Genomic DNA, 56,016 nt, shown 5'->3' with positions numbered 1-56,016 from the left:
TCTTTCTGGAAAGAATCCGCGACATCCCCTTGGGAGCGGTGGAAACCGGCGGGGCCGGCGGCACCAACTGGGCCTTGGTGGAGAAACTCGCCGGGTCGCCCCGTCCCACGCCGGCCCTCTCCGAAATCGGGCGGCCCACGGCGGAGGTGCTCACCGACGCCCTTCGGCTCCTGCCGCCCCACGTCCCTGTCATCGCCTCGGGCGGCATCCGGAACGGGGTGGAGATCGCCAAGGCCCTCGCCCTGGGCGCCCGGGCGGCGGGCATGGCCCTGCCGTTCCTGCGCTGGGGGTGGGAGTCTGCCGAGCGCGTCGTTGCCGAGGTGGAGCGGCTCACCCGGGAACTGCGCACCGCTATGTGGTACGCCGGGACTCGGCGGATCGACGACCTCCCCGGCCGGGTCACGGGGCCGGGCCCCCAGGGGCCGATGCTGGAGTTGGAAGCTCCGTAGGCCGCTGGGCGGCCAGCTCGCAAGGGCAATACCTTCTCGGTTTCGGCCACAGGGGCGGCCGCCGCGCCTGGGCCCAAGGGACCGCCGACCGGCGACCGAAGTTACTTGGAAAGCCCGGGGGCCCTGTCACACCGGGCTCACGACGGCATGAAACGGCGCGGCGGTCGATTGCTGCACTCGCGCCCGGCCGGGAGCCAGCCCCCCGCCCGCGCCCTAGGTCCCTCGTTGGCCTCAGCAAAAGGAGAACACATGCTCCGGTGCGCCCTGTTCGATCTGGAAGGAACCCTGGTCGATTTCCAGTGGAACCTCGAGGAGGCCGAGGCTCGGCTTCGCGAGGCCGCGGCCGCCGTGCTCGGCTGCGCGCCGGAGGCGTTCGAGGGGCTCAACTACGCGGGCATTCTGCGCGAGGGCCGGCGCCGGGCTCCCGACGCCGACGCACGGGGCCGGTTGGTCCGGGCCCTGGCCCCGATCTACGACCACTACGACCTCGACGCCGCAAGCCGCTGGAGTCTCCGGCCCGGGGCCGAGAGGGTGCTCTCCACCCTCGCCCGCGGCGGGATCCCCCGCGCCCTCGCCACCAACGTCGGCCGCCTGGCCGTGGCCCGGGTTCTGGCCCGCTTGGGCATCGGGGAACTGCTGCCCGTGGTCGTCACCCGAAACGACGTCACCGACCTGAAGCCCTCTCCCGAGGGCCTTCTGCGGGCCCTCGAAGCCCTCGGCTGCGCACCGGACGAGAGCCTGATGGTGGGCGACAGCCTCTCGGACGTCGGGGCGGCCCGGACCGCGGGCCTCCGGGTCGCCATCGTGCTCGGGGGGGAAAGCCCGGAAGCCGCCATCCGCCGGGCCGGTCCGGACCACGTGGTGTCGCGGCTCGAGGAGATTTTGCCCCTTTTCGGCCTACCCTGATACCAAGTTGCGTTCCAACAGACACCCACCCGGCGGCCCGGCAAGGGGCCTGGTTCCGGCCGTGCGTGAGTGCGGCATCCGGCTTACGCTGCATCCGGCACTCAGCCCGGCGGCTCCATGAACGGCGGAAACGCGAACGTTGGCGAGCCATTGGTGGGCTCACGGCGAGGGAGACATCGGCTGAGTGCCGGATGCAGCGACTGTAGGAGCCACGCCCGGCGCTCCACCAGGCCCCTTGCCGGGCTGAATCAGGAAACGGTTGATTTGAACGCAACTCGGTATCAGGGGTACTCGCGGGAATCCTCCAACACGTCCAGAAACGCCCTGGCGGCGGGGGAGAGGACCGCCGGATCGGGGTGGACCGTGTAGACCTCGAGCCGGATCGGCCCGTCCGCGAGCGGCACCTCCACGAACCTGCCGGTTCGAAGCTCCTCCCCGATCGCCGAACGCACCAGAAACGACACCCCTTCCCCCCGGGCCACCATGTCCTTGATGAACTCCAGATTGCTCGTCTCCACGAGCACATTGGGCGAAACCCCGTGGCGCCGGAAGAGGCGCCGCACGAGCTCCCGGGTCGTGGACCCCTCCTCCTTGAGGACCAGCAACTCCCCCCCGAGTTCGGCCACCCCAATGCCGGCGCGCCCGGCCAGAGGGTGGCCGGGCGCGCAGAACAGCACCACCTCCTCCCTCCGAAACGGGGTGCAGATGAGCCCCTCCACGGGTCGCGACAGGCCCACCACGGCCAGTTCGTTTCGCCCCTCCACCACCGAGCGCAGCACCTCGGCCGAGGCGCCCTCGTCCAGCACGATCCGGATCCCCGGGTGCACCCCGTGGAACCGGGCCAAGATGTCGGGCATGAGGTAGCGCGCGTAGGTCTTGGTGGTTCCCACCTTGAGGAGCCCCCGCCGCAGGTCCCGGATCTCGGCCACCAGATCCTCGATCTCCCGCTCCAGGGCGAACACCTTCTCGGCCTCCCGGAACAGGAGCGCCCCGGCCTCCGTGAGCACCATCCGCCGGCCCCTGCGCCGGAACAGCTTGAGCCCCAGTGACTCCTCCAGGGCCCGCACCTGCCCGGTCACGGCCGGCTGGGTGACGCACAGCACGTCGGCCGCCCGGGTAAAGCTTCCGGTGCGGGCTGCCTCGAAAAACGCTCGCAACTGGTTGAAGTTGAGCATGGCGATTCCGGTGACGGGTCACAGGTGACGACCAACGACCCAAAGCATAACCTGACCTTATCCATCGTTGCAAAACATATGATTGGACCCCGGAGCCCCCGGGGCGTAGCCTGGCAGCACATCAAAACCTTATTTGGGAAGGAGGGCGCCATGGACCTGCGGGACTTCATCTCCCTGTGCGAGCGGGAGGGCCAACTCAAGCGGATCAAGGCCGAGGTGGACTGGAACCTGGAACTCAGCCACATCGCGAAACTGGTCGAGGAAAAGGAGGGGCCAGCCCTCCTGTTCGAGAACGTGAAAGGCTACCAAAGCCCGGTCTTCACCGGCGCCTTCGCCTCCCCGAAGCGACTGGCCCTGGCCCTCGGCCGGCCCACCCACATGTCGCTCGTGGACCTCACCCGCGAGTGGATGAAACTCGCCGTGGACAAGGTGATCCCGGCCGAAAACGTGGATTCCGGGCCTGTGTTTGAAAACGAACTCACGGGCGACCAGGTGGACATCTTTCGGTTCCCCTCCCCCAAGTTCTTCGAGAAGGACGGCGGGAGGTACATCGGCACCGCTGTGTTCCTGGTGACCCAGGACCCGGAAACCCAGGAGATCAACCTGGGCACCTACCGGATGCAAGCCCAGGAAAAGAACCGGATCGGGGTGCAGATCCTCAAGGGCAAGCGGGGCGACCGGATCCTGAAGAAGTACAAGAAGCGCGGCGAGAAGATGCCGGCCTGCGTCGTGATCGGGTGCGACCCGCTGCTGATGCTCGCCGGAAGCGCCATGGTGGCAAAGGCGAGCGAGTACGACGTGGTGGGATCGCTCCGGGGCGAACCGGTCCAGGTGACGCGGGGGAAGGTGACCGGCCTCCCGATCCCCGCCGACGCCGAGATCGTGCTCGAGGGCTGGATCGACCCCGACGACCTCCGGCCGGAGGGCCCCTTCGGCGAGTACACCGGGTACTACACCGACGAACTGTTCCACCCCATCCCGAAACCCTCGATGGTGGTCGAGCGGGTGTACCACCGGAACAACCCCATCCTCTGGGCCACCTCGGTGGGCCGGCCGGTCACCGACAACCACTGGATGCTCGCGTTCGTGCGGGGCGCCACCCTGTGGACCGAACTCGAGAACATGCGGATCCCCGGCATCCAGTCGGTGTACCTGCCCCCGGAGGGGTGCGGACGGTTCTGGGCCATCGTGAGCGTGAAGCAGATGTACCCAGGGCACGCGAACCAGGTGGCCGCCGCCGTGGTGGCGAGCAACACCTGCACCTACGGCACCAAGGGGGTGATCGTGGTGGACGATGACATCCAGGCCGACGACCTGCCGCGGGTGTGGTGGGCCCTGGCCGTACGGTTCGATCCAGCCCGGGACGCCCAGATCATCCAGCGCGGCCGGTCCACGCCCCTGGACCCGGCCCTCGACCCCACCTCCAACAAGCTGATCACCTCCCGGATCCTCCTGGACGCCACGGTGCCCTTCGAGTGGGAGCAGAAACCGGTGGAGGTGTCCCTGGTGCCCGAGGTGGTCGAGCGCATCAAGGCGCGCTGGAAGGAACTGGGCCTGGACGACTGACCCACAGACCCGGCGCAACCGGAGAGGGGGAAGACGTCCCACGACCCCGGGGGGGACCGAGCGCCGATCCAGACCGTGGGGCCGCAGGCCCCGGACGGAAGACCGAGGACCGAAGACCGCAGTCAGGAGGTGCGAACCCATGGCGTACGACATGATGGATGCGATCGAGAGGGCCAAACGGGTCAAGCTCGTGGTGCTCGACGTGCACGGCGTGCTCACCAACGGCATGGTCCTCTTCAACGAGGACGGGGTGAAATTCCAGGTGTTTCACCACGACGACGGGTTCGGGGCCAACGCGCTGATGATGTCCGGCATCGAGGTGGCGCTCCTCACCCGCAAGTCGAAAATCGTGTTCAAGCGGGCCGAAGAGGTGGGCATCAAGCGGGTGTACGCGGCCAAGGAGAAGTGGGCCAAGATGCAGGAGATCATGGCCGAACTGGGCATCGGGCCCGAGGAGGTCTGCTACGTGGGCGACGAGATCATCGACCTGGGGGCCATGCGGCGGGTGGGGTTCGCGGTGTGCCCCGCCAACGGGGTGCCCGAGGTCCAGGACGCCGCCCACTACGCCACCCGCCGGGCCGGGGGCGAGGGCATGCTCCGGGAGCTCGCCGAGTTCATCCTGCGGGCCCAGGGCAAATGGAAGCCCTTGGTGGACAAGGTTTCCAACATGGGCTGGGGATAGCCCGTTTCCGAAGGGAGATCAAGATCATGGCATATACCTACTACAAGGACAACCGGGAGTTCATCGAGGCCCTGCGGTCCACCGGCGACCTCGTGACGGTGGAACCCGAGGTGGACTGGGATCTGGAGATGGGCGCCATCGTCCGGCGGGTGTGCGAACTGCAAGGCCCCTCGCCCCATTTCAAAAAGATCAAGGACTATCCCGGGTTCGAGGCCCTGGGCGCCCCCCTGGCCACCTACCGGAAGCTGGCCGTGTGCCTGGGCCTTCCCCCCGACACCCCGATCCCCGAGATCGGAAAAGCCTACGTGGAGCGCACCGAGAAGGGCACCCCGGTCAAGCCCAAGGTGGTCGAACGGTCCCAGGCCCCCTGCAAGCAGAACGTCTGGACGGGCAAAGACGCAAATCTGTTCAACCTGCCGGCCCCCATGGTGCACGACGGCGACGGCGGCCGGTACCTGGCCACCTGGCACATGATCGTGGCGGCCGACCCGGACACCCGAGAGGTGAACTGGGGCATGTACCGGCAGATGGTCTTCGATGAGAAAACCATGGTCGGGCCCGTGCTCCCGTTCTCCGACATGGGGAAGATGTTCCACAACAAATCCGTGCCGAGAAACCAGCCCCTGCCGTTCGCCACGGTGATCGGGATGGACCCGCTTTCGGGCGTGGCCGCGTGCGCACCCTCTCCGATCCCGGAGGACGAGTTCGCCGGCATGCTCATGGGAGAACCGGTGGAGTTGGTGAAATGCGAAACGTCCGACCTGCTGGTGCCGGCCCACGCGGAGATCGTCATCGAAGGGGAGATCCTGCCGGGGGTCGAACTGGAGGAGGCGCCGTTCGGCGAGTACACGGGATACCGCACCTCCCCCCGGGAACCCCGCACGGTGTACCGGGTCCGGGCGATCACGTTTCGGGACAACCCGATCCTCACGGTGTCCAACATGGGCGTGCCCACCGACGAGGGCCAACTCCTGCGTTCGTTCTCCCTGAGCCTCGAGATGGAAAAGCTCCTCCGGAGCCAGGGCATCCCGATCACGGGGGTCTACATGTGGCCCGAGTCCACCCACCATTTGGTGGTGATCGGCACCCGGCACGCGTACACCGGGATCGCCCGCCAGATCGCAAACCTCGTGTTCGGCAGCAAGCTCGGGCCCTGGTTCCACATGGTGGTGGTGGTGGACGAAAAGACGGACATCTACAACAAAAACCAGGTGATCCACGCCCTGTGCACCCGGTGCCACCCGGTGAACGGCATCCACGTCTACGAAAACGACGTGGGCACCCCGCTCAATCCCTTCGCCACCCCGGCGGAGCGCCGCATGAGCAAGGGGGCGAAGGTCCTGTTCGACTGCCTGTTCCCCAGGGACTGGCCGCCCTCCGACGTGCCCATCCTGGTCGCCTTCGACACGGTCTATCCCAAGGAGGTCCGCGAGAAGGTACTGGCCAACTGGAAGAACTACGGGTTTTCGGAGTAACGGAGGTGACCGATGGCTGAATACGACGCGTTCTTCGAGGATCTCGACCAAGTGCCCCAGGACGAGGAGATCCGCCTCGTGATCCGCGACCTCACGCCGGGCCGGGCCAAGTACCGGTGCCAGGTGGTCCGGGCCAAGGTGTCCAAAAACCCGACCAAGTACCCCGAGCGGCTCTGGCCGCGGCTCGGGCGCGGCCAGTGGGTGGGTGAACCCTGGTCTATCCGGGTCGTGGAGGAGATCAACCCCATCCCCGAGCAGTGGCGGTAGGTCGGGGGAGGAGGGCTGTGGGCTTTCGAAACCTCGCCGAAGCCGTGGAGTTTCTGGAACGGACCGGCCGACTCCTCCGGGTGGACGAACCGGTTTCGGTGCGGTTCGAGGCCGCGGCCCTCCTCCACCTGGCTTCCCGCGACGGAAAGGCCGTGTACCTCGGCCGCCCGGTACCCGGCGCGCTCCCCGTGGTGGGCAACGTGCTCTGCCACGACGGGGTGCTGGCCCGCGCCCTGGGGGTTCCCCTGGAGCGGGCGGCCGACGAGTTCCTGGCGCGGGCCCAGGCCGAACCGGTGGAGCCCCGGAGGGTGGGCGATGCCCCGGTTCTCGCCCGGGAGATCCCGGTGGCCGACCTGGGCGATTTTCTCCCAGTGCTGACCCATTACGAAGGGGACTCGGCGCCGTTTCTGACCACGGCCGTGGTGTCGGTGTTCGACCCGGCCACCGGTTCCGCGGCCCGGGGGGTGCACCGGATGGAGCGAAGGGGCCCCGATCGGTTCGGGGTGGCTCTACTGAACCCGCCCCTTTCTGAGGTGTACGCCCGGGCCAAGGCAGCCGAAACTCCGCTGCCGGCCGCGGTCACGGTGGGCCACGAGCCCTTGACGTTCCTCGCAGCCGCCTTCAAGGGGAAGCCCGGGCTCGACAAAATGGCCGGGGCCGGGGCGCTTCGGGGGGAACCGGTGGACCTGGTTCCAGCCCCCCTAACCGGCATCCCGGTGCCGGCCGAGGCCGAACTTCTGCTCGAAGGGGTGATCGACCCTTCTGACGAGAGGCCGGACGGCCCGTTCGGCGAGATCAGCGGGGTGCACGTGGCCTTGGAAGCCACCCCCACCTTCGTGGCCGAGCGGGTGTGGTGCCGGGCCTCCCCCCTGTACCACGCCCTCCTTCCCACGGCGTGGGAGTCCGATCGGCTTCTTGCCATGGTGTGGGAGGCCGCGGCCCGAGCGGCCGCCGCCGGGGCCGGCCTGCCGGTGTCCGGGGTCCGGGCTCTGCCCACCACTTACGGCTCCACGGTGGTGCTCCGGGTGCCGCCCGCGCCGGCGGACACGATCGAAAGGGGACTCCGGGCCGTGCTGGAGCAGACCCACGTGAAGCTCGCCGTGGCGGTGGCCGAGGACGTGGACCCGACGGACCCCTGGGACCTGGCCTGGTCCATCGCAAGCCGCACCCAACCCGATCGAGACTGGTCCGTGGTCTCGGGACTCCGGGGGCAGCCCATCGATCCTTCGGCCCACGAGGCCGCGCGCACGGCCAAGGCCGCCATCGACGCCACGGGATACGGCCGCGTGGCCGGCCGACGGGTGCGGATCCCCGAAGATGCCGTGAAAAAAGCCCGGGAACTGGGCCAAAGGAGACGCTGATGAAAACGCGCCGACTCGTGGTGGGAATCTCCGGGGCCACCGGCCCCCAGTACGGCATCCGGCTCCTGGAGGTGCTCCGGAACACCGACGTGGAGACCCATCTTGTGCTCTCCAAGGCCGCGCGCCGCAACATCCGGCTGGAAAGCGACTGGACCCCGGAAGAGGTGGAGGCCCTGGCCGACAGGGTCTACGACCCCGAGGACGTGGGCGCCGCCATCGCCAGCGGTTCGTTTCTCACCGAGGGGATGGTGGTGGCCCCCTGTTCCGTGAAGACCGCCTCGGCCATCTCCAACTCGTACAACGACAACCTTCTGGTGCGCGCGGCCGACGTCACCCTGAAGGAGCGCCGGCCCCTGGTCCTCCTGTTCCGGGAGACCCCGCTCCACAAGGGGCATCTCGACATCCTGCGCCGCTGCGCGGACATCGGGGCCGTCATCCTGCCGCCGATGGTGGCGTTTTATCACCGGCCCAAAACGGTCGACGAGATCGTGGACCAGACCGTGGGCAAGGTGCTCGATGCGCTCCGGATCGAACACAACCTGTTTCGCCGCTGGAAGGGCAGCGACGTTAAGGTGTTGGCGGGGGGAGGCTCGGGCGCGGAGTGACCCCGCTCGCGCCGGGCCCCGAGGACTGCCCCCCGGCCGAGGACCAAGACCGCGTGGAACCGCGGCGGACAAGGGAGCGCTTTACTACTAACCTTGAGAACTGTTGCGGGCGGCGGGTGGGGGACTGGTTCCGGCCGGGCGCGAGTGCGGCACCCTTTCCGCCGCGCCTTCGCATGCCGTTGCCGGCGCGGCAGGTCGGGACGCCGGCAGCGGAAGTTCCGGAAGTTCCAAAGCACGCCAAGCCTGGTGGGGCGCGGCGACGTGAGGGGCCGCACCCGGCTCTCCACCAGCCCCCCACCCGCTGGCTTCCGTAGCGACCACGGGGACCTGACAATACTTGCGTTGGTGTTGGTAGCTTCTGGCTTCCGCGCCTCCTAGCTTTCCAGCTTTCCAGCCTTCCAGCTTCCTAGCCCCGGAGAGGAACCATGCCGTACCCCGAATCCGAGTACTGGAACCCGGCCACCGAAACCCTGGACCCCGAGCGCCTGCGGGCGCTGCAACTCGCCAAATTCCGGCGGGTGCTCTCGTGGGTGTATGAGCGGAGCCCGATGTACCGCCGCAAGTACGAGGCCGCCGGGCTTCGGCCGGAGGACGTGCGCACCTGGGACGACGTGGCCCGCGTGCCCCTGGTGACCAAGGACGACTACCGGTGCCAGGGCAAGGACCCGTTCCCCTACGGCGACACCCTGTGCGTACCGCTCGAGGAGGTCACCGAGTTCCACCAGACATCGGGCACCACGGGCACCCCGGTGTACCAGCCCGACACCTGGGCCGACTGGGAGTGGTTCTCGGAACTCTGGGCCACCATCCTCTGGGCCCAGGGGTACCGCCCCACGGACCGGATCTTTTTCCCCTTCGGCTACCACGTGTTCATCGCGTTCTGGACCGCCCACTACGGCGCCGAGCGCATGGGGTGCGAGGTGGTGCCCGGGGGCGTGCTCGGTACCCGGGAACGGCTCCTCAAGATGCGCGAACTCCAGGTCAACGCCTTCATGGCCACCCCCACCTACGTGCTCGGGATGGCCGAAACCGCCCAGAAGGAACTGGGGGCCGACCCGAAGGAGTGGGGCATCCAGCGCATCACCTGCGCCGGGGAACCCGGGGCGCTGGTGCCGAGCACGAAAAAACGCATGCAGGACGCCTGGGGCTGCCCGGTATACGACCACGTGGGCGCCACGGAGGTGGGGGCCTGGGGCTTCGAGTGCCGCCACCAACCCTTCGGGCAGCACATCATCGAGTCCATGTTCCTCGTGGAACTTCTGGAACTCGATTCCGACCGGCCGGTCACCGAACCGGGAGTGCCGGGCCGGATCGTGATCACCGCGTTCGACCGGAGGGCCCAGCCTTGCGTGCGGTTCGACACCAAGGACGTATCGATGTGGGCCAAGGACCCGTGCCCTTGCGGCCGCACCTGGCGCATCCTCGAAGGGGGGGTCCACGGCCGGGTGGACCATATCACCAAGGTGAAGGGCGTGCTCTTCTCGCCCGTCACAGTGGAGGAGGTGGTGCGGTCGTTCGAGGAACTCGACGGCGAGTTCGAAATCTACGTGGAAAAACGCGGGGACCTCGACCACATCACCCTCAAGGTGGAACTCCCCGACGGGCTGGCCGGGCCCGACCGGGAAACCCTGCTCAAGGAACTGGCCAGCCGGCTTCGCTGGAAGACCCAGCTCAACTTCGAAATCCAGCCCCAGCCCTACGGCAGCCTGCCCCGCTACCAGGTGAAGGCCCGCCGGTTCCACGACCTGCGAAAGAAGGGAGGGAGCCAACGATGATGTCCGACGCGAGGATCCGGGAGATCGCCGAGGCGCTGGAACGGCTCGGCCGGGACTTGGAGGAACTCATCGAGGCGGGGAAGGACCTGCCCGCGGTGGAGCGGAACGCCCGGCGCATGCAGGGCACCCTCTGGACCCTGAGGGCCCACTTCGAGGTGCTGGCCGAGACACTGGAGGGGTGAGGGGCGGCCCGTGGAGGTCCACTTCGGGCACCGTCGGTCCCGGGAGGGGTGGTGGAGCTTCGAAACCCACCCCCGCATGGACCGGACCAAACGCCGCATCTACGACCGGTGCCTGCCCTGCCTCACGTCCTTGCTGGACCAAATCAAGCGGGGAGCCGATGCGGTGGACCTCCCGTTTGCCTGGGACTGCTGGAAGGTGGTGGCCGTTGCCCCGGACGAGGAAACCTGTATGGCGCTTCTTGAGAGGCTGGCCGAAGAGCACCCCGACCTCTACCTGTTCGGCAAACTCGGGGGACGGCGAGAGCGATTCAACACCTCGGCCCTGGTGCTCCACGCCGACTCGGCCGCAGAGCGCGACCGCCTCCTCGCCGCCCTCGAGGAAGCCGTTTCCCGGGCGGCGCCGGGTGTCCGAGTGCACCTCGCCCGGGCCTGCGCGGATCCCTACGCGGACCTCCTGGGCCCGTGGGAAGAGTGGACCCGGCCCTGCCCCATCCGCCACCCCGGCGCCGTGCCCCGGGTCCTGCGCCGGCTCCGGGAACTCCTCTACGGCGCCTCCTGATGGGCTAACCCCGATGGCCCGGCAGATCCACCACAGCCCAGGCGCCGCCCCCTTCTCTCTCCTCGAGCCGGATCTCGCCGCCCCACGATCCCACGAGCCGGCGGCACACCGTGAGCCCCAACCCCCCGCCCCCCTCTTTGGTGGTCACGAACGGGTCGAAGAATCCCTCCGGGTCCTGGCCCCCGAACCCGGGGCCCCGGTCGCCCACCCTCAGGCGCACCCACGGCACCCGTTCCACCCGGAGCACCGGATCCAGGAGGGAGTCGCCGCCCCTCTGCTCTTCGCGCTCGAACCGGAAGCACTCCACGTGGACGACCCCGCCAGGGGGCGACACATCTGCCGCATTCAGGAGCAGGTTGAGAACCACCTGCTTGAGCTCGGCGGCGTCGGCCCACACGGGGGGCACCCCCTCCCCCCAGCGGGTCTCCACCCCAACGCCCGCCCGCTGGAACCGGTACCGCACCAGCGCCAGGCTTTCGCCCACCACGTCGGGTACGTGCACCGGCCCTGGGGCGGAACGGCCCGTGGCCGACCGGGCGTATCCCAGGAGCTGGTCGATCAGGGTGCGGCAGCGCTGGGCCTCCTCGTAGATCCGGTCCCGGATCGCGCCGTCGGGGTCAGCGCCGGCTTCGGTGCGCAGCAGGGCTGCAAACCCCAGGATCACCGACACGGGATTTCCCACCTCGTGCACCACCGAGGCAGCGAGCTCCCCCAGGGTGGCAAGCCGTTCGTACTGCATGAGCTTTCGGTCCACGGCATCGCGCAGCGACACGTCGGTCGCAAGCCACAGCCGCCCCACGGGCCGGCCGGCAGTGTCCCGGACGGCCCTCGAACGCAGCCGCAGCCTGACCGGGCGGCCGTCGGCGCGTTGGGCCGTGCACAGCGTCTCGGCCCACGCCTCTCCTCGGGCGCTGCCGGGCTCGGCGATCCGATCGCCCACGACTCCGAGGGCCTCGGACCACGGCCTTCCCTCTGCCTCGGAGGCGAGGCGGCCCGTCAAGACCTCTGCCGCCGGGTTCCACCCCACGATCCGGCCGTTTTCGTCGGTCAGGAACGCGGCCACCGGGAGACCCTCCCACAGTGCGTCAGATATGGCGTATTTTATCGCGCAAACATCCACCGCGCACCCTTGTTTGATTTATGACTTCATGGTCTAATCCCATGAGGTCCGGGATCCCGCCAGCATCGATCCTCGCACAGACGCGTGGGCGTGGCAATGGTTGACAAAAAGTCGTTCCCTCTGCGTGGCCCCACCCGGCCCAAGAACGCCACTGGCGCAGTTTGGCACAGACCTTGAATATGCAAAAAACAAACTCCGTATATCCGCCGAGGAGTGCGGCCGCGCTCCGCAACAGGAGGCGCGGAAGGTGACGGTCCAGCGCCTAGAAGAGGCCGCCTTCTCCCCGGGAGACCCGGCGCGGTTCTTGCTCCCGGAAGCATGGGGCGGATGGATCCGCAGCGTGGAACCACCCCCACCGGGCACCCGGTGCGAGGTCGAGGTTCCCGGACGAATCCATGCGGTCGTGCTCGACATGACCCGCTTCGGGCTCGGGCGGCCCGGCGGCGGAGGGATCGGGTTTGCGGTGGGCCTGTTCTCGCGCGCCGCTGTGACCCTGACGGATGAACCGGGGATCCGCGCATCCGGAAGCCGCCCGCTCCTGGGCCAGCATTTCGCGGAACTGTTTCGGCGGCTCACCGGATTCGAGGGTGGCATCGAGATCGAGACCCACGACCACAACCGCCGCCATATGGGTCTGGGGTCCTCCGTGTCGAGCCTCACCGCCGCCGCCGTCGCGCTCAACGAGGCGCTCGGCCGGCCCCTCGACCTCCGGAACCTCCGGAAGCTCGTGGCCCACAATTATTGCGAGGAGCTTTCCGCCGCGCCGCCGAGGCTCGTGCCGGGATTCGAGACCAACGTGGGAGCGATGGCCGGCCTCCACGGAGGCCTGGTGATCGCCTCGGATCGGTGCGAACTCGCGGCCCGCATCGCCATGCCCGAGGACCTCAGGGCCCTTCTTCTTCTGCCCAACATGGCGCCCGAGGTGTCGTCGGGAGCGGGGGAATACCGGTCGCTGCTGGGAGCCGCCCAGGATTCTGATGCGAAAACCGCGGCCCGCAAGGTGTACCGGGTGTTCATGGATCTCCTGCCAGCCGCCCTGGCCGGCGACCTCCGGGCCGTGGGGGATCTCCTGTGGGATCTCTCCGCTGAAGGGTCGAAGAAGGCCGAGATCGAACTTCACGGCGATCGGGGGCGGGAGATCCGGGAGGTGATGGAGGAACTTCGCCGCGGCGGAGCCGAGATCGTCGGCATGAGCTCCATCGGGCCGGCGGTGTTCGCCCTGAGCCGAACCCCCTCGGCATGGGCCCGGTGGCGCGACTGGGAGGGTTCACCCCGCGCGGCCTGCGCCGTGACCGTACCGGTGGACAACCGGGGCGCGCGGGTACGGCTCAACGGCACCCCGATCCCGTACCGGTTCGAGCCCTGGTGGCACGACCCCGCATACGACTGATCCCACCCCGGGGAGACTCGACTCCCCAACGAGGAAAGGAGGAAGGGTCATGAGGAGACGCAGGACGGCGATGAGAGTGCTCGGCGCTGTGGCTCTGTCCGCAGTGGTTTCGGCCACCCCAGCGTTCGCAGGGGGGGGACAACACTACCCTAACGGTGCGGAAGATTTCGTAGTCGGCGCCCTTCCCCCGCCGGGGCTCTATTTGAAGAACTACCTCGTGTACATCGACAAGAACCGCCTCATGGACAACGAGGGGAAAAAGACCCCGGTGGAGTTCGACGCGAGTGTGTTTGGGGTGATTCCCCGCGTGATCTGGGTGAGCCCGTACAAGGTGCTCGGGGCTTCTTGGGGGGCTCATATTTTTGTTCCATTTTACAGCGCCGATGTAGAAATACCAGCGCTTGGCGTAGATGATTCAAGCGGGGGTCTTGGCGACATCATTTTCAGTCCCTTCGTATTCGGGTGGCACTTCGGCCCCAACTTTCACACCGTGTTCGCACTGGACATGTGGGCGCCCACCGGGAACTACGACAAGGATGACGTGGCAACACAACTCCTCTCCCGGAACCACTGGACCTTCGAGCCGGTCCTGGCGGCCACCTATCTGTGGAAGGGGTTCGACTTCTCCGTGAAGCTCATGTACGACTTTAACACCAAGAACGATGAATACGTGGTGCCCCCGCCCCAGGCCGCACGGCTTGGACTGACCCCCGGAGCGGAAGTAGACCTCGACCCGGGCCAGGAGTTTCACTTCGACTGGGCGGTCGGGTGGGCGCCCAAGCCGGGGTGGCGGTTCGGCGTGAACGGGTTCTACTACTGGCAGACCACGGATGACGAGGTTGACGGCAAGGAGGACCACGACCGCAGCCGCCTGGCCGGCATCGGCCCAGGGCTCAAGTGGTGGCCCAACCAGGGGCGGTTCAGCCTGGTGGCCAAACACCTCTGGGAGTTCGACGGCAAAAACATGCCCGAGGGCACGAGCACCTGGCTCAACATCGTGTGGGTGTTCTGATCCCTCTGTGAGGGCCCCGGAGCCCGCTCGGGCTCCGGGGGCCCCATCGGTGAGAGACCCATGGCCCATCCCCGCAAAGCAGAGCAGGCAGTCAGGCCCGCGCGACTCCTCGTGGTCGACGACGAACCCGGGATGGTGGACCTCTTGCGCCGGGTTCTCGAGCGGGAGGGGTACGCGGTGGAGACGGCCGGATCGGCGGAGGAGGCCGCGGGCCTTCTGGCCGGGAACTCCTTCGACCTCGTGATCACGGATCTCGTGCTGGGGGGCCGGGGCGGGGAGCACGTGGTTCGCGAGGTCAAGGCCACGAACCCGGACACCGAGGTCCTCGTGATCACGGCCCACGCATCCGTGGACTCGGCTGTGGAGGTCATGAAGGAGGGGGCATTCGACTACCTGCGAAAGCCCCTGCTGCCCGAGGAGATCCTCCACGTGGTTCGGCGGGCATTGGAGATGAAGGGCCTGCGCGACGAGGTGAAGGCGCTGCGGCGGGAGAAGGCCGCGGCCCTCCTCCAGGGCGAACTCCTGGGCCGGAGCCCGGCCATGCTCCGGGTGTTCGAGCGGATCCGCCGGGCGGCGGGCACCGACGCCACGGTACTCGTCGAGGGGGAGTCCGGCACCGGCAAGGAGCTCGTGGCGAAGGCCATCCACGCCGAGTCCCGGCGGGCGGCCGGCCCATTCGTACCGGTGAACTGCGGGGCGATCCCCGGGGAGCTCCTGGAGTCCGAACTCTTCGGCCACGTGCGGGGCGCCTTCACCGGCGCCCACGCGGACCGGCAGGGCTATTTCGAGGCGGCCTCGGGGGGCACTCTGTTCCTCGACGAGATCGGGGAGATGGACCCGAGGCTCCAGGTGAAGCTCCTACGGGTGCTCCAGGACGGGGCGATCACCCGGGTGGGGGAAACGAAACCGCGGCGCGTGGACGTGCGGATCGTGGCGGCCACGAACCGCAGGCTCCTGGAAGCGGTGCAAGAGGGCTCGTTCCGTAACGACCTCTACTACCGGCTCCGGGTCGTTCATGTCGAACTCCCACCCCTGCGGGAGCGGCGCGAAGACATCCTCCTTCTGGCCCACGCGTTCCTGCGGCGATTCTCCCAGGCGTACGGCAAATCCTTCGAGGACATCGACGCCCGCGCCGCCCGGGTGCTTCAGCAGTACGACTACCCCGGAAACGTCCGGGAACTACGGAACATCATCGAGAGCGCCGTGGTGATGGGGCGGGGCAAGGTGCTCCACGAGTCGCACCTGAAGGAGGCCATGGGGCCGGAGGCGTTTTCCCGCGCCTCCGGAGCACCCGCCGACTGGGAACTGCCCTTCGAGGAGGCCGCGGGCCGGGTCTTGGAGGAGTTCGAGCGGGCCTACCTGGAACACAACCTGCGGCGGTTCGGCGGGCGGATCAAGAACCTGATCCAGGCCTCCGGGCTCTCCCGCCGCACCATCGAACGGAAAATGGCCAAGTACGGCCTGAACCGCAAGGATTTCGTGCCCCGCCGGGCGAAGGGCGTCAGAGCCTAAGCTCTCTCCGACGCCTCCCGGAATTTTTGCCGCGCATCGTCCTCCCACTCCCGAAACGCCTCGGGCGTAAGCGGCGGGTGATTCCGGAGTTCCGGGTCCAGTACCTCGTCCGTGCGGCACCGCTGGAGCACCCAGCACAGCGGCGCCGCCCGTCCCCGGACCCTACGGCCCAGGTCCGCCCCCAACCGGCACACCTCGTCCCGGCTCAGGAGCTTCGGGTGCACCGTGGTGCGAAGCTCCAGGGGAACGTCCGTGGCCACCAGGAACTCCAGGGTCGCCTCCACCCGGTCCGGGTCGGAGCCGGGGCCCGCGTTACGGCGGTAGGGCACCGGCTCCAGGGGCGCCTTCACGTCCACCGCCACGCGGTCCACCAGGCCCGCCCGAACCACCTCCTCCAGCACCTCGGGCCGGGACCCGTTCGTGTCGAGCTTCACGGCAAACCCCATCGCACGAAACCGCTCCAACAGTTCCCCGAGCCCGGGGTACAGCGTTGGCTCGCCGCCGGTCACGCACACCCCGTCCACCCAGCCCCGCAGGCTCCGGAGCCGGCCCTCCACCTCGGCCCAGGGCCATGTTGGCACCTGATGGGGGGCCGTCACGATCCGGTGGTTGTGGCAGTAGGGGCACCGGAAGTTGCACCGGGGCAGGAACACCACCGCGGCCACCTTGCCCTTCCAGTCGGTGAAGGTGGTTTCCAGGAACCCCTTGATCTCGGGCAGTGCCACCGATCCCTCCCCTCACGCGACGAGGGGCGACGGTGCCGTCGCCCCTCGTCGCCCAGGAACTTCCCCTCTTTAGGCCGCCCGGGTCTTCATCTCTTCCAGGTATTTCCGGATGCGCACCGCACCCGTGAGGTACGACGAGTCGTCCAGCACCAGGATCGGAAGGCTTCGCTCCGCCACGTTCACGAGCCCGTGCCAGGCCAGGTGGGCCAGGGCATCGGGGTTCTCCGGGCCGAGCTCCTCCACCACCACCCCCAGCGCGGCGAGATCCACCCGCTCCTTCACATACTCGCACTTCTCGCACCCGACCTTGGTAAACAGCGTCATGGAACCCTCCTCTGGAAACGCGGTCAGCGGCCTTCGGTCTCCGGTCCGGCACACCCCTATGCTTCGGCGGCGCCGGCGTCCGGAGCCGGCCCCGTGAAAAACCCTGCGGTCCGCTGCCGGTCGTGGAGTTCCCCGATCTTCCCCTTGTTCCAGGAGCTGATCTTGGTGAAGTACCCGGTGATCCGGGTGATCCCCTCCACCTCGTCGCTCCCGCACTGGGAACAGGCCTCCCGGAGCCCTCGGGTGGTGCGAGCGCACGCCAGACAGGTGGTGAACTCGGGGCTGAACGCCACCTGGTCGTTGTGGGTGTTCCGGAACACCTTGACCACGAAGTTCGCCAGGCTCTCGGGGTGGGGCTTCTCCTCGCCGAGCCACAGGTGTGTGATGGCCCCGGCCTCGATGAGCGGGTGAAACAGGCCCTCGAGCCGCACCCGGTCCACGGGGTTGGTGGGGCTTCCCACGTGGAGATGGGTCGAGTTGGTGTAGTACACCTCGCCCCGGGCCACGTCCCCCCGCACGGCCTCTCCTGCGGCTGGGGAGAAATATTTGAGGTCGAGCCGGGCAAAGCGGTAGGCCGTGGACTCGGCCGGGGTCTGCTCCAGCACGAAATGCATGTTGTGCTTGCGGGAAAGCTTGTCCGCCAGGAGCTTCATGTGGGCGATGATCTTGAGCCCGAACCGGAACGCCTCCTGGCTCTCGTGGAGTTCCTGGCCGGTGTGGACCTTGACCATCTCGTTCAAACCCACCATGCCCAGGAGATAACTCACCCGGTGCATGCGCAGGTACGGCTGGCCGTCCCGGTCCATCGTGAGGAGCGACAGGGGCCCGCGGTCGCCCTGGCTCAGGAGCCGCTCGATGAAGGCCCGCTTTTGCAGGTGGGCCTGGGCCGCGAGCTCCATCATCTCGGTCAGGCACTGGAACAAACGGGTGTCATCCCCGCCGGCCCGGTAGGCGATGCGCGGGAGGTTCAGGGTCACGTTCTGGAGCGCCGAGTAACGCATGCGCCAGGGCTGCTTGGCATCCTCGAGGTCGGACTTCTCGAGCTTGAACGCTAGCCGGCAGCACTCGGAGATCTTCGCGGTGTCGCCCCGGTCGAACACGAAGTAGGTGTTCCCCTTCTCGGCCGCCACCTCGCAGATCTTCGCGAGGAACCGCTCGTGGCCCTCGGTCTGGAAGAACTTCTCGGTGATGTGCACCAGGGGCTTCGGGAAGAAGAACGGCCGGCCCGAGGCATCGCCTTCGGCGTACACGTCGAAGAGCTTCCAGACGAACCGCTGGGCCTCCTTCTCGTAGTCGCCGTAGGTCTTGCCCGTGTACTGGCCGCCCGGGCCGATGGCCGGCACGTCCTGGAAGTGCTTGGGCACCTCCCAGTAGAGGTTGATGTCGGAGAAAATCGCCTGGCCGCCCCGGGCCACCGCCTGCTGGGAGTACTCGAAGATGAGCATCTGGGCGAGCTGCTCCACGTCCCGGTCGGGCATCCCCTCCAGATAGGGGGCGAAGAAGAGGTTCACCGCATCCCACCCGATGGCCCCGGCGAAGTTCGACTGGAGCGCGGCCGAAAACTTCACCATGTGGGCCAGGAGCACCTCGGGGTGCTTGGCGGGCTTCGCGTTCGCCAGGCTGTTCGGGAGATTCAGGCCGAACTTCTTCAGGTACTCGAGGCTCTGGCCCGAGCAGTAGGGCCGGTCGATGAACCCCAGGTCGTGCAGGTGGAGGTCGCCCCGCATGTGGGCGTCGGCCACGTCCTGGCTGAACACCGCCAGCAGCGCGTACTCCTTCTTGATGTTCTCGGCCAGGGTGAGGTTCGTGGCCTCGGGGCCGTGGGGGACGTTCGCGTTCTCCTTGTTGGGGGCGACGAGGAGCTCCTCCACGTCGTAGAGCGGCATCCCGAGCCGGGTGTGCATCCGGCGGGCGCCTTCGAGCCCCATCTCAATGAGCTTCGCGTCCACGAGTTCACGAATGAGGGGCGCGGTCAGGATCTCGATCCGGGACCGGTGGATCAGCTTGTCCACCTCCTCGGCCACGCGCTCGGCCGTGTCCCGGTCGAGATAGGTCTCCCGCACCAGGGCGTCGGCGATGCGGCTCCGGTCCCAGTTGACAATCTCCATGTCCGACGTGCGGACGAACAACACCCGGTCGGTCGCGTCGCCGTCGCGGGGCTTGGCCCCGGTCCGGCCGAGCTCCATCACCTCGCCCATGGCCGTCGCTCCTTCCGTAGGGAAAACAGGGGGTTAGGGAGGGGAGAAAACGCCATATCTAGTAGGCGGCGAAATGATACCACGACATGTAGTGGCTCGCCACCCTTTTTTTGGGCCCCCGGGCAGTCAAAAATCCCCCCGACCCCGGCCGCTTGCGCACCCGGGGGGCCTCCTTTATGCTTCCGGGGTCTTCCGTAACCCGAGGGGGGGCACCGGCATCTCAAGGACACGGGAATGGACGAGGCACGGCTCGTGGAGCGGGCCCGAGAGGGCGATTTCCAGGCCTTCGAGGAACTGGTCAACCGCACCGAGGGGCGGATCTACAGCCTGCTCCTGCGGATGACCGGAAACCCCGAAGACGCCCGGGAGCTCATGCAGGAGACCTATCTAAGCGCGTACCGCAACCTGAAATCGTTCCAGGGGAACGCGGCGTTCTCCACCTGGCTCTATCGGATCGCCACGAACCACGCGCTTATGAAGCTTCGCAAAAGGCAGCCCGACACCGTGTCGTGGGACGAGCTGCCCATGCCCAGCCACGAGGAGATCCGCCAGAAGGGCGTGACCGACTGGGCCCTTGACCCGAAGGAGGCGTTGCTCCGGCAGGAGGTGAGGCAGCTCCTCGTCCGGGCCATCCAGGACCTGCCCCCGATCTACCGGGCCGTGGTGGTGCTGCGCGACGTGGAGGGCCTGAGCACGGCCGACACGGCGAAGATCCTCGGCACCACCGAGGGGGCCGTGAAGACCCGACTCCACCGGGCCCGGATCCATCTGCGGGAGAAACTGAGCCCCTACTTCTCCGACGAGGAGAGAGCCGAGGGGCGGGCGGTGAACCCATGAGCCGGAAACTCACCTGCAAAGAGATCCTGGAGCAGCTCTCGGCGTACATCGACCATGAGCTCGACCCGTCGATCTGCGAGGAGATCGAGGCCCACATGGAGGGGTGCAACCCCTGCGTGGCGTTCCTCAACACGCTCAAAAAGACCGTGGTGCTGTACAAGTATTCCGGCCAAGAGGAGGAGGTGCCCGAGGAGGTTCACATCGATCTTCACCGGTTCCTCCGGGAGAAGTGCTGCGGCGAAAAGGGAGGAGAGTAGCGTGGAAGGCTGGATCTGGATCGTGTTGATCGTCCTCGTGGCGGTGATGTCCCTCCGGGGCGGGGGCTGAGGGGGCTGCTGACCGCCGGTCGGCGGTACGCCAAGGGACCAAACGAACACCCTTTCGACAAAAGGAGACACGAGATGGCGGGAGACAAGGTTCTCAACGTGACCGACGCGGATTTCGAGGAGAAGGTTCTCAAGGCCGACAAGCCGGTGCTCGTGGATTTCTGGGCCGCCTGGTGTGGGCCGTGCCGCATGATGAGCCCGGTGATCGACGAGGTGGCCGAGGCCTATGCCGGCAAGGTGGTGGTCGCCAAGATGAACGTGGACGACAACCCCCAGACCCCGGCCAAGTACGGAGTGCGGGGCATCCCGAACCTGAAGCTGTTCAAGGGCGGCCAGGTGGTGGACGAGGTGGTAGGCGCCGTGCCCCGGCAGAAGCTCGAGGAGATGCTGAACAAGGTGGTGTGAGGGAGAGCCATGCCGCTGTACGAGTACCAATGCGCCCAGTGCGGGGAGAAGACCGAAATCCTGGTCCGCTCGGGCGACCGGGCCCAGGACGCGCCCCGGTGCCCGAACTGCGGCGGCCCGATGGCCCGGAACTGGGCCCCGGTGGCCGCCCACACCAAGAGCCCGGGGGGAGGAAGCTGCGCCCCGCGGGGCGGGTTCACCTGAGGCTAGACCACACGGGGCCGGGGGCCCCGAAGAACCGGCGCAGGAGCCTTTGGCCCTGCGCCGCTCTTTTTCCTTTCTCATCTTTTCGTGGAGGCGTTTCGCGATGGGGATCTCAAGGGGACGGGGGGTCGTGTGGGGGATGGTTTTCGCTTTCGTTTTGGCGGTGGCCGCGTGCTCGGGGGGGAACAAGGAGGCCGAGGAACCAAAGCCCGCGCCGGACTTCGACCTGGTGAGCGTGGACGGAAACCATGTGCGGCTTTCCGACCTTAGGGGCAAGGTGGTGCTTCTCGACTTCTGGGCCACCTGGTGCCCGCCCTGCCGGGTGGCCATCCCCCACCTCGTGGAACTCCAGCAGAAGTACCGGGCCGAAGGGCTCGTGGTCGTGGGGATGAACATGGACCAGAACCCCGACGACCTCACCGAGTTCATGACCCGCACCTCGTTTAACTACCCCGTAGTGAAGGTGGACGAAGCCACCCGGATGGCCTACGGGGGGGTGGCCTCGATCCCCCAGGCCTTCCTGATCGACCGCCAGGGCCGGATCCGGTACACCTTCATGGGCTATAGCCAGGACATCGCCCGGGACATGGAGGAGAAAATCCGGAAACTCCTGGAGGAGCCCCCGGGCGGCTGACCCCCAAGGGCATGGAGGATCGCCGTGGACGAGGCGCTCCGGTGGTGGAGGCAGAGGACCGACCTTTCGCCCGACGCCCTTTCGGGCCGGAGCCTCGACTGGGCCCGGAAACCCGAGGCGCTCAAGACCTACCCGGGGTGCCGGCGACTCAAACTGCCCCGGCCGGGGGACCTCCGACCGGGCGCCTCGGACCTCTGGGCGGCGCTGGCGGCCCGCAGGTCCAGGCGCGAGTTCACGGGAGGGGCCCTCTCCCTGGAAACGCTGGCCCTGCTCCTCTGGGCCTGCCAGGGGGTCACCGCCCGGCAGGGACCGTACCTTCTGCGCACGGCCCCGTCGGCAGGGGCCCTCTACCCGTTCGAGACCTATGTGTCGCTCCAGCGGGTCGGGGGGATCGAACCCTGCCTCGCCCACTTCGACGTGGCCGGGTTCGCGTTGGAGATCCTGGCCCAGGGGGACCACGGCAGAACCCTCGCCCTTGCGTCCCTGGCCCAGGGGTTCCTGGCCCGGGCCTCGGTCGTGTTGGTGTGGACCGCCGTCTACCCCCGGGCCGCCTGGAAATACGGCGACCGGGCCCTCCGGTACCTGGGTCTCGACCTGGGGCACGTGTGCCAGAACCTGCTCCTCGCGGCCGAGGCCCTGGGGCTCGGGGCCTGCCCCGTGGCCGCGTTTTTCGACCGGGAGATGAACGAACTCCTGGGTGTGGACGGGGAGAACGAGTTTGCGTACTACCTGGCGGCCGTGGGACCGGTAGAGTAGACCGGGCGGCGACCCGGCTTGGCGGTCGGGGAACCGAGAGGATCGGGTCCCCAACCTTTTTCCTTGCATCCGGCCGCCGAGGGGCGTAGGGTAAGCGCCACAACACAGACGGAAAGGCAGTGTCGGAAGGCGAACCCAAGCGGGAGAGGCGACCGTAGCCTCTCACCGCTTTTTTTGTTTTTTCGCACCTCGATGGACATGGTTCGGAGTTCGGGAACGCGGTTCCCGCCCTGGTCCCCATCGCAGTTGCATCCCCTGGGATCCAGGATCCCGAAACCGAAGGAGAAACACCATGGCTAGAGGCATCGTGAAGTGGTTCAACGACCAGAAGGGCTACGGCTTCGTCACCCCCGACAACGGGGGCGCCGACCTGTTCGTGCACTTCAGCGCGATCCAGGGCGAGGGGTTCAAGACCCTGACCGAGGGCCAGGCCGTCGAGTTCGACGCCGTGCCCGGCATGAAGGGGCCCCAGGCGGCCAACGTCCGGCCCGTCTAGGTCCGGTCTGACCCACGAAAAGGGCGGATCCCCCAGGGGATCCGCCCTTTTTTCCTTCCCCGGAGGCCCTCCACGCACACCCCTCTCCAAGGAGCATCCCATGGCCCGCCGATCCAAGCAGACCTTTCAGAAACGCCAGCGCGAAAAGGCCCGGCAGGAGCGCCGGCAGGAGAAAGAAGCCCGCCGTGCCGAGGCCCGGGAGCGAAAGGCCAGCCTTCCGCCCCGGGACGATACCGAGGGAGACCCCGACATCGCCGGCATCGTCCCCGGCCCCCAGCCCCTTCCGCCGCAGTTCTGGGACGAGGAGTGACAAAGGTCCACGGTCGCCGGTCTGCGGTCTACCGTCCTCGGTCCCCGGTCCGGGGCGCCCCCCGTTTTCACACCTGGTCGGCCACCCCCATGGGGCCGGGCAGGAACACCTCGGGGGGCATGGGCTTGAGATCGGGGCTCACGAGCGGGCGAAACGCCATGCGGCCCAGCACGTCCCGCTCCAGGTCCACCCCCGGCGCGATCTCCACCACCTCGATCCCCGCGGGCAGCAACCGGAACACGGCGCGCTCCGTGATGTAGAGAACCTCCTGACCGAGATCCCTGGCGTACGCCCCGCTGAAGGTCACCTGCTCCACCCGTTCCATGAACTTCGGGTGCTCGCCGTCCCGCAGGATCTCGAGGCGGCCGTCCGAGACCCGGGCCTCGAACCCGCCCGCCGTGAAGGTGCCCAGAAAATAGAGCTTTTTCGCGGTCTGGGTGATGTTGATGAACCCCCCGCACCCGGCGAACCGGGGCCCGAACCGGGAGACGTTGACGTTGCCCTCCCGGTCGGCCTGGGCCATGCCTAAGAACGCCTGGTCGAGGCCGCCGCCGTCGTAAAAGTCGAACTGGCTCGGCTGCTCGTAGATGCACTCAGGGTTCGTGGCCACCCCGAAATTGAGTCCGCCGGCCGGGATTCCGCCGGTCATGCCGGACTCCACCGACAGGGTGAACCGATCGAACACCCCCTCCTCGGCCGCGCACAGGGCCACCCCCTCGGGCATGCCGATCCCGAGGTTCACCACCGCCCCCTCCTGGACCTCCAGCAACGCCCGCCGGGCGATCACCTTACGCACGTCGAGCGGCATCGGCTCCAGGTGCTCCACCGGGATCTTGGTCTCCCCCGAAAAGCTCGGGTCGTAGGCCTTGGCGAAGGTCTGCATGTGGTGCTCGGGCGGGGCCACCACCACGTAGTCCACGAAGATCCCCGGCACCCGCACGTCCTTGGGCCGGAGCGTCTCGTTCTTGACGATCCGCTCCACCTGGGCGATCACGATGCCGCCCGAGTTCCGCACGGCCTGGGCGATGGCCAGGTTCTCGAGCAGGGCCGCCTCCTTCTCGTAGGAGAGGTTCCCCCTGAGGTCCGCCGAGGTGGCCCGGATGAACCCCACGTGGATCGGGAACGCCTTGTACCACAGCCACTCCCGCCCGCCGATCTCCACCACCTCCACCAGGTCCTCGGTGGTCCGGGCGTTCACCTTCCCCCCTTCGATCCGGGGATCCACGAAGGTTCGGAGCCCGATGTGGGTGATGGTGCCGGGCTTACCCGCCGCGATGTCCCGAAACAGGTGGGAGATGACCCCCTGGGGCAGGTTGTAGGCCTCGATCCGGTTCTCCAGGGCCATCCGGCCGAGCTTGGGCGCGAGGCCCCAGTGGCCCCCCACGACCCGCCTGACCAGCCCCTCGTGGGCCACGTGGTTCATGCCCCGGTCGCGGCCGTCCCCCTGCCCTGCGGCGTACACGAACGTGAGATCCCGGGGCTCCCCGGTGGCGAGGAACCGCTCCTCCAGGGCCACGGCAAGCCCCTCGGCAAACCCGGTCCCCACGAACCCCCCGCTCGCCACCGTGGCCCCGGAGGGGATGAGCCGAACCGCCTCCTGGGCGGTCACGATCTTGGCGCACATTGGTCTTGCCTCCCTCGGCATCAAACCGGGATCAGCCGTAGGCCGCGGCCGGGAGCCAGGTCACAAGCCATGGGAACAACGCCACGAGAACGAGTCCCACGAGCTGGAGCACGATGAACGGGATCACGCCCTTGTAGATCTCGACGAGCCGCACGTCGGGGGGGACAACCCCCTTCAGGTAGAACAGCGCGAATCCCACCGGCGGCGTCAAAAAGCTGGTCTGGAGCGCCACCGCCACCAGCAGCACGAACCACACCAACTCCGGGTTCTCCACCTGCCCGTATCCCGGAATCTCGAGCCCCAACTGGCCCACCACCGGCGCCACCAGCGGGAGCACGATCAGGGTGATCTCGATCCAGTCCAGGAAGAATCCGAGGAGGAACACCACGCCCAGGATGAACGCGATGATCCCGTAGGGACCGAACGGCAGCCCCGTGAGCACCTGCTCGATCACCTCGTCCCCCCCCAGGCCCCGCAGCACCAGGGCGAAACAGGTGGCCCCCAGGAAGATCGCGAAGATATAGGCCGTGGTGTTGTACGTGCCCCTGAGCACCTCCTTGAACACCTGGAAATCGAGCTTGCGGTTTCCAGCCGCCAGCAGGGTCGCCCCCAACGCCCCCACCCCGCTCGCCTCAGTCGGCGTTGCGATGCCGGCGAAAATGGACCCCAGCACCGCCAGGATCAGCCCGGCTGCGGGAAGCACCGTGCGCACCACCGCCCACACCTCCCGCAGTCCCACCCCCTGCTCGGCCCCTTGCGGCAGCGGCGCCGCCCGGGGCCGGAGCCAGCAGTACACCAGGATGTAGCCGATGTAGAGGCAGCCCAGGATGAGGCCGGGGAGCACCGCCCCCATGAACAGGTCTCCCACCGACAGCCCCAACTGGTCGGCCATGATCACCAGCATGATCGACGGCGGGATCAGGATCCCCAGGGTCCCCGAGGCCGCGATCGTGCCCAGGGCCAGGGGGTTTTCGTACCCCTGGTGGCGCATGGCCGGGTAGCTCAGCAGCCCCAGGAGCACCACCGAGGCCCCAATGATCCCCGTGGAGGCCGCCAGGATGATCCCGATCGCGGTCACGGTGATCGCAAGGCCCCCCCGAACCCGGCCGAACAGCCGCTGCATGGACTCCATCATCCGCTCGGCGATCCCCGAGCGGTCGAGCATCAGCCCCATGAAGATGAACATGGGCAGGGCCACCAGCACCCAGTTGTCCATGTACTTGTAGATCCGGTTCACCACCATGCCGAGCGTCATGTAATCGAGCCCGGTCCACGCGTCGAAGTAGGTGTCCGCGATCCAGCCCACCCCCGCGAACAACACCCCCGTGCCCCCCAGCACGAAGGCGATCGGAAACCCCGTGAACAGCCCTGCGATGAACGTGGCGAACATCGCCACGACCAAGATGTCGTTGGTCAGCATCGGCTCGCGCCCCTGGCTCGGTTGGTCGGCCCTCGCATGTCGCTCTTCGGCCGTGTCGTCGCGCTCGTCGGCCCGCCGGGGAACCTCATCGCCCCCGGCCCGAGGCCAGAAACACCACGTGGCGCACCAGCCGCGTCACCGCCGCCAGCATCATCAGCGCCACGCTCACCGGGATCACCCCCTTGATGAGCCACCGCCACGGGAGCCCGGCCGGCGCCTGGGAGGCCTCGCCCACCCGCCACGAGTCCGCCACGAACGGCAGGCTGTGGTCGAACACCACCCACAGGAACGGCAGCAGGAACACCAGCGTCCCGAACACCTCCCATTTGGCCTTCGTCCGAGGCGAAAACCGCATGTGGAAGATGTCCACCCGGATGTGGCTGTCCTCCACCATGGCGTAGCTGATGCCGAACATGATGCCCACGGCGTAGAGGTGCCATTCCAGCTCCTCCAGCGCCACCAACCCATGGCCGAACCCGTAGCGCAGCACCACCTGCACGATGATCACCGCCACCAAGACCGCATTCGCCCACATGATCACGTGGCCCAGGCGCCGGATCCCGTTGTCGATCGCCTCGCACCAACCGATCCGCGGCAGTTCCCCGTTCCCGCTCACCGTCGTCTCCTCTGCTCCGTCCCTCAAAAGGGGGCGGGTCCCCCGGGACCCGCCCCCTTTCCTTGGAATCCGGCGCCTACTTGACCTCCACCTCTTCAGGCTTCGGCCGCGGCAGGAACGCGTAGGCCTGCCACACCTTGTAGTTCGTCCGGAACGCCTTCATGTCTTCCCATACCTTCTTGAAGAACTCATCCTTGGCCGCCTCTTCCTCCGCCACCTCGTCCCAGGCCTTCCGGAACGCCTGGAGCATCTCGTCCTTCCAGTAATGCAGCTTCACCCCGTGTTTCTCGACGTTCTCCTTCATGGCGTCGAACTGGATGGCCTCGCCGTAAGCATAGGAGTCGGCCACGCTCGCCTTGGATAGAATCTCCAGCACCATCTTCTGGTGGTCGCTCAAACCGTTCCACACGTCCTTGTTGATCAGGAGCTCAAACACCGTGGCCTGCTGGTGCCAGCCCGGGAAGTAGTTGTGCTTGGCAATCTTGTAAAATCCCAGCCGCTTGTCGATGGCCGGCATCGAAAACTCGGTGGCGTCGATCGCCCCCTTCTCCAGCGCCGGGAAGATCTCGCCGCCCGGGATCACGCTCACCGAGGCCCCCAGCTTCTCCATCACCTTGCCCCCCAGGCCGTAGAACCGGATCCGGAGCCCCTTGAGGTCCTCCGGGCTTTGGATCTCCTTCTTGAACCACCCCGAGGTCTCGGGCGCGATGATCCCGCACACGAGCACCTTCACGTTGTACCCGGCCTGGTCATACATCTCCTGGTAGAGCTTCATGCCGTTGCCGTAATAGAGCCAGGCCAGGTACTCCCCGGCCTCGGGGCCGAAGGGCACCGCGCTAAAAAGCGCGGCCGCCGGCATCTTGCCCTGCCAGTAGCCGGCCGTGGTGTAACCGGCGTTCACCTTGCCCGTGCTCACCGCGTCCAGGATCTCGAACGGGGCGACAAGCTTCCCCGGCTCGTAGACCTTCATCCGCATCGACCCCCCGCTCAGGGGTTCGATCCGGTCGGCCATCCACTGGATCGTCGACCCCAGCCCGGGCAGCGCCGTTGAAAACGCGATCGGCACCTTGAGCAGCACCTTCTTCTCCTTCGCCCAGCCGGGGGAAACCACAAGAGCCGCCATCGCCACCGTCACCGCCACCAGCCTCAGTCCCCTTCGCATGTCCTGCCTCCTTTCGGTTGGGGAAACGAAACGGCGAAGGGCAAGTGCACGGACCGTGCCGCCGAGGCGAGCGCCGTTTTTCGGGGGTTCTCGCGGGGGCGTTTCCGGATATCCGGAATCCAAGCGGGGTCGTATCGGGGGTTTTCGCTGAGGCGGCGGCTACTGCGGGGGTTTCCGGAAATCCGGATGGTTTCCGGTTTTCCGGAAACCGGGCGGTGGGGTCAGGAGTTCAAGAGTCCGTGCTTGGCCGCCTTTTCGTAAAAGGCGGACTTCCCGATGCCGAGGAGCCGGGCCGCCTCCACGGCCCGCCCGTTGGCCACACGAAGGGCCGCGCGCAGGTGCTCGGCCTCCACCTCGGCCAGCACCTGTCGCAGGGGGGCCAGGGCGAATCCCGGCCCGGCCGGGCGCCGGACGTGATGGGGCAGGTGGGCCGGGAGGATCTCGTCGCCGTCGCAGAGGTTCAGGGCTCTTTCCAGGACGTTTTCGAGCTCCCGCACGTTTCCCGGCCAGGCGTACGCGAGCAGGGTCGCCAGGGCCTCGGCCGAGAGCCTGCGGGGCCGGACCCCGAGCGTCTTCGACAGGCGGCAGAGGAGCCGCTCGGCCAGGAGCGGGATGTCCTCCTTGCGGTCGCGCAGGGGCGGCGCCTCGATCAGCACCACATTGAGACGGTACAGGAGGTCTTGCCGGAACGCCCCCTCGGCGGCCAACTGCCGCAGATCCCGGTTGGTGGCCGCGATGATCCGCAGGTCCACCTCCACCGGCCCGCCCCCGCCCAGGGGCTCGATCTCCCGCTCCTGAATCACCCGGAGGAGCTTCGCCTGGGTGGGCAGGGGCAGCTCGGCCACCTCGTCCAGGAACACGGTGCCGCCCTGAGCGAGCTCGAACCGGCCCACCTGCCCCCCCTTGCGGGCCCCCGTGAACGCGCCCTCCCGGTAGCCGAAGAGCTCCGCCTCGAGCAGGTTTTCCGGGATGGCCGCGCAGTTCACCTTGACGAAGGGCTTGTCGGCCCGGGGGCTCAGGTTGTGGAGGGCGTGGGCCACGAGCTCCTTGCCCGTGCCGCTCTCGCCCTGGATGAGCACGGTGGAATGGGTCCGGGCGACCCGTCGCACCATGTCTTTGAGCTCGCGGATCACGGGGCTTTCCCCGACCAGGTTCTCCAGGCTGTACCGGGTGCCGTTCTGACGGCGAAGCTCCTCGCGGTAGTAGCTGAGCTCGGTTCGGAGCCGGCGGGTCTCCTCGAACAGGGCGTCGAGCTCCGACACGTCCCGGAACAGCACCTTCCCCACCGCCCCCACGATCCGGTCGCCCTCCCGGATCGGGATCCGGTCACAGACCATGTCGTGGCCCTTGATCCGCTGGACCTGCCGGATCTCGGGTTCGCCCGTGCGGAGCACGATGTGCATCCGGGTGTTCTCGATGGCCTCCGTGACCGGCCGGCCCACCATGTCGGCCGGGTCCACCCCCAGGAACTCCCCGTAGGCGCGGTTGAACATGGTGATGACGCCCCGCTCGTCCACCACGACGACCCCCTCGTAGGCGGTGTCGAGCACGGCCTCCAGGGTCCTCTTCCACCGGTTCGCCTCGTCGCGCTCGGCCCGGGCCGACTCGAGATCGGTCACGTCCTGGAGCACGGCAACGGCCCCGGCCAGCCGGCCGTTTCGGAAGATCGGGGTGCGGTTGCTCAGGTAGACGTGCCCCCGGAGCTCGATCCGCTGCCCGATCCGGGGCTCGCGGGTGCGGAGCACCTCGGGCAATCCGGTGTGGGGCACCACCTCCTGGATCGGCCGGCCGATGAGGTCTTCGCGCTCCACCCCGAGCACCCGGCCCAGCGCCTTGTTCGCCGCCACCACCCGGCCCTCGGCATCGACCACCACGATCGCGTTGTGGGCGGCGTCGAGGGCGACCCGGAGCTTCGCCATCCGGGCACACAGGGCCTTGAACGCGGCCTCCAGCAGCCGGTCCCGCGGGATCCAGCCCACCACCTCGTTTCGGCGCATCCCCACCACGGCGTGGTCGGCCGCGCCGGGCTCCAGAAGTGGCAGGGATTGCCCGTCCGGCACGGCGCGGGCCGGTTCCGCGACGCCCAGCACCGGGTCGTTCCCCCGGCCGGCGTCGAGCGCCCGGGCGATGGCGGGGCCCGAGGCCACGGCGAGCACCCCCCCGTGCCCCCGGACCACCACGGCCGCGTCGCGGCCCACCGGCGGAAGCCCGGCCACGGGGGCCTCGGGCTCCACCACCGCGGCCACGGGCTGCCAAAGGTCCTGGAGCGGGAGCTTCATGGGGCACCTACCGTGGGGCGCGTCTCAAGAGCAGGGCGGGGGGGCAATCGGACAGGGGGGCGGGACGCCCCGGGTCAGGTACACCCGGGGAAAGGAGAAAGGGGTGGGGCACGGCGATCCGGCACTCCTCATCGGCAACCGGCGCAGGACGAGGCCTTGCACCCCGCGCACGAGCTCCCGCCCCCGCCTCCCCCGCCTCCGATGGCGAAAGCGGAGAGCTTGCGACGGGCGTCCGCCGCACCGCACCGGGGACAGGGCGGAACCTCCCCTGGCCGTGCCAGGGCCTCGAAGGCGTGGCCGCAGGCCTCGCACACGAAGTCGTAAAGCGGCATCGCGCCCTCACCTCTTTCGTTCGTAGGTTCCCACGAGCTGGGCCTCGGCGAGCACCTTGCCCTCCATGGCCTTCAAGAGCTGGGCCTTGGTGGGGGTGCCCAGGTCGGGCAGGCGCTCCGACAGGGCGTAGAGCTTGTGGAAGTACCGGTGCCGGCCGATGGGCGGGCAGGGCCCGCCGTAGCCCGTTCGCTTCCAGTCGTTGAGCCCCTGGCCCGTGCCGGCCGGTAGGTGCTCGGGGCGGACGCCCTCGGGAAGCCCCCGGGAGTCGGGGGGCAGGTTGTAGAGCACCCAGTGGACCCAGGTCATTTTGGGCGCCCGGGGATCCGGCGCGTCGGGGTCGTCCACGATGAGCACGAGGCTTTTCGCGCCCTTGGGCACCCCCGACCACTCCAGGGGCGGGGAGACGTCCGCACCGTCGCAGGTGTATTTGCTGGGAATCTCGCCGTTGTGCGCAAATGCGGAGGACCGGATCTCCATCGCCATGGCCTCACCTCCTCGCACCGGGCCGATCCCGACGAGCACCCCCACCACCGCCCAGACCCATCGAAGCCGGCCCATCCGTTCCACCTCCCGTCGGGAGCGTTGGCGAATCACCGGCTCCCCAGTCTGCCACGGGAACCGCGGCTCGCAACCCCCGGCCCCGGCGGCCTATCCCGCCCGCGGCCGCAGCCCCAGGTGGGCCGCGATGGCCTCGGCGCTGGCCTCGAGGGAGACCGGCCGGTTCACGAGTTCCTCCCGGGGCTCGATGCCGTACTCCGGGTCCAGGGTGCCGGCGAAGTAGGCCTCCTGGAACCCCGCGAACTTGAGCTGGTGGCTCGTGGAGTCGCACACGAACCGACCGTGGGCCGGCACCACCCCCTCGGCCAGGGCTTTCCGGAGCCCGGCCACGGCCTCCCCCCCCTGGGTGCACACCACGTGGCCGTGGCGGTTCACGTGGAGCATGGTGTCCAGGATCTCCTGCTCGGTCACGCTCACGCAGGCGAACCGGTCGCCGTAGTGCTCCTCCACGAGCTGGCGCACCTTGGGGAACGACACGGGGTTCCCGATCATGGCCGCCTGGGCCACGCTGGGCCGCACCGTCACCGGCTCGTAGTGCCCGCTCGCCTTCCACCGGGCCACGGGGTTCGCGTGCTCGCTCTGGACGCCCAGGATCCGGGGGAGCCCGTCGGTCACGCCGAGCTGCCACAGATCGAGGAACCCCTCGAGGATCGCCGTGACGTTCCCGGCGTTCCCGATGGGCACCGCCACGGTGGCGTGCTCCACCCGCCAGCCGAGCTGCTGGGCCACCTCGAAGGCGAACGACTTCTGGCCGTTGATCCGCACCGGGTTCTTGGAGTTCAGAAGAAACACCTCGTACCGGGCCGCGAGATCCTCCACCAGCCGCATGCAGTCGTCGAACACCCCCGGCACCTCGAGCACCCGGGCGCCGCTGCCCAGGGGCTGGGAGAGCTGCTGGGGGGTCACCCGGCCCTTGGGCAGGAGCACCGCCGAGCGCACCGCGCCCTTCGGGAGGTACGAGAGGTAGAGCGCCGCCGCGGCCGAGGTGTCGCCCGTGGAGGCGCAGATCCCGAGCACGGTGCCCGGCCGCTGGGTCCGCAGGTAGTGGTTGAGGAAGCTGATGGCGCTGGCCATGCCCCGGTCCTTGAACGAGGCCGAGGGGTTTTGCCCGTCGTTCTTGACGAAGAACTCGGCGCCCACCCACTCGCTCAGCTCGGCGTTGGCCCGCACCAGCGGGGTGTGGCCCTCGCCCAGGTACACGATGTCTTCCAGGGGCAGGTGGGGGAGCACCAGCTCGTGGAAGCAAAAAATGCCCTGGAGGGCCTCCACCCGGGTGGCCCGGCGCAGATCGAACACCCGGCGCCACTCCTCGCCGCTTCGCTCCCGCAGGGCCGCGAAGTTCTCGTCGCGCACCCGCAGCAGCCCCCCACAGGACGGGCAGGTGTAAAGGAGCCGGTCGAGGGGGGTCGTTTCGCCGCACCGGATGCACGCGTAAACCATGCGCGGCCGGTGGCGGGGCAGGACGTCGATACCGGTCAGTTCCTTGAGTTCCTCGGGAGACACGGGAGCACCTCGTGGCAGAAGGGTCGCGGTTCTTCGCCGGGATGGCGGGCGGACCGCCCGTTTCGGGCCAGCGGCCGGGGCGACCGCGGGGCCTCCGCTGCGTGCCGCCCCGGTGTCCGGTTCCCGGCGTGGCGTCATTCAACGGGGAAACCGGGCCCCGGGTCAAGGGACGGTTGCCCCGCCCGGCGCCTTGCAGTACTAGTGTACCCACGGTCCCCACCGGGGCCGCCGTTTCCACACGGACCTGTGGATAACCTGTGGACGGCGGTGTGGATACCGGGAAAATCCCCAGGGGTCATGGGGAGGCTTGCCAAGGTGCACTTTTTTTGTGCAACAAAGAACGTCTTTCATTTCAAATAGTTACAGAAAAGTGCCGGCATCGCTGAGGGTTTCGGCCGAAGCCCGACCGGGCCGGCCGTCTTATCCACACGCCCCGAAGGCAAAGGAGGAGAAGTCATGGTCGAGGTTACCTACCACGGACACGCCTGTTTCCTGCTGGACGACGGCTCCCACAAGGTGCTCATCGACCCGTTCCTCACCGGGAACCCCAACGCCCGGGTCGGCCCCGAGGCGTTCCCCGCGCTCGACGCCATCCTCGTCACCCACGGCCACGCCGACCACCTGGGCGACGCGATCGAGATCTCCAAACGCACCGGGGCGCCGGTGGTGGCCCCCTTCGAGCTCGCCATGTTCTGCCAGCGTCGCGGTGCCGCCGTGCATCCCATGCACATCGGGGGAAGCCACGGGTTCGAGTTCGGCCGGGTCAAGCTCACCATCGCCCACCACGGCTCGGCCTTCGTGGACAAGGGAACCGAGTACACCGGGAACCCCTGCGGGTTCCTCGTGGAGATGGGCGGCCTCACCGTGTACCACGCCGGGGACACCGGGCTCTTCTATGACATGAAGCTCATCGGCGAGATGCACCGCATCGACGTGGCGCTCCTGCCCATCGGCGACAACTTCACCATGGGACCCGAAGACGCCGCCAAGGCGGTGGAACTCCTGCGGCCCCGCTACGTCGTGCCCATGCACTACGGCACCTTCGACGTCCTCGTGCAGGACCCGCGGGAGTTCGCCGACAAGGCGGCCGGCGCCGGGGCCGAGGTGGTGGTCATCGGGTTCGGCCAGAGCCACTGGTTCGAGTAGGCCGGCGTTGTCTCGGCGGGGGGGCTGAAGTATGCTTCCGTGGGCTCCGCCGAACCCCACCCGTCGCCGCCGAAACGAGGGAGGCTTCCACGGTGAAGTTCCAGCTCGAACCCGAAGCGGCCGCCGCCCTGGAGACGGCGGCCATCGTGCGCGATCTGGACCGCACGGGAATGCCCCACTTTCTGGTGCGGGTGCCCGACCTCCAGAAGGCTGCCGAGGCCGACATGGGGATCGAGATCAACCGGGAAGAGGACGGCTGTGTGGCCCTCTCGATCCTCCTCTACGACATCCCCACCGAGCCCGTGAGCTACGACCTCCGGCTCTATCCGGACCAGCCCGACGATCTGCGGTTCCTGTGGGCGTTCCTCGAGACGAAACAGTTCCGGGTGTATCCGTGCCAGCCCGGGGGAACCGGATGGGCGGTGGGGGAGCCCCAGACCTTTCGGATTCCTCCCAGCGTGGTACTCCGGCTCAAACACTACTCCCTGAGCTGGCCCCAGCCCGAGGGGCCGCCCCAGGCCACGGAACCTCCCCCAACCCAGGAACCGGAGCCCAGGCCCCCGGTGGCCCGGGGGCCCGACCCCCGCGACACGGTGATCCGAAAGCTCAAGGAGCAGGTCCAGGCGCTCCGCGAGCAGATCCAGGAGAGGGACAAGCGGATCATCGAGCTCGAGGACGAGCTCCACGAGCTCAAAAGCCGGGGCCGAACCTACAAGCTGACCGGGGAGAAGAAACCCTGGTGGAAACCGTTCTCGTGAGGAAATCCGCTTGAGTCCGGCGCGGGATCGTGGTAGAAAGGCGGGCCTTTGCTGCCGCCAGGCGGCGCCCAAGTGAACACGGCCGGGAGGCCCCGGGCCTTCCGTGGCACGAAACCGCGTAGGAGGACGAAACCATGGCCAGACGGTGTGAGATCTGCGGCAAGGGCCCTGCCCGGGGCAACAACGTGAGCCACGCGAACAACCGCACGAAGAAGATCCTGCTGCCGAACATCCAGGTGGTGCGGGCGCGGGTGAACGGCGCGACCAAGCGGGTCAAGGTCTGCACCCGGTGCCTGCGCTCGAACCGGGTGGAGAAGGCGGTCTCGTAAGACCCGCCCCCCCCCAAGCGTGCAACGGGCCGGAAGGAGCTTCCTTCCGGCCCGTGTTTTTTCACGGCGGTCGGCGGTCTTCGGTCCGGCGGTCCAGGCCGCAGTCACCTACCGGAGCTCCCCTCCGTGCTCTCCGTGCCCTCCGTGGTTGGAAAGCCCCCCCTACCCCATCAGGAGGAGCTTCACGGCGAACACCAGCACCGCCGTGGTGACCACCGCCTTGACCCACCGGTGCCCCTTGAGCACCGTGAACCGCACCCCCACCTGGCTGCCGGCCACGGTGCCGACGGCCAGCGCCAGGCCCAGGTCCCACACCACCTTGCCCTGCCAGGCGAAAAGCCCGAGGGAGAGCGCGGTGTAGATGAGCACGCTCAACACCTTCACCGCGTTCCCGCGCACCAGGTCGAGGCCCGCCAGGGTGGTCGTCGCGAGGATGAGGAACCCGACGCCGGCCTGCACGAACCCCCCGTAGATCCCCACGAAGAAAAACCCGATGGCCAGCGCCGCCACGTTGGGCCGCTGGCCCGGTTCCAGGAACGCCTGCTTCTTCTTGAAGGGGTCCCACAGGGTCCACAGGGTCACGGCGATCATGAGGAACGCGAGCACCCGCCGGAACGCCGCGTCGCCGATGGCTACGGCGGCCCAGGTGCCGAGCCCCGCCCCGAAGGTCGCCGGCACCGCGGCCCACACCACGTAGCGCCAGTCCACCACCCCGTGGCGGTGGAACCCCCACACGGCGGCCACGTTTTGGCAGAAGATGCCCACCCGGTTCGTGCCGTTCGCGACCGTGGCCGGCAGCCCCAGAAAGATGAGGAGCGGCAGGGTCAGAAACGACCCGCCGCCCGCGATCACGTTGAGGGTCCCGGCCACGAGGCCCACGCCGAACAACAAGAGGTAGTCGGTCACGTCTTCGCCTCCCTGCGCCTACAGGTCGTCGAGGGCCTTCACCATCTCCACGATTTCCGCCGCCCGGCGCCCCTTGGGCGTCAAGGCGTACTCCACGTGGCTCGGCTTCTCGGAGACGACCGTCTTCTCCACGAAGCCGAAGTCCACGAGCCGGGCAAGCCGCTCATAGAGAACCTTCCAGGAGATCCCAGGCAGGCCCCGAAACAGCTCGGCGGGCCGCTTCGGTGCCTCGGCCAGGAGGGCCAGGATCCGCAGGGTCCACTTGCACTTGAGCACGGTTTCGAAGGCCTCGATCGCTCCCACCGGGCCGCTCTCCCGCAGAAAGATTTTTCGTGTCTTACCAAAAAGTTACGGGTGTACAGCCCCCGCCCCCGCCGCTACGCTGGAGGCAACGAACCCTTTCGCCCCACGAAACGAGGAGGAAAGAGTCATGGAGAAGAAAACGGTGCAGGCGGAGATCGCGGAGGCGTTCGGCCGAACCTTCGTGAAGGGAAACATCCCCGAGATTCATCCGGTGCGGTGCCTAGGATGCAATCACTGCGTCGCGCTGTGCAAGAAACTTGGTCCCAACGTGCTGGAGATTCGGGACGGGGTGGCGGTTGTGGCGCGCCCGGAGAACTGCATCGGCGACGGGGCCTGCATGATGGCCTGCCCCACCAAAGCCATCTTCCTGATGAGCCGGTACGACCCGGCGAACCCGCCGGGCGCCGTGTGACAGGCCCCCACGCGAACGGCCCGCCCAACGGGGGCCGTTCGCGTGCAACGACCGAACGAACCGGCGGGCTGCACGGGTCCCCGCACCACCGCGCAGCGAGGCACAACACCCTAGATGCGTGGGGCGGGGAGCCCGGCTGGCCGATGCCGAGACGCCGTGGTACGTTTGGTCGCCCCCCGGGGTGGCGACCGACGAAGGAAAACGGGGGAGGATATCCCCCCCGGCCCCCCACAAGCGGCGGCAGGTACGTTTCGTCCGGACCGGGGGAAACCGGCGGCTTCCATCCGGGCAACCGTTTGCCGACAGGAGACGCCCCATGCCCACGTCGAAAGAGATTTCGGTCGAGAGGAAGGCGGACCTGGAGGAACGCTCGGGTGTGGAGCTCGCCGGGCTCTACGCCTCATGGGACGGGGATGAACTAACCACCGTCAACGGAGAGATCCGCCTACGGCCGGGGGCGGAACCCGAGCACGACCTTCAGATCGTCGCCGCCGCCTACGACGCCCAGGGCCGGGTGATCGGCCGGGGCGAATGCCTCGTGCTCAAGGGGGAGTTCCTGGGGTTCGACGTGTTCTCGATGCCGGTCTTCCACCCACCCCAACCTCCGGCCAAGGTCCTGGTGTTCGTCGGCCCCCGGGTGTGAGATTTCGAGCACCGACGAGCACAAAAAACCGGGGCCCCGGACCTACGCCGGGGCCCCGCTCCTCCCTCGGCGCCCCCAAGGCGGAGCGCCCTTCCCCTTCCCGAAAGAGCCCGGAGTGGATCAGGCCGTGCCGGTCGAGGCGCCGGGCCGGACCTCCGGGACCACGGCCGGGGCGGCCTCTTCCTCGACGGCGCGCTCGATCTGGTAGCGCTTGCCCTCCCGCAGGGTCAGGGCGAGGCCGACCCCGGCGATCAACAGGGTTCCGGCCGCCAGGAACGAAAGATTGTAGCTGCCGGTCGAGGCCTTGAGCATCTGGCTCAACCGGCCCATCACGAACCCGCCCACGCCCCAGGCCGTGAACAGGATGCCGTAGTTGGTGCCGAAGTGCTTGAGCCCCCAGAAGTCCTTCGCAAACAAGGGAAAGAGCGACAGGTTCGTGCCGTAGTTGAACCCGATGAAGGTCGCCAGCGCCACCAGGAGCACCGCGCTTTGGGTCGCGCCGCCCACCACCGGAACGGCCGCGAACATGAGGGCCGCCTGGAAGAGGAACATGCCGATCAGGGTCTTGGTGCGGCCGATACGGTCCGAGAGCACCCCGGCCACGATCCGGCCGGCCGCGTTCCCCACCGCCAGGAGCGCCACGGCCACGAACGCGAGCTCGCCCAGGCTCGCCTTGGCCATGCCGGCCACGCTGCCGATCACCATGAGCCCGGCGCCCGAGCCGATGAGGTACAGGGTCCACAGGATGTAGAACGTGGGCGTGCGAAGCATCTCGCCGGGCCGAAAGTCGCCGCGGGAACGCACCGACGGGGCCTGCTTTCGCTTCTCGTCGGTGCGGCGGGCGGCCTCGCCGAAGAGGTACCCGGCCGGCGGGTTCACCAGGAGGAGCGACAGGGCGCTCACGACCACGGCGAAGGCTACCCCGAAGAAGAGCATCGCCTTCTGGAGCCCCCAGGCCCCCAGGAGATACTGGGCCAGGGGCGCGATGTACACCGAGGCCAGCCCGAACCCGCTCACCACGATCCCGGCCACGAGCCCGGTGCGGGACGGGGGGAACCATTTGAGGGCCGGGGGCGTCGCCGCGGAGTACCCGAACCCGATCCCGACCCCGGCCAGCACGCCGAATCCCAGGATCCAGGCCCAGTAGTTGGTCGTCTGGGAGATCCAGACGAACCCGGCCCCCACCATGAGCCCGCCGAGGAGCGCCGTGAGCCGGGGCCCGAACCGGTCCTGCACCCGGCCGGCCACGATCATGGCGAACGCGAACACGAGACAGCACACGGCGTAGGGGTCGTTGATCGAGGCCAGATCCCACCGGAACGGCCCACCCGACTCCACCGAGGCCCGGATCGCCCCCTTGAAGATGCTCCAGGTGTAGAGGATGCCCAGGGCCAGGTTGATCCCCGTCCCGGCGGCCACCACGGCCCACCCGCGGTTCTTCGTCGTCGCTGCCATCGTCCTTCCTCCCTTCGGTTTGGGTTCCTTCGGTTCCACCGGAACCGGCCCCCTGCGGCCGGCCAGATCCTCCACCAACTCGTCCACGGCGGCCGACAGCCTCACGGCCTCGTCGTGGATGATCCGGACGAACTCCTCGCGCCGGACCGGATCGTCGGGATACCGGAGCAGGATCTCGGAGAACGCCCGGATGCTCGTAAGCGGGGTCCGGAGCCGGTGCTCCACCGCGGCCACCTCGGCGCCCATGGTCCGCTCCTCCTCGGCCCGCCGCTCGGCTTCCTGCCGGGCGCGGAGCACCTCGTACCGGGGACACCCCTCGTACCGGTTGAGGCAGTGGCGGGCGATCATCCCGGCCTCGTGGGGCGAGATGGGCCAGGAGCCCACCTCGCACGGACCGCGCCTCGACCGGCTGTAAAAGGGGCAGACGTCCACCATGGCTCCGGCACCTCCTTGGTCCGGAAGGGGTTGCCCCGGGATCTGCAAGGGGAGGGCCAAAAGGAGAAACGCTCCGCTGATTTTCGGATAACCTATTGACCTCCCGGAATTTTTTCACACACCAAGGAACACGGAAGCGACGACAAACCGGTTTTGGTTTGCACGGGCGCGAAAAGGGGGAGGCCTCCGTTCCGGCTTTGAGCCGGTCTTCATGGAGGCAAACGGCATTTTCGCGGGTCCAGCGGGGAGGAGTCGCAGTGCTGCGAGGGAGAGCGAGGGGGTTTCGCAAATTTGCGAATCAGGGGCCTTCCGCGTTGGAGGCCCCCGCATCCGCCGCGGGGGGCAGTACGACAAGAGATGAACCCCGGGTCGGGGCCCGGTGCGGGAGCGGCAGCCGTACCAGTGATCAGAATTCAGAGGACAGATGTCAGAAACCCTCTGTCTTCTGTCTTCTGACTTCTGGCACCTGACACGGTCTGCGGTCCCTTGGGCCAAGCCACGGCGCCGAGGACCCGAGAGCGGAACGTCATTGGTCCTGCGAACAGGCCGCGCCCTGCGCGGCCTACCGGAGCTTCCAGCCGCCTAGCCGCCTAGCTGCCCAGCCGCCTAGCCGCCCCGCCGCTCCACGCAGTCCTCCCGGCGGATGCCGTAGCGCTTCATCTTCCGGTACACGGTGGCCACGTTCATGCCCGAGACCCGGGCCGCCTCCTCCACGTTGCCCTCTGTGCGGCGCAGGAGCCGGCGCAGGTAGTCGATCTCGAACCGGGCCAGGGCCGCGGCGTAGGTTTCCTCGGCCGCCGCCACCCCCGCGGGGGCCCCTTCGTCGGCCTCCAGGAACTGCCGCACCACGTCGAGGCCCACCCGCTCCCGGTCCTCCACCGCGGCCGCCGCCTCCACCACGTTCTTGAGCTGGCGCACGTTCCCGGGCCAGGGGTGGTGCACCAGGGCACGCATGGCCTCGGGCGTGAACCCGCGCAGCTTCGTGCCGAACCGCCGGTTGGCCTGGGCCAGGAAGTGGTTCGCCAGGAGCGGGATGTCGGAGGTGCGCTCCCGGAGGGGCGGCAGTTCCAGGGTGATGACGTTGAGCCGGTAGAACAGGTCCTCCCGGAACCGGCCCTCGCGCACGGCCGCCCTGAGGTCGGCGTTGGTGGCCGACACGATCCGCACGTCCACCCGGGTGGGGGTGCGGTCGCCGAGCCGCAGGAACTCCTTCTCCTGGAGGAACCGCAGAAGGCTCTTCTGGACCCCCATGGGCAGGTTCCCGACCTCGTCCAGGAACAGGGTGCCGCCGTCGGCCTCCTCGAGGAGCCCGGGCCGGTCCCGGTCCGCGCCGGTGTACGCCCCCTTGCGCGACCCGAAGAGCTCCCCCTCCAGGATCGACTCGGGCAGGGCGCCGCAGTTCAGGGCCACGAACCGGGCCTCCCGCCGCGGGGAGAACCGGTGGATCGCCCGGGCCACGAGCTCCTTGCCCGTGCCCGACTCGCCCGTGACGAGGACCGGCAGATCCCGGGCCGCCACCTTCCGGGCCATTTCGAGAACCGCCCGGAGCCGCGGGCTCTCGCCCACGAGGTCCGCCGTGACCGCCCGGCCCTCGAGCTCGTCCCGCAGCTCCCGGTTCTCGGCCACCAGGGCCGTGTGCTGCCGGGCGTTTCGCACCCGGTACAGGAGCTCCTCGGGCTCGAAGGGCTTGGTGAGCATGTCGTAGGCGCCCTTCCGGAGCGCCTGGATCGAGAGGTCCACGGTGGCGTAGGCCGTGATCACGATGACCGGCACGTCGGGGTCGCGGGCCCGCACCCGCTCCAGGATCTCCAGGCCGTCGATCCCGGGCATTTTGACGTCGGTCACCACCACGTCGTAGGTGCCCGGCTCGAACCGCTCGAGGGCCTCCACCGGCCGGGTGAAGGTGTCCACCCGGTAGCCCTCGTCGGCGAGCACGGTTTCCACCATCCGGCACAGGCCCGGCTCGTCGTCGATGAAGAGAATCCTCGGCTCGCGCGCCATCACCCGTTCCCCTCGTCCAGCGGCAACCGCACCACCACCCGGGCCCCTCCTTCGTCCCGATTCTCGATCCGGATCGCGCCGCCGTGGCGCTCCACGATCTGCCGGGTGATGGGGAGCCCGAGCCCCGTGCCCCGGGGCTTGGTGGTGAAAAACGGCTCGAAAATCCGGTCGCGGATCTCCTCGGGAATGCCGGGGCCCGTGTCCTCGAACCGGATCTCCACGGCCCCCTCGCCCACCGCGGTCGAGACCGTGAGCGTGCCCTCTCCCTCCATGGCGGCCCCGGCGTTGAGCACGAGGTTGAGCGCCACCTGCCGCATCTGGTCGGGGTCCAGGCGCAGGGGCGGCACGCCGGGGCTCCACCGTCGCACCACCTCGACCCGGCCCAGTTCGATGTGGTGGGCCGCGAAATCCAGGATCTCGTCCAACAGGGCGTGGAGGTCCACCTCCTGGCGGGCCGGCCGGGGCACCCGCACGTACTGGAGGAGGTCCTGGACGATCCGGCGGCACCGCAGGCTCTCCCGCCGGATCTCCTCCACGAACCGCCGGTTGGGGTCCTCGGGGGGAAGCTTGCGCTCCATGTGGGAGGCGTAGCCCAGGATCACCCCCAGGGGGTTGTTGATCTCGTGGGCCACCCCCGAGGCGAGCACCCCCAGGGACGCGAGCTTCCCCTGCCGCCCGAGCTCCGCCTCGAGCTCTCGCACCCGCCGGAGCTCCCCCAGCATGCGGTTGAACGCGGCCGCGAGCTCCCCGAGCTCGTCGTTGCCGCGCACGTCGAGCCGCACGTCCGAGCGCCCCCGCTCCACCTCCCGCACCGCCCCGGTGAGCTCCCGGACCGGCCGGGTGATCCATCCCGCCACCACGAAGGTGAGCCCCACCGCGACCGCCCCCACCAGGCCCACCAGCGACACCACGGCCACGAGGATCCGGCCCTCGATCAGGTTGGCCTCGGCGTAGAACTCGTCCTCGTAGGACCCCACGGCCACGATCCAGTCCCAGGGCTCGAAATACCGGTACCGGACGATCTTCCACCGGGCCTCGGGCTCCCCCTCGTTGCGCCAGGGGTACCGGATCCAGCCCTCCTTGCGCCGGCACATCTCCCGGATGAACGCCCGGCCCTCGTGGTCCCGGGCGTCGAGGATGTTCGCCCCCTCTTGAAACGGATGAATCGTGAGCACCCCGCCGGTGGTCATGGCGTAGATGTACCCGGTGCGGCCGACCCGCTTCTCCTTGATCCGGCGCTTCAGGTCCTCGAAGGCGTTGCGCTCGAAGGCCGGGTCTTCGTAGGCCTCGTCCAGGTACGCGCCGGCCGCCACGATCCAGTCCCAGGCCGGAACGTACCGGTAGGCCACCATCTTGCGCCGCGGCGTCGCCTCCCCCCGGTCGGGGTTCCGCCAGGGGTACACGATGAAGTGGACCCGGTCCGGCTCCGCCGTGGCCCGGGCGCACATCTCCCGGATGAAGGCGCGGCCCTCCTCGTCCCGGGAGTTCGAGATGTCCTGTCCCTCCAGGGCCAGGTGCACCGTGAGCACCCCGGCGCTCGTCATGGCGTAGAGGTACCCCGTGTCGCCCACGCTCACCGCCTTCAGGGCCCGGCGGGCCTCGGCCTGGGCCGCCTCGCGGGAAACCGCCCCTTCCGTTTCCCTACGATGCTGGGCTTCCACCAGGCCGTAGGCCAGATTCAGGAGGCTTTGGAGTTCGGCCCGGAGAACCCGTTTCTTGTCCTCCCGGTACACCTCGAACTGACGGTGGTGGGCCGCGAGGAGATCGAGGGCGAACTCGGCCATGTGGTCGAGGTCGTCGCGGCTCGTGCGCGTGACCCCCTCGATCGCGAGCTCCTTGGCCAGATACCCCACCGCCGCGGCCGCCAGCGCCATGGGTCCGAGCACAAGCGGCAGCACCACGGCCAGAAGCTTCCAGCGGATCTTGACGTTTCGAAGAAAGGACCCCATCGTTGCCTCGGCATGCCCACGGGAAATCGCCGCGCAAGGCTACCGGCGGGCCGTTCACACGGTCAACCCCTGGTTGATTGCGGCCCGCCTCGGTTTCATTTCATGCCACACGCCGCCGGGCACATCGGCTCCCGGCGCGGGAGGAGAGGACGACATGGCGACCATGCGAATCCAGGACCTCATGGAACAAACAGGGGTCAAGTTCGGCACCAGCGGGGCCCGGGGCCTGGCCCAGGCCATCACCGACCGGGTGGCGTACGCCTACACCCTGGGGTTCCTCCAGCACCTCGAGGGGTTCGGCGAGTTCGGGCCCGGCACGCCGGTGGCCCTCGGGGGAGACCACCGGCCGTCCACCCCCCGGATCCTCCGGGCCGTGGCCCGGGCCGTGGCCGACCGGGGTGGCCGGGTGGTGAACGGCGGGCTCCTGCCCTCGCCCGCCCTGGCCCTCTACGGGTTCACGGAAGGCATCCCCTCGGTCATGGTGACCGGTAGCCACATCCCCGACGACCGAAACGGCATCAAGTACACCCGGCCCGGGGGCGAGATCCTGAAGCGCGACGAGGCGGCGATCCGGGAACAGGTGGTGGAGCTTCCCGACGAACTCTTCGACCCGGCGGGGAACCTCGTGGCGCCGCCCGAGATGCCGCCGGAGGACCCCACCGCCAGCCGCCGGTACGTGGAGCGCTACCTGGCCGCCTTCCCCGAGGGGTTCCTGCGGGGCAAGCGGATCGGGCTCTACGAGCACTCGGCCGTGGCCCGGGACCTCCTGGCCGAGATTCTCGGGGGCCTCGGCGCCGAGGTGGTCCGGCTGGGCCGAAGCGACCGGTTCATCCCGGTGGACACCGAGGCGATCCGGCCCGAAGACGTGGAACTCGCCCGTCGCTGGGCGGCCGAACACCGGCTCGACGCCCTCGTCTCGGCCGACGGCGACAGCGACCGGCCCCTCGTGGCCGACGAACGGGGCAAGTGGCTCCGGGGCGACGTGGTGGGCATCCTGACGGCCCGGCTTCTCGGCGCCGACGCTGTGGTTTGCCCGGTGAGCTGCAACACCGCGGTGGAACAGTGCGGGTGGTTCCGGAAGGTGGTGCGCACCCGGATCGGGTCGCCCTACGTGATCGAGGGCATGCTCGCGGCCGCGGCCGAGGGCTACCGCACCGTGGTGGGGTACGAGGCGAACGGGGGGTTCCTCACGGCCTCCCCCATCGGGCTCGGTCGGGCCGAACTCGCGCCCCTGCCCACCCGCGACGCGGCCATCGTGATCCTGGGCGTGCTCCTTCTGGCCGTGCGGGAGGGGAAAACCGTGTCGGAACTCCGCGAGGCCCTGCCCCGCCGGTACACCGCGAGCGACCGGCTCAAGGAGTTCCCCACCGAGGTGAGCCTCGCCCGGGTGCGCGAACTCGCCGAGGGCGGGCCGGCGGCCATCGAGGCCGCCTTCGGCGGCCGGTTCGGCCCGGTGGCCGCCACCGACACCACCGACGGGCTCCGGATCACCTTCGCCTCGGGGGAGATCGTGCACCTCAGGCCCTCGGGCAACGCCCCGGAGTTCCGCTGCTACACCGAGGCCGACTCCGAGGAGCGGGCCGAGGAACTCCTGCGCGAGGCTCTGGCCGTGATGGAGACCTGGCGGCCGTAGGAAAGGCGGGGAGACCCGAAGGGACAAAAGGGAGACGCGGGCCCTTGCGTCCCTTAGGTCCCTTCGGTTCCCCCCGGCCCGGGGGTTTGCACCCGGCCTCCGCCCCCCGCTACAATCGCCGCGCCAAAAGGAAAGGGGGCACCGTGGCGCGCCGAACCTGATCCACAACCGATGAACCGGCCGGCTCCCGCCCCGACGAGGGGTGCGGAGGCGGCCGGTTTTCCTTTGTCCGGCGAGGGAGGACTGGCACCCATGGACATGGAAGCCCTGAAGCGCAGATTCCTCGAGGCGCTGGCCGCCCGGGGCGGGTCGGCCGGGAACCAGGCGCTCCGGGAGGAGCTCGGGGTGGCCGACGGCACCTACACCGCGCTCGTGGACCTCCTCGTGCGCGAGGGCCGCGTCGTTCGCGGCCGGGGCCGGGGCGGCTCGGTCCGGCTCGCGGGGCCGGCCGAGGCCGCGGCACCGGCGGGCCCGGAGGAAGCCGGGGAAGCCCCCCGGCAGGCCCCGGCGCGGCCTGAGCCTCTGGCCCAACCCCGCGCGGCCCCGGCCCCCGGGCCCACGGAGCCGGGCCAGGCCCAACTCACCTGGATCACCAACTTCATCTGGGGCATCGCCGACGACGTGCTCCGCGACCTCTACGTCCGGGGCAAGTACCGCGACGTCATCCTGCCCATGACCGTGATCCGGCGGCTCGACGCCGTGCTCGAGCCCACCAAGGAGGCCGTGCTCGCGATGAAGAAGCGGCTCGACGAGGCCGGCATCGTCCACCAGGACGCCGCGCTCCGCCAGGCCGCCGGCCAAGCCTTCTACAACACCTCACCTTTCACCCTGCGCGACCTCCGGGCCCGGGCGAGCCGCCAGCAGCTCGAGGCCGACTTCCGGGCCTACCTCGACGGGTTCTCGCCCAACGTGCAGGAAATCCTCGACAACTTCGAGTTCCGAAACCAGATCCCCCGGCTCTCCAAGGCCGACGCCCTAGGGAACCTGATCGAGAAGTTCCTCGACCCGAGCATCAACCTGAGCCCCGAGCCCGTCCGGAACAGCGACGGCTCGATGCGGCTCCCGGGGCTCGACAACCACGCCATGGGCACCATCTTCGAGGAGCTCGTGCGGCGGTTCAACGAGGAGAACAACGAGGAGGCCGGCGAGCACTGGACCCCCCGCGACGCCGTCAAACTCATGGCCCGCCTCATCTTCCTGCCCGTTGCCGACCAGATCGAGTCGGGCACTTACCTCCTCTACGACGGCGCCTGCGGCACCGGCGGCATGCTCACCGTGGCCGAGGAGACCCTGCGCCAACTCGCGGCCGAGCGCGGCAAGCAGGTGGTCACCCACCTCTACGGCCAGGAGATCAACGCCGAAACCTACGCCATCTGCAAGGCTGACATGCTGCTCAAGGGCGAGGGCGAGGAGGCCGACCACATCGTGGGCGGGCCCGAGCACTCCACCCTCTCGAACGACGCCTTCCCCTCCATGGAGTTCGACTTCATGCTGTCGAACCCGCCCTACGGCAAGAGCTGGAAGGCCGACCTCGAACGCCTGGGCGGCAAGTCCGGCATCCGCGATCCGCGGTTTGTGGTGCAGCACCGGGGCGAGGAGCTTTCGCTCGTCACCCGCACGAGCGACGGCCAGATGCTCTTTCTCGTGAACATGCTCTCCAAGATGAAACACGGCACCCCCCTCGGGAGCCGCATCGCCGAGGTCCACAACGGCTCGTCGCTCTTCACCGGCGACGCCGGCCAGGGCGAGTCGAACATCCGCCGCTGGATCATCGAGAACGACTGGCTCGAGGCCATCGTGGCCCTGCCCCTGAACATGTTCTACAACACGGGCATCGCCACCTACGTCTGGGTGCTCACCAACCGAAAGCCCGCCCACCGCCGGGGCCGGGTGCAGCTCATCGACGCCACCGGCTGGTACACCCCCCTCCGGAAGAACCTGGGCAAGAAGAACTGCGAACTCTCCGAGGCCGACATCGAGCGGATCTGCGAGGTGTTCCTGCGGTTCGAGGAGACCGAGCAGTCGAAGATCTTCCCCAACGCCGCCTTCGGGTACTGGAAGGTCACGGTGGAGCGGCCCCTGCGCCTCAAGGGCATCGACCCCGGGACGGCCTACACGGCGGCGGAGATCAAGAAACTCCGGGAGTCCCACGAGCGCGCCGACGACGCCCCGCCCGTGATCCGCAAGATCCACAACCCCGGCACCGAACCCGACCCGCTCCGGGGGCTCTTCGAGGTGACGATCAAGGGCGAGCGCCGGGTGGTGGAGTACGAGCCCGACACCGACCTGCGCGACACCGAGCAGATTCCGTTCCTGGAGTGCCCGGCCTGCCGCGAACCGGGCTACCTGCCCACCGAGGCCGACACCGCCGAGGCCATCGCCTCGTTCCTGCGGCGCGAGGTGCTGCCCTACGCCCCCGACGCCTGGTACGACCCCGCGAAGGTGAAAATCGGCTACGAAATCAGCTTCAACCGCTACTTCTACAAGCCCAAGGCCCTGCGCTCCCTCGAGGAGATCCGCGCCGACCTCCTGGCGGTGGAAAAGGAGGCCGAGGGGCTGTTGGAGGAGATTCTGGGGAAAGCGTAAGGGCCAGGGACCCAAGGGACCTGAGAGACAAAAGGAAGGGGCGGGTCCTTCTGTCGGTTGGGTCTCTTGGGCCCCTTGAGCCGCCCGCCGTCTCGGCAACGGAGGGGCCCCCATGCCCGAGCGGATCATCCCGCCCCACGGCGGGTACAAGAAGCTCCTGAGCTACCAGCGGGCCCTGGTGGTGTACCAGGCCACGGTGCGGTTTTGCGAGCGCTGGCTCGACGCCCGCGACCGCACGGTGGACCAGATGGTGCAGGCCGCCCGGTCGGGCAAGCAGAACATCGTGGAGGCCAGCATGGCCTCGGGCACCTCGAAGGAGATGGAGATCAAGCTCACCAACGTGGCCCGGGCGAGCCTGGAGGAACTGCTCGAGGATTATCGGGACTTCCTGCGGCTCCGGGGGATCGGGGAGTGGCCCAAGAACCACCCCTACGCCCGGCGGCTCTCGGCGCTCGCGCGGACCCCGGGGGCCGACTACGAGACCTTCCGCAAGGCCGTGGAGCACCCCGACCCGGCCATCGCGGCCAACGCGATCATCGGGCTCATCAAGATCACGACCTACCTGCTCGACCGGCAGATCGAGCAACTGGAGAAGGCATTTCTGGAGGAGGGCGGCCTTCGCGAGCGCATGACCCGGGCGCGCCTCGAGGCGCGCGACGAGCAACGGCGGAGAGGCCGGAAACCGACCCCGCCGAAGGCCTAAACCGTACTGCTCAACGTCACGGAGATTCTGAAGCCCATGTTGACGACGGGTTTGATCGAAGCTCTGAAACCCTACCCCGCGTACAAGGATTCCGGCGTCGAGTGGCTGGGAGAGGTGCCGGAGCATTGGGAAGTTCGAGCGATGAAGCGAGTTGCACGCCTCAATCCCAGCAAGTCAGAGATCCCAGAGAAACAGAAAACCGCGCAAGCGGTCTTTCTCCCGATGGAGCGAGTTGGGACCAACGGCAGGTACGACGCTTCGGAGACTCGCCCAATCGAAGAGATGTGGAACGGTCTGACATACTTTAGGCGGGGTGATGTGATCGTAGCAAAGATCACCCCGTGCTTTGAAAATGGCAAGGGTGCTTGTCTCAATCGACTCCCGACCGAATTCGGCTTTGGATCTACGGAGTTTCATGTTATCCGCCCTTCACGGGAGGCAAGTGCCCAGTATGTTTACCTGCTCACTACGCTACGGGAAATCAGACAGTTGGGTGCCGAGATGATGACCGGAGCTGCCGGTCAACAACGCGTGCCCGCTGACTTTTTCGCAGGGCTCCGCATCCCTATCCCCCCCCTCCCCGAACAAACCGCCATCGTGCGGTTTCTGGACTGGGTGGACCGGAGGGTGCGGCGGGTGATTCGGGCGCGGCGGAAGCGGATCAAGCTGCTCGAGGAGTACAAGCAGGCCCTCATCCACCAGGCCGTGACCGGCCAGATCGACGTCCGCACCGGCAAGCCCTACCCCGCGTACAAAGACTCGGGCGTCGAGTGGCTGGGCAAGGTGCCGGCGCATTGGGAAATTCGGCGTCTTAAGACGCTGTGCTCGATGAAAAGCGGCGAGGCAATCACTAGTGACACAATTGAACCAGAAGGTGAGTACCCTGTCTTCGGCGGCAACGGCATTCGTGGTTTTACGTGCCGCTATACCCACGAAGGTAATTTCGTACTGATTGGGCGCCAGGGAGCTCTTTGTGGCAACGTACATGTCGCCCGTGGCCGATTTTGGGCATCTGAGCATGCGGTGGTTACAAGGCCGCACGGCGATATAGTTATCGAGTGGCTTGCTTCACTACTAACGGCGATGAACCTAAACCAGTACTCTATTTCTGCAGCTCAACCTGGCTTGGCGGTAGAGCGCATCATCAACCTATTGGTTCCAGTTCCCACCGTGGAGGAACAGTTATGCATAAGGGACTCCCTTGTGACTGAATCAGAGAAAATCAAGGCCGCCACGGCAACCGCCCGGCGTCAAATCGAACTGCTCGAGGAGTTTCGCACCCGTCTGATCGCCGATGTGGTTACCGGTAAACTCGACGTGCGGGAGGTGGCGGCGCGGTTGCCCGAGGAGGAACCGGACCTGGACGAACTCGAACCCGAGGAAGACGAGCCAGCCGGCGACGAGATAGAAGCCAGCGAGGCACGCGCCGGCTGTGACTTCTCGGAGGCAACGCAGGTCTGACAAATTCTCCACCGGAAGCCGAGGCTGTTGCACGATCGGCGCCGGGTGGTGTAGGGGACAAGATGGTATCGAAGCCCGTCGCCGAAAACCGTTGTAGCTCTTGATCGCAAGGCTGAAACGTCAACCAGAGGACCAGCAATGATCGCGCGCCTTCAGGTGTCGAACTATCGAAGCATGGGGCCGAAGGTGTTCGTCGACCCCGGTCGCCTCTCCGTGTTCATCGGCCCCAATGGCTCGGGCAAGTCGAACCTGCTCGACGTGCTCGCGTTCGTGCGGGACTCAATCACCCAAGGACTGCCCGCGGCCATTACCCACCGGGGCGGCATTGACAACATCCGGCGCCGGAGCTCCGGACACCCGTTCGACGTGCGGGTCGCCCTCACGATAACCCTGGGACAAGGGCCCGCCTCATACGAATTCGTTGTGGGGGGAGACCGGGTGGAAGAGTACCGGGTCAAGTCAGAGTCTGCCAGAATCCACGTGGGAAGCCAGTACTGGGAGTTCGACAGGAAGTATGACCGGTGGCCACCCGGCATGCGGCCGCGACTCGATGAGCAGTCGCTCGCGCTCACGGCGCTGGGCGGTACGGAGCAGTTCAAGCCGCTCGCCGACTTTTTGGCGTCGATGAGCGTGTATTCGATTTTTCCAGACCAGCTTCGGGTTCCTCAGCGGTTCGACCCCACGTTCCCCATGCAACGCCATGGGGAGAACTGGGTGTCGGTACTGCGCGACCTCATCCGCGACCCGCAGGCCAAGGAGGAACTCATCAAAGGGCTGAACAAGCTCACCGGCGACATTGAGGACGTTCAGGTGCGAAGTGCCGCCGGGCACCTCATAGCAGAGTTCAAGCAACGCAAGGTCAAGGGGGAGAAGAGCAAACGCTGGTTTGAAGCTGCGCAGCAGTCCGACGGCACACTCCGGGTGGCCGGGATTCTCACGGCACTCCTCCAGGAGCCGCGGCTCCCAGTGATCGGAGTAGAGGAACCGGAACTCACGGTACACCCTGGGGCGCTACCCCTAATCTATGACTACCTTCGCCAGGCTTCCGAGGTCTCGCAGGTTCTGGTGACGACCCACAGTCCCCACCTGTTGGACCTCCTCGACCCCGAACGGGACGTGATCTATTTAGTCCAAGCCGTAGAAGGGAAAACCGAGGTGCGCCGCCTTTCGGAGAAGGAGCTTGAACCGGTGCGAACGAGCCTGTTCCGCCTTGGGGACCTGTTCCTGACTGGGGCGCTCCAGTTGGATCTGTTCGAGGACGCCGCCTCGGGGTAGGCGATGCGCGGATACCTGCTCGTGGAGGGGCACGGCGAGGTGGAGGCCGCGCACAATCTGGTGTCACGCCTCGCCCCGGAAAACGGGCTTTTCATCCCTTGGTGCAAACCGCTTCGCTGGCCGAATTTGCACCAGTGGGAGCCGCCGCCGGGCGGGCGCGGAGGGGTGCGGGCAGGGGTGGAGTTCGTTCGGCAACGGCGCGACGCCGCGGCGCTCTTGATTCTCCGCGATGAGGACGACGGCTGCCCCCGTGACCTCGCCCCCCGGGTGGCGGGCCGTATCCGGGGGCTCAACGCGCCATTCCCGGTGGCCTACGTACTCCTACACCCCGAGTACGAGGTGCTTTTCTTGCCGTGTTTGGAGTACATGGGGTTCCCAGCCTGGGACCGCGAGTCGTGGGAGGCGCGGCGCGGCATCAAGGAGTGGCTTTCAAAACAACTACCCCCGGGGAGGCGCTACAAGCCGACGGTAGACCAGCTCCCGTTCACGCAACGCATCGATTTTGACATCGTACGCCGTGCCGGAGTGCCCTGCTTCGGCAGTCTCGAGCGGGGGTTGCGGTTCTTGGCGGAGCACCGCGGGCAGGGAGGAGCCGTCTACCCTCCCACGCAGACTGTGTGACCAGGGGGAGGGACGAATGCCCACCGACACGACCGAACGGGGCTTGGAACGGCTGATCTGCGAGGCGCTCACGGGGTCGCCGTGCGACCCCGGCACGGTGCCCGAGCCCGGGGCGCTCGGCGAGCAGCCCGAGGGCTTTGGGGGCTCCGGGTGGATCGGGGGCCGGCCCGAGGACTACGACCGGGACTACTGCGTGGACCTGGCGCAGCTCCGGGAGTTTCTGTACGCCACCCAGCCCGAGGTGGCCGAGGAGCTCGATCTCACGGCCAACAGCCCCACCCGGCGAAAGTTCCTGGCCCGGCTCCAGGGCGAGGTGGCGAAGCGCGGGGTGGTGGACGTGCTCCGGAACGGCATCCGGCACGGGCCGCACCACATCGAGCTCTTCTACGGCACGCCGTCGCCCGGAAACGAGCGGGCCCGGCAGCTCTACCACGAGAACCGGTTCAGCGTGACCCGGCAACTGCGCTACAGCCGCGACGAGACCCAGCGGGCCCTGGACCTGGTGCTCTTCGTGAACGGGTTGCCGGTGTTCACGTTCGAGCTCAAGAACCGACTCACGAAGCAGACGGTCCACGACGCGATCGAGCAGTACAAGCGCGACCGCAACCCGCGGGAGCCGCTGTTCCAGCTCGGCCGGTGCGTGGCCCATTTCGCGGTGGACGACAGCGAGGTGTGGTTCTGCACCGAGCTCAAGGGCAAGGCCTCGTGGTTTCTCCCGTTCAACAAGGGCTGGAACGACGGGGCGGGCAACCCCCCGAACCCCCACGGGCTCAAGACCGAGTACCTCTGGAAAGAGGTGCTCACCCCCGAGAGCCTGACCGATATCCTCGAGAACTACGCCCAGCTCGTGGAGACGAAGGACCCCGACACCGGCCGCAAGCGGCGGCGGCAGATCTTCCCCCGGTACCACCAGCTCGACGTGGTGCGAAAGCTCCTCGCCGACGCCGCGCGCCACGGCGCGGGCCGGCGCTACCTGGTGCAGCATTCGGCCGGAAGCGGCAAGTCGAACTCCATCGCCTGGCTGGTGCACCAGCTCGTGGGGCTCCAGCGCCAGGGGGCGCCGGTGTTCGACTCCATCGTGGTGGTGACCGACCGGCGGATCCTCGACCGCCAGATCTGCGACACGATCCGGCAGTTCGCCCAGGTGGGGGCCACGGTGGGCCACGCCGACCGCTCGGGGGACCTCAGGCGGTTCCTGGAGAGCGGGAAGAAGATCGTGATCACCACGCTCCAGAAGTTCCCGTTCATCCTCGATGAGATCGGCACCGAGCACGCGGGCCGCCGGTTCGCCATCGTGATCGACGAGGCCCACTCGAGCCAGGGCGGCCGCACCGCGGCCAAGATGCACCAGGCCCTGGCCGGGGCGGGCGGCGACGACGAGGAGGAGGACTTCGAGGACCGGTTGAACCGGATCATGGAGGCCCGGCGGCTCTTGCCGAACGCGAGCTATTTCGCCTTCACCGCCACCCCCAAGAACAAGACCCTCGAGATCTTCGGCGAGCCCGTGCCCCAGCCCGACGGCACGGTGAAGCACCGGCCGTTCCACGCCTACACCATGAAGCAGGCGATCCAGGAGGGGTTCATCCTGGACGTGCTGGCCCACTACACCCCGGTCCGGAGCTACTACCGGCTCGTCAAGACCGTGGAGGACGACCCCGAGTTCGACGTGCGCCGGGCCCGCAAGAAGCTCAAGCGGTTCGTGGAGGGCCACGACCACGCCATCCGGCTCAAGGCCGAGATCATGGTGGACCACTTCCACGAGCAGGTGATCGCCAAGGGGAAGGTGGGGGGCGAGGCCCGGGCCATGGTGATCACGGGCGGCATCGAGCGGGCCATCCAGTACTACCACGCCATCGAGGCCTACCTGCGGGAGCGCAAGAGCCCCTACCGGGCGATCGTGGCGTTCTCGGGGGAGTACGACTACGGCGGGCAAAAGGTGACCGAGGCGAGCCTGAACGGGTTTCCGTCGAACCTGATCCCCGAGAAGATCCGGCAGGACCCGTACCGGTTCCTGGTGGTGGCCGACAAGTTCCAGACCGGGTACGACGAACCGCTCCTCCACACCATGTACGTGGACAAGGTGCTCTCGGGGGTGAAGGCGGTGCAGACCCTGTCGCGGCTCAACCGGGCCCACCCCAAGAAGCACGACACCTTCGTCCTTGATTTCGTCAACGACCCCGAGGTGATCCGCCAGGCCTTCGAGCCCTACTACCGCCGGACGATCCTGGCCGACGAGACCGACCCCAACAAGCTCCACGACCTCCAGGCCGACCTCGACCGGGCCCAGGTGTACGGGCCCGAGCAGGTGGAGGAGTTCGTGCGGCTCTACCTGGAGGGGGCTCCGAGGGACCGGCTCGACCCCATCCTCGACGCGGCCGTGGCCGCGTACCTGGCCGAACTCGACGAGGACGGCCAGGTGGAGTTCAAGGGCAAGGCCAAGGCGTTTCTGCGGACCTACAACTTCCTCTCGGCCATCGTGCCCTACACCCACGCCCCCTGGGAGAAGCTCTCCATCTTCCTCGAGTTTCTCGTGCCCAAGCTCCCGGCCCCGCCCGACGAGGACCTGGCCCGGGGCATCCTAGACGCCATCGACATGGAGAGCTACCGGGTGGAGAAGCAGGCGGCCATGAAGATCGCCCTGGCCGACCAGGACGCCGAGATCGACCCGGTGCCGACCTCGGCCGGGGGGCACAAGCCGGAGCCCGAGCTGGACCGGCTGTCGAACATCGTGCGGGAGTTCAACGAGCGGTTCGGGAACATCCCGTGGTCCGACGCCGACCGGGTCCGGCGGCTCATCACCGAGGAGATCCCGGCCCGGGTGGCGGCCGATCCGGCCTACCAGAACGCCCGGAAGCACTCCGACCGGCAAAACGCCCGGATCGAGCACGACAAGGCCCTGGTGCGGGTGATGACCGCGATCCTCCAGGACGACACCGAGCTGTTCCGCCGGTTCATGGACGACGAGGGGTTCAAGCGCTGGCTCGCCGACACCGTGTTCGGGCTGACCTACGAGGAGGCGGCCTGAAGGAGGGGGCCCGGCTCACCCCCCGCCCAGGAGGAGCGGCACGAGCACCGGCACGAGGGCGCTCAGGAGGAAGCCGTTGACGAACCCCACCAGGGCCGCGGCGTCGCCGGCGTAGCGCTCGATCAGGGGGAGCGTGGTGTCCATGGTGGTGGCCCCGCCCGGGGCCACGGCCACGTAGGGCCCGAGGCGCTTGGCCACCACCGGGATGAGCCCGATGGCCAGGAGTTCCCGGAACACGTTGGCCAGAAACGCCACCGACCCGAGGTCCGGGTGGCCCGCGTCGGTGAGGATGACGGCCGAGAGGCTGTACCACCCGAACCCGGCGGCCACGGCGAGGCTTTCGCGCAGGCCCAGGCCCGTGACCCAGGCGGCGCACCACCCGCCGGCGAGCGTTCCGAGCACGGTGCCCGCCGGCACGAGCAGCGCGTAGCGGTCGGCCGTGAAAAGCCGCCGGAGCGCCGCCCGGTCGCGGCCGATGTCGTACCCGATCCAGAGGAGCAGGAGGTAGAGGGCCCACCGGGTGATCTCGCCGCTTGCGGCCACGAGCCCCGCCGGCAGGAGGCCCGCCTGGGCGAGCACCGCCCCGGCCACCACGCTCGCGACCAGCGCCGCGGTCACGGCCGCCTCCGGAAGAGCCGGTCCAGGCCCCACACCGCGGCCACGCTCCCCCCCACGGCCAGGAGGGCCACGGCGCCCCCGTCCCACCCGAACCGGGCGATCTTGGCCGGAAGGTCCGGGTCCCGGCCGATCCCCACGCCCATGAAGAACAAGAGCCCCAGGATCGTGGCCGGCAGAAACCGCTGCTGCATCCGACGAAGAAGCGGCCGGGCCCCCAGGGTGATCCCCAGGGCGATCCCGGCCGCGAGACAGGCCAAGTACGCGAGCATGTTGGTTCCTTTCACCCCCTCCCCCTATCCCCCTCCCGCCAGGGGAGGGGGAACCGGCCCCGCGCCGGCACAACGCCCCCGCCGTCTGTCTCCCTCTCCCCCCGCAAGCGGGGGGAGAGGGCCGGGGTGAGCATGCGGGTTCCTTTCACCCCCTCCCCCTATCCCCCTCCCGCCAGGGGAGGGGGAACCGGCCCCGTGCTGGCACGACGCCCCCGCCGTCTGTCTCCCACTCCCGCCGCAACCGGGGGGAGAGGGCCGGGGCGAGCATGCTGGTTCCTTTCACCCCCTCCCCCTATCCCCCTCCTGCCAGGGGAGGGGGAACCGGCCCCGTGCTGGCACAACGCCCCCGCCGTCTGTCTCCCACTCCCGCCGCAACCGGGGGGAGAGGGCCAGGGTGAGCGTCTTGGTTCCTTTCACCCCCTCCCCCTGCCCCCCTCCCTCCAGGGGAGGGGGAACCGGCTCCGCGCCGGCACAACGCCCCCGCCGTTTGGCTTCCTCTCCCCCCGCAACCGGGGGGAAAGGGCCGGAGTGAGCATGCGGGTCCCTTTCACCCCCTCCCCCTGCCCCCCTCCCACCAGGGGAGGGGGAACCGGCCCCGCGCCGGCATGACGCCCCCGCCGTCTGTCTCCCTCTCCCCTCGCAACCGGGGGGAGAGGGCCGGGGTGAGGGGGGCTCCTACCCCCTCGCCCCTGCCTCGTGGACCGCTTCGACCAGGGCCTTCACGTTGTCCACGGGCACCATG

The 56,016-nt window shown here is 68.3% G+C and carries 54 protein-coding genes and 1 pseudogene (1 of these 55 only partly in view); 34 read left to right on the top strand and 21 right to left on the bottom strand.

Annotation, left to right across the window (positions count from 1 at the left end; translation table 11 throughout):
• Positions 1 to 449, top strand: partial view of a beta/alpha barrel domain-containing protein gene (gene fni / locus ACY0I8_RS01505; protein ID WP_459942576.1) — the 3' end only. Its footprint begins 619 nt before the window's first position; 449 of the gene's 1,068 nt are visible here — the last part of the coding sequence; its start codon lies off the left edge, out of view; the stop codon is at positions 447 to 449.
• A gap of 249 nt (positions 450 to 698) precedes the next feature.
• On the top strand, positions 699 to 1,355 hold the full coding sequence (locus ACY0I8_RS01500; RefSeq protein WP_459942577.1) for an HAD family hydrolase: 657 nt from the start codon (positions 699 to 701) through the stop codon (positions 1,353 to 1,355).
• Between the two features lie 281 nt (positions 1,356 to 1,636).
• On the opposite strand, the gene ACY0I8_RS01495 is transcribed toward ACY0I8_RS01500, so the two are convergent.
• Positions 1,637 to 2,530, bottom strand: coding sequence for a LysR family transcriptional regulator (locus ACY0I8_RS01495; protein WP_459939973.1), 894 nt, complete (start codon positions 2,528 to 2,530; stop codon positions 1,637 to 1,639).
• 150 nt (positions 2,531 to 2,680) lie between these two features.
• On the opposite strand from ACY0I8_RS01495, the gene ppcB reads away from it, so the two are divergent.
• The 9 genes from ppcB (at position 2,681) to ACY0I8_RS01450 (ending at position 11,002) form a co-directional block, all read left to right on the top strand.
• Complete coding sequence (ppcB, locus tag ACY0I8_RS01490; RefSeq protein WP_459939974.1) at positions 2,681 to 4,096, top strand: UbiD family decarboxylase; 1,416 nt, start codon at positions 2,681 to 2,683, stop codon at positions 4,094 to 4,096.
• A gap of 139 nt (positions 4,097 to 4,235) precedes the next feature.
• Positions 4,236 to 4,778, top strand: coding sequence for a KdsC family phosphatase (locus ACY0I8_RS01485; protein WP_459939975.1), 543 nt, complete (start codon positions 4,236 to 4,238; stop codon positions 4,776 to 4,778).
• Between the two features lie 26 nt (positions 4,779 to 4,804).
• Positions 4,805 to 6,253, top strand: coding sequence for a UbiD family decarboxylase (gene ppcA, locus ACY0I8_RS01480; protein WP_459939976.1), 1,449 nt, complete (start codon positions 4,805 to 4,807; stop codon positions 6,251 to 6,253).
• A gap of 12 nt (positions 6,254 to 6,265) precedes the next feature.
• Positions 6,266 to 6,520: a phenylphosphate carboxylase subunit gamma gene (locus tag ACY0I8_RS01475; RefSeq protein ID WP_459939977.1), complete on the top strand. Its 255-nt coding sequence runs from the start codon at positions 6,266 to 6,268 to the stop codon at positions 6,518 to 6,520.
• Between the two features lie 17 nt (positions 6,521 to 6,537).
• Complete coding sequence (locus tag ACY0I8_RS01470; protein WP_459939978.1) at positions 6,538 to 7,881, top strand: UbiD family decarboxylase domain-containing protein; 1,344 nt, start codon at positions 6,538 to 6,540, stop codon at positions 7,879 to 7,881.
• The gene (locus tag ACY0I8_RS01465; RefSeq protein WP_459939979.1) at positions 7,881 to 8,486 is read left to right on the top strand and encodes a UbiX family flavin prenyltransferase; all 606 of its coding nucleotides are present in this window, start codon (positions 7,881 to 7,883) and stop codon (positions 8,484 to 8,486) included. Before ACY0I8_RS01470 ends, ACY0I8_RS01465 begins: the two co-directional genes overlap by 1 nt.
• Positions 8,487 to 8,911: 425 nt before the next feature.
• Complete coding sequence (locus ACY0I8_RS01460; protein WP_461393269.1) at positions 8,912 to 10,261, top strand: phenylacetate--CoA ligase family protein; 1,350 nt, start codon at positions 8,912 to 8,914, stop codon at positions 10,259 to 10,261.
• Positions 10,261 to 10,443, top strand: coding sequence for a hypothetical protein (locus ACY0I8_RS01455; RefSeq protein ID WP_461393268.1), 183 nt, complete (start codon positions 10,261 to 10,263; stop codon positions 10,441 to 10,443). The genes ACY0I8_RS01460 and ACY0I8_RS01455 overlap by 1 nt, the downstream gene beginning before the upstream one ends.
• A gap of 10 nt (positions 10,444 to 10,453) precedes the next feature.
• The gene (locus tag ACY0I8_RS01450) at positions 10,454 to 11,002 is read left to right on the top strand and encodes a hypothetical protein (RefSeq protein WP_461393267.1); all 549 of its coding nucleotides are present in this window, start codon (positions 10,454 to 10,456) and stop codon (positions 11,000 to 11,002) included.
• 4 nt (positions 11,003 to 11,006) lie between these two features.
• On the opposite strand, the gene ACY0I8_RS01445 is transcribed toward ACY0I8_RS01450, so the two are convergent.
• A complete protein-coding gene (locus ACY0I8_RS01445; RefSeq protein WP_461393266.1) occupies positions 11,007 to 12,122 on the bottom strand; it encodes a two-component system sensor histidine kinase NtrB in 1,116 nt (371 codons plus the stop codon).
• A gap of 247 nt (positions 12,123 to 12,369) precedes the next feature.
• Here ACY0I8_RS01445 and ACY0I8_RS01440 point away from each other — a divergent pair, with 247 nt between their 5' ends.
• The 3 genes from ACY0I8_RS01440 (at position 12,370) to ACY0I8_RS01430 (ending at position 16,036) form a co-directional block, all read left to right on the top strand.
• Positions 12,370 to 13,512: a GHMP family kinase ATP-binding protein gene (locus tag ACY0I8_RS01440; protein ID WP_461393265.1), complete on the top strand. Its 1,143-nt coding sequence runs from the start codon at positions 12,370 to 12,372 to the stop codon at positions 13,510 to 13,512.
• Between the two features lie 202 nt (positions 13,513 to 13,714).
• Positions 13,715 to 14,524, top strand: a complete 810-nt coding sequence (locus ACY0I8_RS01435; RefSeq protein WP_461393264.1) for a SphA family protein — start codon at positions 13,715 to 13,717, stop codon at positions 14,522 to 14,524.
• A gap of 60 nt (positions 14,525 to 14,584) precedes the next feature.
• Positions 14,585 to 16,036 (top strand): sigma-54-dependent transcriptional regulator, encoded by a 1,452-nt coding sequence (locus ACY0I8_RS01430; RefSeq protein ID WP_461393263.1) that lies wholly within the window; start codon positions 14,585 to 14,587, stop codon positions 16,034 to 16,036.
• Here ACY0I8_RS01430 and ACY0I8_RS01425 read toward each other — a convergent pair.
• From ACY0I8_RS01425 to nrdD, 3 genes are all read right to left on the bottom strand, one after another.
• Positions 16,033 to 16,761, bottom strand: a complete 729-nt coding sequence (locus ACY0I8_RS01425) for an anaerobic ribonucleoside-triphosphate reductase activating protein (protein WP_461393262.1) — start codon at positions 16,759 to 16,761, stop codon at positions 16,033 to 16,035. The genes ACY0I8_RS01430 and ACY0I8_RS01425 overlap by 4 nt on opposite strands.
• A 69-nt stretch (positions 16,762 to 16,830) precedes the next feature.
• Positions 16,831 to 17,085 carry a hypothetical protein gene (locus ACY0I8_RS01420; RefSeq protein WP_459939988.1) on the bottom strand — a complete coding sequence of 85 codons (255 nt, stop codon included), beginning with the start codon at positions 17,083 to 17,085 and terminating at the stop codon, positions 16,831 to 16,833.
• Positions 17,086 to 17,141: 56 nt separating this feature from the next.
• The gene (gene nrdD / locus ACY0I8_RS01415; protein ID WP_461393261.1) at positions 17,142 to 19,283 is read right to left on the bottom strand and encodes an anaerobic ribonucleoside-triphosphate reductase; all 2,142 of its coding nucleotides are present in this window, start codon (positions 19,281 to 19,283) and stop codon (positions 17,142 to 17,144) included.
• Positions 19,284 to 19,517: 234 nt separating this feature from the next.
• On the opposite strand from nrdD, the gene ACY0I8_RS01410 reads away from it, so the two are divergent.
• The 8 genes from ACY0I8_RS01410 (at position 19,518) to ACY0I8_RS01375 (ending at position 23,251) form a co-directional block, all read left to right on the top strand.
• On the top strand, positions 19,518 to 20,120 hold the full coding sequence (locus ACY0I8_RS01410; RefSeq protein WP_461393260.1) for an RNA polymerase sigma factor: 603 nt from the start codon (positions 19,518 to 19,520) through the stop codon (positions 20,118 to 20,120).
• A complete protein-coding gene (locus tag ACY0I8_RS01405; RefSeq protein WP_461393259.1) occupies positions 20,117 to 20,377 on the top strand; it encodes an anti-sigma factor family protein in 261 nt (86 codons plus the stop codon). The genes ACY0I8_RS01410 and ACY0I8_RS01405 overlap by 4 nt, the downstream gene beginning before the upstream one ends.
• Positions 20,378 to 20,521: 144 nt before the next feature.
• Positions 20,522 to 20,851, top strand: a complete 330-nt coding sequence (gene trxA, locus ACY0I8_RS01400; RefSeq protein ID WP_461393258.1) for a thioredoxin — start codon at positions 20,522 to 20,524, stop codon at positions 20,849 to 20,851.
• Between the two features lie 9 nt (positions 20,852 to 20,860).
• Positions 20,861 to 21,055: an FmdB family zinc ribbon protein gene (locus ACY0I8_RS01395; protein ID WP_461393257.1), complete on the top strand. Its 195-nt coding sequence runs from the start codon at positions 20,861 to 20,863 to the stop codon at positions 21,053 to 21,055.
• 139 nt (positions 21,056 to 21,194) lie between these two features.
• Positions 21,195 to 21,689 (top strand): TlpA family protein disulfide reductase, encoded by a 495-nt coding sequence (locus ACY0I8_RS01390; RefSeq protein WP_461393274.1) that lies wholly within the window; start codon positions 21,195 to 21,197, stop codon positions 21,687 to 21,689.
• A gap of 24 nt (positions 21,690 to 21,713) precedes the next feature.
• Positions 21,714 to 22,445 (top strand): SagB/ThcOx family dehydrogenase, encoded by a 732-nt coding sequence (locus tag ACY0I8_RS01385; RefSeq protein WP_459939994.1) that lies wholly within the window; start codon positions 21,714 to 21,716, stop codon positions 22,443 to 22,445.
• 292 nt (positions 22,446 to 22,737) lie between these two features.
• Positions 22,738 to 22,941, top strand: coding sequence for a cold-shock protein (locus ACY0I8_RS01380; RefSeq protein WP_459939995.1), 204 nt, complete (start codon positions 22,738 to 22,740; stop codon positions 22,939 to 22,941).
• Positions 22,942 to 23,041: 100 nt separating this feature from the next.
• Complete coding sequence (locus tag ACY0I8_RS01375; RefSeq protein ID WP_459939996.1) at positions 23,042 to 23,251, top strand: hypothetical protein; 210 nt, start codon at positions 23,042 to 23,044, stop codon at positions 23,249 to 23,251.
• Positions 23,252 to 23,318: 67 nt separating this feature from the next.
• Here the strand turns inward: ACY0I8_RS01375 and ACY0I8_RS01370 are convergent, their stop codons facing one another.
• From ACY0I8_RS01370 to thrC, 8 genes are all read right to left on the bottom strand, one after another.
• A complete protein-coding gene (locus tag ACY0I8_RS01370; protein WP_459939997.1) occupies positions 23,319 to 24,875 on the bottom strand; it encodes an acyl CoA:acetate/3-ketoacid CoA transferase in 1,557 nt (518 codons plus the stop codon).
• 31 nt (positions 24,876 to 24,906) lie between these two features.
• Positions 24,907 to 26,295 (bottom strand): TRAP transporter large permease, encoded by a 1,389-nt coding sequence (locus tag ACY0I8_RS01365; RefSeq protein WP_459939998.1) that lies wholly within the window; start codon positions 26,293 to 26,295, stop codon positions 24,907 to 24,909.
• Between the two features lie 85 nt (positions 26,296 to 26,380).
• Positions 26,381 to 26,911: a TRAP transporter small permease subunit gene (locus tag ACY0I8_RS01360; RefSeq protein WP_459939999.1), complete on the bottom strand. Its 531-nt coding sequence runs from the start codon at positions 26,909 to 26,911 to the stop codon at positions 26,381 to 26,383.
• A gap of 76 nt (positions 26,912 to 26,987) precedes the next feature.
• Positions 26,988 to 28,073, bottom strand: a complete 1,086-nt coding sequence (locus ACY0I8_RS01355) for a TRAP transporter substrate-binding protein (RefSeq protein ID WP_459940000.1) — start codon at positions 28,071 to 28,073, stop codon at positions 26,988 to 26,990.
• A gap of 221 nt (positions 28,074 to 28,294) precedes the next feature.
• On the bottom strand, positions 28,295 to 30,352 hold the full coding sequence (locus ACY0I8_RS01350) for a sigma 54-interacting transcriptional regulator (RefSeq protein ID WP_459940001.1): 2,058 nt from the start codon (positions 30,350 to 30,352) through the stop codon (positions 28,295 to 28,297).
• Positions 30,353 to 30,480: 128 nt separating this feature from the next.
• Entirely contained in the window at positions 30,481 to 30,684 is a 204-nt protein-coding gene (locus ACY0I8_RS01345; RefSeq protein WP_459940002.1) for an FmdB family zinc ribbon protein, read from the bottom strand.
• Between the two features lie 7 nt (positions 30,685 to 30,691).
• Positions 30,692 to 31,168: a YbhB/YbcL family Raf kinase inhibitor-like protein gene (locus ACY0I8_RS01340; protein WP_459940075.1), complete on the bottom strand. Its 477-nt coding sequence runs from the start codon at positions 31,166 to 31,168 to the stop codon at positions 30,692 to 30,694.
• A gap of 165 nt (positions 31,169 to 31,333) precedes the next feature.
• The gene (gene thrC / locus ACY0I8_RS01335) at positions 31,334 to 32,746 is read right to left on the bottom strand and encodes a threonine synthase (RefSeq protein ID WP_461393256.1); all 1,413 of its coding nucleotides are present in this window, start codon (positions 32,744 to 32,746) and stop codon (positions 31,334 to 31,336) included.
• 456 nt (positions 32,747 to 33,202) lie between these two features.
• Between thrC and ACY0I8_RS01330 the strand changes: the two genes are divergently transcribed.
• The 3 genes from ACY0I8_RS01330 (at position 33,203) to rpmB (ending at position 34,979) form a co-directional block, all read left to right on the top strand.
• Positions 33,203 to 33,892 (top strand): metal-dependent hydrolase, encoded by a 690-nt coding sequence (locus ACY0I8_RS01330; protein ID WP_459940004.1) that lies wholly within the window; start codon positions 33,203 to 33,205, stop codon positions 33,890 to 33,892.
• 92 nt (positions 33,893 to 33,984) lie between these two features.
• A complete protein-coding gene (locus ACY0I8_RS01325) occupies positions 33,985 to 34,650 on the top strand; it encodes a hypothetical protein (RefSeq protein ID WP_459940005.1) in 666 nt (221 codons plus the stop codon).
• A gap of 134 nt (positions 34,651 to 34,784) precedes the next feature.
• Positions 34,785 to 34,979 carry a large ribosomal subunit protein bL28 gene (gene rpmB / locus ACY0I8_RS01320; protein ID WP_459940006.1) on the top strand — a complete coding sequence of 65 codons (195 nt, stop codon included), beginning with the start codon at positions 34,785 to 34,787 and terminating at the stop codon, positions 34,977 to 34,979.
• Positions 34,980 to 35,141: 162 nt separating this feature from the next.
• Here the strand turns inward: rpmB and ACY0I8_RS01315 are convergent, their stop codons facing one another.
• Positions 35,142 to 35,885 carry a sulfite exporter TauE/SafE family protein gene (locus tag ACY0I8_RS01315; protein ID WP_459940007.1) on the bottom strand — a complete coding sequence of 248 codons (744 nt, stop codon included), beginning with the start codon at positions 35,883 to 35,885 and terminating at the stop codon, positions 35,142 to 35,144.
• Between the two features lie 18 nt (positions 35,886 to 35,903).
• Positions 35,904 to 36,188: a winged helix-turn-helix transcriptional regulator gene (locus ACY0I8_RS01310; RefSeq protein ID WP_459940008.1), complete on the bottom strand. Its 285-nt coding sequence runs from the start codon at positions 36,186 to 36,188 to the stop codon at positions 35,904 to 35,906.
• Between the two features lie 127 nt (positions 36,189 to 36,315).
• On the opposite strand from ACY0I8_RS01310, the gene ACY0I8_RS01305 reads away from it, so the two are divergent.
• Positions 36,316 to 36,600 carry a 4Fe-4S dicluster domain-containing protein gene (locus tag ACY0I8_RS01305; protein WP_459940009.1) on the top strand — a complete coding sequence of 95 codons (285 nt, stop codon included), beginning with the start codon at positions 36,316 to 36,318 and terminating at the stop codon, positions 36,598 to 36,600.
• A gap of 316 nt (positions 36,601 to 36,916) precedes the next feature.
• Positions 36,917 to 37,243, top strand: coding sequence for a hypothetical protein (locus ACY0I8_RS01300; protein WP_459940010.1), 327 nt, complete (start codon positions 36,917 to 36,919; stop codon positions 37,241 to 37,243).
• 120 nt (positions 37,244 to 37,363) lie between these two features.
• Here the strand turns inward: ACY0I8_RS01300 and ACY0I8_RS01295 are convergent, their stop codons facing one another.
• The 4 genes and pseudogenes from ACY0I8_RS01295 to ACY0I8_RS01280 all read right to left on the bottom strand — a co-directional run bounded on the left by ACY0I8_RS01295 (position 37,364) and on the right by ACY0I8_RS01280 (position 43,083).
• Complete coding sequence (locus ACY0I8_RS01295; protein ID WP_459940076.1) at positions 37,364 to 38,698, bottom strand: L-lactate MFS transporter; 1,335 nt, start codon at positions 38,696 to 38,698, stop codon at positions 37,364 to 37,366.
• Positions 38,699 to 38,785: 87 nt separating this feature from the next.
• Positions 38,786 to 38,944: pseudogene (locus tag ACY0I8_RS01290) on the bottom strand (histidine kinase dimerization/phospho-acceptor domain-containing protein); the annotation flags it as partial.
• A gap of 795 nt (positions 38,945 to 39,739) precedes the next feature.
• Positions 39,740 to 41,134 carry a sigma-54-dependent transcriptional regulator gene (locus tag ACY0I8_RS01285; RefSeq protein WP_459940011.1) on the bottom strand — a complete coding sequence of 465 codons (1,395 nt, stop codon included), beginning with the start codon at positions 41,132 to 41,134 and terminating at the stop codon, positions 39,740 to 39,742.
• A complete protein-coding gene (locus ACY0I8_RS01280) occupies positions 41,134 to 43,083 on the bottom strand; it encodes a cache domain-containing protein (RefSeq protein WP_459940012.1) in 1,950 nt (649 codons plus the stop codon). Before ACY0I8_RS01280 ends, ACY0I8_RS01285 begins: the two co-directional genes overlap by 1 nt.
• Positions 43,084 to 43,237: 154 nt before the next feature.
• Between ACY0I8_RS01280 and ACY0I8_RS01275 the strand changes: the two genes are divergently transcribed.
• The 7 genes from ACY0I8_RS01275 to ACY0I8_RS01245 all read left to right on the top strand — a co-directional run bounded on the left by ACY0I8_RS01275 (position 43,238) and on the right by ACY0I8_RS01245 (position 54,387).
• Entirely contained in the window at positions 43,238 to 44,716 is a 1,479-nt protein-coding gene (locus ACY0I8_RS01275) for a phosphomannomutase (RefSeq protein WP_459940013.1), read from the top strand.
• Positions 44,717 to 44,968: 252 nt separating this feature from the next.
• Positions 44,969 to 47,302: a type I restriction-modification system subunit M gene (locus ACY0I8_RS01270; RefSeq protein WP_461393255.1), complete on the top strand. Its 2,334-nt coding sequence runs from the start codon at positions 44,969 to 44,971 to the stop codon at positions 47,300 to 47,302.
• A 112-nt stretch (positions 47,303 to 47,414) separates the two neighbouring features.
• Positions 47,415 to 48,005: a four helix bundle suffix domain-containing protein gene (locus tag ACY0I8_RS01265; RefSeq protein WP_461393254.1), complete on the top strand. Its 591-nt coding sequence runs from the start codon at positions 47,415 to 47,417 to the stop codon at positions 48,003 to 48,005.
• A gap of 36 nt (positions 48,006 to 48,041) precedes the next feature.
• Entirely contained in the window at positions 48,042 to 49,466 is a 1,425-nt protein-coding gene (locus tag ACY0I8_RS01260) for a restriction endonuclease subunit S (protein ID WP_461393253.1), read from the top strand.
• 138 nt (positions 49,467 to 49,604) lie between these two features.
• Positions 49,605 to 50,741, top strand: a complete 1,137-nt coding sequence (locus tag ACY0I8_RS01255) for an AAA family ATPase (protein WP_461393252.1) — start codon at positions 49,605 to 49,607, stop codon at positions 50,739 to 50,741.
• A gap of 177 nt (positions 50,742 to 50,918) precedes the next feature.
• Complete coding sequence (locus tag ACY0I8_RS01250; RefSeq protein ID WP_461393251.1) at positions 50,919 to 51,362, top strand: hypothetical protein; 444 nt, start codon at positions 50,919 to 50,921, stop codon at positions 51,360 to 51,362.
• A gap of 16 nt (positions 51,363 to 51,378) precedes the next feature.
• On the top strand, positions 51,379 to 54,387 hold the full coding sequence (locus tag ACY0I8_RS01245; RefSeq protein WP_461393250.1) for a type I restriction endonuclease subunit R: 3,009 nt from the start codon (positions 51,379 to 51,381) through the stop codon (positions 54,385 to 54,387).
• Positions 54,388 to 54,402: 15 nt separating this feature from the next.
• On the opposite strand, the gene ACY0I8_RS01240 is transcribed toward ACY0I8_RS01245, so the two are convergent.
• Complete coding sequence (locus ACY0I8_RS01240) at positions 54,403 to 55,005, bottom strand: LysO family transporter (RefSeq protein WP_459940015.1); 603 nt, start codon at positions 55,003 to 55,005, stop codon at positions 54,403 to 54,405.
• Positions 55,002 to 55,274 carry a LysO family transporter gene (locus tag ACY0I8_RS01235; RefSeq protein WP_459940016.1) on the bottom strand — a complete coding sequence of 91 codons (273 nt, stop codon included), beginning with the start codon at positions 55,272 to 55,274 and terminating at the stop codon, positions 55,002 to 55,004. The genes ACY0I8_RS01240 and ACY0I8_RS01235 overlap by 4 nt, the downstream gene beginning before the upstream one ends.
• Positions 55,275 to 56,016 lie beyond the last annotated feature (742 nt).

The sequence above is a fragment of the Deferrisoma sp. genome (assembly GCF_054681715.1).
Note: the sequence above shows the minus strand (reverse complement) of the source record. Positions and strands in the feature narration are given on the sequence as shown.

Coding starts and splice junctions, on each gene's coding strand:
- ACY0I8_RS01275 (WP_459940013.1), top strand. CDS start 43,238: ATGGCGACCATGCGAATCCAGGACCTCATGGAACAAACAGGGGTCAAG.
- ppcA (WP_459939976.1), top strand. CDS start 4,805: ATGGCATATACCTACTACAAGGACAACCGGGAGTTCATCGAGGCCCTG.
- ACY0I8_RS01370 (WP_459939997.1), bottom strand. CDS start 24,875: ATGTGCGCCAAGATCGTGACCGCCCAGGAGGCGGTTCGGCTCATCCCC.
- ACY0I8_RS01330 (WP_459940004.1), top strand. CDS start 33,203: ATGGTCGAGGTTACCTACCACGGACACGCCTGTTTCCTGCTGGACGAC.
- trxA (WP_461393258.1), top strand. CDS start 20,522: ATGGCGGGAGACAAGGTTCTCAACGTGACCGACGCGGATTTCGAGGAG.
- ACY0I8_RS01280 (WP_459940012.1), bottom strand. CDS start 43,083: ATGGGGTCCTTTCTTCGAAACGTCAAGATCCGCTGGAAGCTTCTGGCC.
- ACY0I8_RS01365 (WP_459939998.1), bottom strand. CDS start 26,295: ATGCTGACCAACGACATCTTGGTCGTGGCGATGTTCGCCACGTTCATC.
- ACY0I8_RS01255 (WP_461393252.1), top strand. CDS start 49,605: ATGATCGCGCGCCTTCAGGTGTCGAACTATCGAAGCATGGGGCCGAAG.
- ACY0I8_RS01285 (WP_459940011.1), bottom strand. CDS start 41,134: ATGGCGCGCGAGCCGAGGATTCTCTTCATCGACGACGAGCCGGGCCTG.
- ACY0I8_RS01390 (WP_461393274.1), top strand. CDS start 21,195: ATGGTTTTCGCTTTCGTTTTGGCGGTGGCCGCGTGCTCGGGGGGGAAC.
- ppcB (WP_459939974.1), top strand. CDS start 2,681: ATGGACCTGCGGGACTTCATCTCCCTGTGCGAGCGGGAGGGCCAACTC.
- ACY0I8_RS01300 (WP_459940010.1), top strand. CDS start 36,917: ATGCCCACGTCGAAAGAGATTTCGGTCGAGAGGAAGGCGGACCTGGAG.
- ACY0I8_RS01355 (WP_459940000.1), bottom strand. CDS start 28,073: ATGCGAAGGGGACTGAGGCTGGTGGCGGTGACGGTGGCGATGGCGGCT.
- rpmB (WP_459940006.1), top strand. CDS start 34,785: ATGGCCAGACGGTGTGAGATCTGCGGCAAGGGCCCTGCCCGGGGCAAC.
- ACY0I8_RS01305 (WP_459940009.1), top strand. CDS start 36,316: ATGGAGAAGAAAACGGTGCAGGCGGAGATCGCGGAGGCGTTCGGCCGA.
- ACY0I8_RS01395 (WP_461393257.1), top strand. CDS start 20,861: ATGCCGCTGTACGAGTACCAATGCGCCCAGTGCGGGGAGAAGACCGAA.
- ACY0I8_RS01260 (WP_461393253.1), top strand. CDS start 48,042: ATGTTGACGACGGGTTTGATCGAAGCTCTGAAACCCTACCCCGCGTAC.
- ACY0I8_RS01465 (WP_459939979.1), top strand. CDS start 7,881: ATGAAAACGCGCCGACTCGTGGTGGGAATCTCCGGGGCCACCGGCCCC.
- ACY0I8_RS01340 (WP_459940075.1), bottom strand. CDS start 31,168: ATGGCGATGGAGATCCGGTCCTCCGCATTTGCGCACAACGGCGAGATT.
- ACY0I8_RS01380 (WP_459939995.1), top strand. CDS start 22,738: ATGGCTAGAGGCATCGTGAAGTGGTTCAACGACCAGAAGGGCTACGGC.
- ACY0I8_RS01455 (WP_461393268.1), top strand. CDS start 10,261: ATGTCCGACGCGAGGATCCGGGAGATCGCCGAGGCGCTGGAACGGCTC.
- ACY0I8_RS01405 (WP_461393259.1), top strand. CDS start 20,117: ATGAGCCGGAAACTCACCTGCAAAGAGATCCTGGAGCAGCTCTCGGCG.
- nrdD (WP_461393261.1), bottom strand. CDS start 19,283: ATGGGCGAGGTGATGGAGCTCGGCCGGACCGGGGCCAAGCCCCGCGAC.
- ACY0I8_RS01265 (WP_461393254.1), top strand. CDS start 47,415: ATGCCCGAGCGGATCATCCCGCCCCACGGCGGGTACAAGAAGCTCCTG.
- ACY0I8_RS01375 (WP_459939996.1), top strand. CDS start 23,042: ATGGCCCGCCGATCCAAGCAGACCTTTCAGAAACGCCAGCGCGAAAAG.
- ACY0I8_RS01420 (WP_459939988.1), bottom strand. CDS start 17,085: ATGACGCTGTTTACCAAGGTCGGGTGCGAGAAGTGCGAGTATGTGAAG.
- ACY0I8_RS01500 (WP_459942577.1), top strand. CDS start 699: ATGCTCCGGTGCGCCCTGTTCGATCTGGAAGGAACCCTGGTCGATTTC.
- ACY0I8_RS01270 (WP_461393255.1), top strand. CDS start 44,969: ATGGACATGGAAGCCCTGAAGCGCAGATTCCTCGAGGCGCTGGCCGCC.
- ACY0I8_RS01475 (WP_459939977.1), top strand. CDS start 6,266: ATGGCTGAATACGACGCGTTCTTCGAGGATCTCGACCAAGTGCCCCAG.
- ACY0I8_RS01485 (WP_459939975.1), top strand. CDS start 4,236: ATGGCGTACGACATGATGGATGCGATCGAGAGGGCCAAACGGGTCAAG.
- ACY0I8_RS01495 (WP_459939973.1), bottom strand. CDS start 2,530: ATGCTCAACTTCAACCAGTTGCGAGCGTTTTTCGAGGCAGCCCGCACC.
- ACY0I8_RS01235 (WP_459940016.1), bottom strand. CDS start 55,274: ATGCTCGCGTACTTGGCCTGTCTCGCGGCCGGGATCGCCCTGGGGATC.
- ACY0I8_RS01350 (WP_459940001.1), bottom strand. CDS start 30,352: ATGAAGCTCCCGCTCCAGGACCTTTGGCAGCCCGTGGCCGCGGTGGTG.
- ACY0I8_RS01345 (WP_459940002.1), bottom strand. CDS start 30,684: ATGCCGCTTTACGACTTCGTGTGCGAGGCCTGCGGCCACGCCTTCGAG.
- ACY0I8_RS01460 (WP_461393269.1), top strand. CDS start 8,912: ATGCCGTACCCCGAATCCGAGTACTGGAACCCGGCCACCGAAACCCTG.
- ACY0I8_RS01430 (WP_461393263.1), top strand. CDS start 14,585: ATGGCCCATCCCCGCAAAGCAGAGCAGGCAGTCAGGCCCGCGCGACTC.
- ACY0I8_RS01295 (WP_459940076.1), bottom strand. CDS start 38,698: ATGGCAGCGACGACGAAGAACCGCGGGTGGGCCGTGGTGGCCGCCGGG.
- ACY0I8_RS01410 (WP_461393260.1), top strand. CDS start 19,518: ATGGACGAGGCACGGCTCGTGGAGCGGGCCCGAGAGGGCGATTTCCAG.
- ACY0I8_RS01245 (WP_461393250.1), top strand. CDS start 51,379: ATGCCCACCGACACGACCGAACGGGGCTTGGAACGGCTGATCTGCGAG.